Here is a 57,671-nt window from a genome sequence, read left to right as displayed (position 1 = left end):
CAGAGAAGGAATATTTCTTGCAGAGCAATATCGGGGTGTATTCTCATCGGCTTGCTGAAAATATTTTCAGGATTTTCTAGCGCTATTTCCCGCATTTTTTCCAGAAAAGAAGGTTCGGGGATATCGGACGTAAATTGGTCTAAGTAGGTCGTCTTTGATTCATCACCATCTGCCGATCGAGCATTGCTGATTTGTCTGTCGGCTGACACTAGGATATCAATGACTTTTTTTCCTTTTTCAGTTCTCTGATGAATACCTTGGTGACTACCAATGAAATCGATCTGTTTTTTGGACTGAGTAAACCTCGCGTAGTTTAATACGTTTCCTTTTTTCGGATCGAACTTCCCCTTTTGTATAAACTCGAAAAGTGCCAAGTCTGTTTCTTGCTTAATGTCTTCCGAAACTTGGTGGTTTTCGGCGAGAGATAACCTGGGTGAATGCTTTGGGAGTGAAAGGCGACTGGGTTTCCTGAGTTGTGAAACCAATCTAGTTAAGGCTAACTGGCGATCGGGACTTTCAAGGGGATGCCTTTGGGCTTCCAAGGCCAGATCGTTCAGATGGTTGTTCAGTTCGGCTTCGGTGAACTTTTCGTTTGCTTCTGGAGATGGCTGCTTTTCTTTGTCGTCCATAAATCAATACTCCTCTGAGAGTAGAAGTTTTTGAGAACCACCGAGAAGCTATCAAGCCCTTATATCCGCTTGTTGTTTATAGGTTAGCCACTACGGGTTTTGCCTGACAAGAGTCCGATCGGCCTTTTAGTCCCGCGTTCTGCATCACTCTACATACTGTAGTGGTGTGGTTTCTTATGTATCTAGAAATATCGCCAAATTTCTGCAAGTTACTCAAATTTTTTTCTGTTGTGGGAATCCCTGATAGCTGTATCTAGCTGCAAGCCTTACACCATAAAGCGTTTGAGAATCTGATAACATTCGGTCAGTACACCTCTAGTCACTAATTTAGCGCACTTGGAGATTTGAAGACGATCACCCCATCAAGACTTGCGCGCCTTGAGTGTCGATCGCGATCGCCCTGACATCAGCCTTCACCCCAACATCCATCCAAGCAGCCGCCATTTCCCTCACAACCGCATCAGCATTAGTAGCCTCCGTTAAAGCCAAAAGCGTCGGCCCGGCACCGCTAATTACCATTCCAAAAGCCCCTGCATTCAACGCAGCTTCTTGCACCGCTTCATATCCCAGAATCAGCGATCGCCGGTAAGGCTGGTGAATCTTGTCTTGGAGGGCGCAGCGCAGCCAATCTCGATCGCCCGTAGCCAAAGCCCGCACCAACAAACCCAGGTGTGCGGCATTGAAAATCGCGCGATCGAAATCTGCTTTGGCTGCTGGATAGTCTTTGAGTGACGGGCGCTTTCATCCCGTCCCTCAACGGATTACCGTGCTTGGCGCGGGGCTTTCGCTTAGAAGCTAAAAAGATCCCATTCCGAAGGCAGAAGGCAGAGATAAAGAAACATTTTGCTCAGCAGCTATTTGAATGCCCGGTTGGGTAACTGCGCCGACTCCAGTGAGATTTATTGCTGTGGGGTCGATCGCATAATTCTGCTCGGTATCGAACCCCATCAAGCCAGAAACTGTTCTGAAGTCTGTGATGAAAGCACTGTTTTCGATGCTGATGTTACTTGCTGACACCGCAGAGTCGATGATCGCACCACCATCAGTCACAATATCTAGTGACTGCGCCCGCCGGGGAGTTTCAGTCTCCAAAGCCAGCCCAAAAGCTAATATTTGAGTAAACTGAGTAGCGCTAAAATTATTGTCGCTCACTAACACTAAAGATTGCTGTCCGTTCGGCAACACCGGCCCCAAAGTCATGCCTTCAACATTATCCAAACCTGTCGGCAAATGCAGGCTGTCAAAATTGAGAACCAAGCGTTTTTCAACGGGTTTGACAGTATTAATGTTAATCGCATTCAGCGAATTAATGCTGCTGATATCGCTGGCTCCATTTAGGCGTACTTCATAGAGTTTGATGGTATTTCCCGTACCTGGTGCGCCTGTAGAAAAAGAACGTTCTAGTGCTAAGAAAGTGCCGCGATTGTCTAAGGCTAACAGTTCCACTAAACCGTTGGTACTAAAAGCTGTTTCTGGAACTGCTGGAAGGGCCACCGGGTCAGTTAGATACAGAAATTCTTGTTCCGGCTGTCCTGTGGTTAAATTGTATTTGAGAATGCGCGATCGCGAACCAGTGTTAATTGTCGCCAGCGGCCCGTCTTGCACCAAAGCATTCTCCGTTGCTGTAAACAAGAATTTGCCATCGGGAGTAATTGTCAGGTTTTCAAAAGCTAAATTGTTGCGAACTCCCGCTGTTGGTGTATCTGCTGCATCAACAACTTGATTGTTGTTAGTATCCTGAACCACAGGTACAAACTTTGACGGCACTGGTAGCTGTCGCAACTGTAGGCCACTTCCTAAAGCAAACTCGTTCACAAATGGACTCTGAACTCTGGCAGCACCCAAGTTAGGACTGACTTCGCCTTCTGACGAAATAAACACCGTGCGGTTGCTAGTTAAACCGATGCCTTCCGGGTCAAGAGTATTAGTAGCAAAAGGTTGAGCGTTTTGGTTAAGCAGAGTTGTCACCCCAGAGAAATTAATCCCGGAACTAGACAGCGAACCAGAACTTAAATCGATATTCAGGGTATAGAATCGAGCCGGATTTCTGTCCGATCGATCGTCGGAAATACTGTAATAGCGGTTGTTAACTTGGTCGTAATCAATACCGGAAAGTCCGCCGAGTTGAGTTCCTTGGACAGTGACGGAACCTGTTGGATAAGTAGCTTGTCCGAGGAAGTTGATATTTCTGACACTGGTGCGCGGAGATCGATCGCCCACAGCAATATCTGCCCAAACTAAACTATGATCGGAAGTAGGAGTAGTGTCCGCATTTTGGCGATCGCCCACCAATCTGTACAGCGGATCTGTCGTCACAGGCCAAAATACCGCAGCATCACTAACTGGCAAATCAGCAGACGGCAAAACATAATCAACTCGCAGATTTCCCGAACCCGTTCCTGTATCTCCAAAATCCGCCGTATCAAAAGCCGGACTGCCTTTTTGGTTGACATTATTCCCGCCGTCTGCTACTTGTTGAATCCCGCCTAAACTAGCAGGGATTGCGCTAGTGACTCCCACATTTACTCGCGAGTTATTGAGCAACTGTAAAATCGCATTGTCAAAACTATCTCCATCAACAGGATCGGCATTTTGGTCGCCCATAATTACGAAACTCGCATTCGGTGCAAGTCCGCCAAAGGTGCGGCGATCGTCGTAAATATAACTACCTTTTCCAGGAGTAATGTAATCTGCCCACAAGCGAATTTCATCATGATTTCGCTTGCCGTTTCTGTCTTCTGGGCCGTCAAACACAGGCGGTGTCGGATGACTGACTAAAGCGTGAACAATGTCGCCGTTGATATTAATTGGCACGTCCCAGTGACTCTTTGACGACAGGCGAAATACGTTTAATTCAGCAGGTGAGTAATAGTCATTTGTGGCGGAAGTAGCCGAGTCATCCGGCAAAAATGCCCCCGGCATATCTTTCCATAGAAAGTTTTGGAACGTGCGAATATTCGCCGTATCAATGGGATATTTTGAGTACAAAGCCATGCCGTATTGTCCCGGAAAATCCCCAAAGCCGAAAGCGTCGTTGCCGTAGCCGGTGGTGCCAACTTCTGTGACAGTGGAACCGTTATTATCTAAATCGAAACCGGAAGCAATGCCTGTGTTAGAAGGGGCAGTATAGCGAAAGGGATAATTAACAGGAGTTGCGCCATTCTGACTGACTGACAGATAGTTTTGCTGAAACAAATTTAGGGATGTGTTGCTGCTATCGTAGTCAAACTCGTTAATTAACAAAACATCGGGATTTACCCGCTGAATAGTTTCAGCGACATTCTTTGCTTGCTGGTTGCTAGGAGTCGAAAGGTCTGTAATTAACCGACCTGCACTACTGCGGTTCAAAGAAGCGTTGAAGCTAGAAAAGCGCACTGCCGGAACTGGACTTTCGGCAACAATGAAATCTCCAGAATCGAAATTTCGGATTCCTTCCAAAATCGCTAAAAATTGGTTGGTTGTTGAATCTTTGAGAACAATACTGTTGCTAAAATTGCCCGTACCTCTAGAAATTTCGATGTTAGCCGGAGAGATGCCGCTGACACTAATTAAGTCTTGACCTTTGACAAAATCGGTAATCACGTCAGCATTTTCTAGTTGGGAACTGCCGATCCGCCCGATCGCGAAAATATCTTTACCGCCACCACCGGTCAAAATGTCGCGATCGAGATCGCCGGAGAGAAAATCGTCTCCTTCGCCACCTTGAAGGGTATCTCGGTTTCGACCGCCGTAGAGTGCGTTATTTCCCGAACCGCCCAATAACAAGTCATTACCTGCATTGCCAAAAAGGCGATCGTTTCCTTCCTGACCGAAAATGGCGTCATCGCCACCCAACCCAGAAATTAAGTCGCCTGCGATCGTCCCGTTTAATGTGTCATTTCCCGATGTGCCGTTAATTGCTGCCACGTTAAGTCACTCCTCTTTACCGCTAAAGTCAAATATTTTCGGGTTGCGAGTATGGTCTCACGCTAGGATTAAAGACTGATTATTTAATGGTTAAACACTTGTGTACTTTCCACACTTGAGCCGATCGCCCAGACAGCTTGGTATAATATCGATCCGACTGCGGTATGTTTCCAGGGAAATATTCAGGTATTTAAGTCGAGACTTGTACTCCTTGAGTGTCGATCGCGATCGCCCTTACATCAGCCTTCACCCCAAATTTCCCCCAAGCAGCCGCCATTTCCCTCACAACCGCAACAGCATTAGTAACATCCGTTAAAGCCAAAAGCGTCGGCCCCGCACCGCTAATTACCATCCCACAAGCCCCTGCATTCAGTGCAGCTTTTTGCACAGCTTCATATCCCAGAATCAGCGATCGCCGATAAGGCTGGTGAATCTTGTCTTGGAGGGCGCAACGTAGCCAATTGCGATCGCCCGTAGCCAAAGCCCGCACCAACAAACCCAGGTGTGCGGCATTGAAAATCGCGTCAGCCCTGGTGTAATCTGCTGGCAAAACTTGGCGCGCCTCGGCGGTAGAAAGTTCAAAATCGGGAATCGCTACCACGGGCACAATATCAGGATGCCAGGGAATGTCGCAAATTTGCCAAGAACCCCCCCCCTGCCCCCCCTTGCTAAGGGGGGGTGTAAGAAGGGATGCTTCTGTCAGGTTCCCCTTGGTAAAGGGGGGTGTAAGAGGGGATTCTTCTCTTAGCCCCCCCTTACTAAGGGGGGGTTGGGGGGGTAATTCTGGTTCCACTTCACTAAGGGAGATTTCTTCTCTTCGCCCCCCCTCACTAAGGGGGAGTTCTTCTCTTAGCCCCCCCTTAGTAAGGGGGGGTTGCTCTCTTAGCCCCCCCTTACTAAGGGGGGGTTGGGGGGGTGCATTGCTAGCAGCGAGGCGACAACCTCCCAGTAAAGCGGGGACAACGTTGTCGGGATGTCCTTCAAGTTCGATCGCCAACTGCATCACTTCCACCTGACTCAAAGGCGAACCGGCTAATTCATTTGCACCGACTAGCCCGCCGACAATCGCTGTAGCGGAACTTCCCAAGCCTCTAGCCAGCGGCACTTGCATATCTATATTTATGGCGACGGGCGGTGGCGATTGGTTGAGGCGATCGTACAAGGTAACAAATGCTACATAGGCGAGATTGCTGTCATCTGTCTTGACTTTGGCTGCTTCTGCGCCCGTAACGGTAATTTTTAGTTTCTCGGTTGCCGAGGGTTCGAGTCGGGAGAATTGGAAGCGGTTGTAGAGGCTTAAAGCGGCGCCGATGCAGTCAAAACCGGGGCCTAAGTTGGCGGTTGTAGCGGGTACGGTGACAGTGATGGTGGAAATTACGGACATTGTTTGAATAGTGGATTGGGAATTTTCAACCGCAGATAAACGCGGACGAACGCAGATAGAAGAATACTATACTATGTTTTAGGAAGTAGTATTTGAAGATGTTTTAGGGCATCTTGGTAATCGTTGGTATTGCCGGATTTTTGATAGAGTTCGGCTGCTTTTTGATAGTCGGCGATCGCACCTGGTTTGTCTTCTAAGAATTCGCGGACTCTGGCGCGGTTGTAGTACGCATCACCGTAGTTGGGGTTGATGGCAATTGCGCGATCGAAATCTGCTTTGGCCGCTGGGTAGTCTTTGAGGTCGCGGCCGTGGATGATGCCACGTTTGTTGTAAGCTTGGGCGTAGTTGGGGTTGAGGCGGATGGCTTCGGTGTAATCGGCGATCGCGCCTTGAAAGTCTCCAGCCTCTGACTTGGCTAAACCGTTGTTAAATAACTCTTCAGCAGGATTTTGAACAATGGTTTTGTGAGCAATTAATATTGCTGAGGATTGAGCAAAAACAGCAGGAGATATATTACCAAATATAGTCAATATTCCTAGAGTAGCAATCAAATTGTAAAATGGTCTTTTCATAATCTACGCAAAAATTTGAGCTACAGAGCAACTAAAACCAGGTAATAACGGTGAAGTAAGTTGATCGTTGCTCAACAGCGTAGCAATGAGTCTTAAACTTGCTTGTTCCCTGCGATAAACTTCTATTTGTTGCAACTGCCAATTCACAACCCAGTATTCTTGAACTCCTCGTACCGAATAGAGTCTGAGTTTCAAATCTCGATCGCGTCTCTGATTCTCTGCACCGGGGGACAAGACTTCCACAATTAACTCGGGTGCGGCGGTTAAATGGCCGGCTTCGTCTAGCAAGATAGCCAAACGTTCGTTGCTAGCCCAGGCTACATCGGGGATGACGTTATCGGCATCCGTGAAAATAAGGCCTGGATTGATTGCGGCTCGTCCCAAACCAGTAGACATCGACCAAGTATCAAGACAAGAAAAAAATCTGCCACAAGTCTGTTGATGCCCCCAATGCGGTGCTCTAGTCATAAATAGCTCCCCATCAATAATTTCATAGCGATCGCCATTATCAGGCAATAGTTCTAAATCGGCGGTAGTAAAGCGTAGTTTATCAGATATTGTCTGGCTCATACAAACACTCTTGATAGGTGATACAAAAATTATAGACGATCGAGCATCTAAAGCATCCACAAATTTCAACCTGTGAGTGCAAAAGAAGGCAAAAACAAAACCCGCCCAGGCGGGTTTCTATATTCTTAGTCCGCGCACCATCCGGACTTTGTTTGTGTAGTCGCGATTTCCAATCGCCGGATTTCCTGAGAATTACAAACCATGAGATTACTTCAGAACAGTCTTAGAAGCAATCCGAGTTTTCTTGCGATCGCCCTCACTCAACTCCTCACCGGATTGCAAGCGAGTAGCAGAGGTTTGTAGGACAGTGGCGGCACTTTTATCGCCCATTTGCAGAGCCGTTTTAGCCGCGGTTTGGAGCATCGTGGCTGCGCCAGCCCGATCGCCCTGCTGCAATCTAGTTTCAGCAAGTTGAGTTTGGCGGTATTTAGCCAAAGCTAAAATGTGTTGCTGCACCATTGGATTGATTGCCGGCTGATAAACTGGCAGGACATTAGTCGAAATCACCACCGATTCAGAGAGCAAACCTGCACCGACTGTGGGATCGTCGTAGCGAATTTGTACTTGCCCGATCGCCTGTTTACCTTCTGGTAACTGTCCAATATAAATATTAGCCAAAACTACTCGTTCTACATCCTTCATTAAATCTCCCAAACGGACCATAAAGCGATCGCCATCTTGCTCCACCGGCAATTCAATAGTATCTGGGGCAACTTGGGCGATGGGTTTAAGTTCGGCTAACCGCACCTTTGGCATCAGCGAAAATAGCAAATAAGCATTAGTCAGCCCCACCGATTGCACGCGGGTAAACAGCTTGCCGAACTCTTCAACAGCATCTTCAGGACGCTGAATATGAGCCAAAGCACCGCCACCGGCATCCGCAATTTTTTCCAAAATATCCTGATTCCAGTTATCCCCAAATCCCAGAGAATTCAAGGTCATGTTATACTCAGCAGCCAGCTTGGCCAACTTCAAACAGCGGTTGTTGTCGCCGTGTTCATTTTCGCCATCAGTCAATAGAAAGGCCTGAGAGATAGTCTCTTTTTTGCCTTTGCCCAACTCTTCAATACCTAGCTTAATGCCCTCATCAATTGCCGTCCCACCAGCGGGACGCAATTTCTCAATTTGCCGTTTAATACTAGCGGGGTCTTCCACAATTTGGTTAGGGACAAGGACTTTAGCTTTGTGGTCAAAAGCAACCGCACAAAAGCGATCCCCAGGCTTCAATCTGTCGAGGAGGCGTCCGGCGGCCTGTTTGACGGTTTCCAAAGGACGTCCGTTCATGGAACCGCTGTGGTCGAGAATCAGGCAGAGATTTAAGGGTACGTTGGAGTCGAAGTTCGAGGTGGTCGCAGACACCGAAATGGCTAGCTGGCGCTGGCTTGAGGGCGCATCCGCGTCCAGGTTGGTGTCGTTTAAAGCAGGGAGCAAACTAACTTTCATGCGGGATACCTAAAGATTGCGTTACTATTTCTTTAAGAATAACTCCATCAGTTCAGGCGACATTTCGATGAAAACACCCTTTAAAGCAATGCAATCGCAATACTACGGCGATGCCTCCTACCGGACGCCCCCCCCTGATTTACAATCGCTGTTGCTGAAGGAGCGGATTATCTACCTGGGCTTACCCTTGGTATCGTCCGACGATTTCAAACGTCAAATGGGGGTAGATGTCACTAAACTGATTATTGCTCAGTTACTCTACTTACAATTCAATGATTCGGAAAAACCGATCTTTTTTTACATCAACTCGACAGGAACTTCCTGGTACACAGGGGATGCCATTGGGCAAGAAACGGAAGCTTTCGCTATCTGTGACACGATGAACTACGTGAAACCTCCTGTTCATACCATCTGCCTTGGTCAAGCGATGGGAACTGCGGCGATGATTTTGTCTGCGGGAGCTAAAGGCTCGCGGGCTAGTTTGCCCCATGCTACCATCGTCTTGAATCAACCGCGGACGGGGATGGGACGATCGCAGGCAACAGACATCCAGATTCGGGCCAAGGAAGTCCTGGCAAACAAAGCAACGGCAATGGGTATCCTGTCGAAGAATACGGGTCAGCCAGTGGAAAAAATTGCCAAAGATACCGATCGAATGTGCTACATGACCCCGGAACAAGCCAAAGAATACGGACTAATCGATCGCGTGCTAGAAAGCACCAAGGATTTGCCCGTAGCATTGCCGGCGCTAGTTTAACCCTTTCCTGCTAGGGGAAGGCTTTTTGAGTCTGATTATTTTTTTAGAAGCTTGGATGGTGGTAGCTATGCCTGTTGATGAAATCCTGCGCGTTCCTTACAACATTCCTGGCAGCTCCAACTGGCAGTGGATCAATATATACACTCGCTTGAGCCAGGAACGGATCATTTTTGTGAACCAGACGATAACTACAGGTCTGGCAAATACTGTGATTTCAGCAATGCTTTACCTGGACTCGATCGAGTCGAAGAAGCCCATATATCTATACATCAACTCCTACGGCGACCCAATCGCGGGGGGAACAGTAAATCAAATGGCTGGGATGATGTCGGTGGCGGCAGGTTTGGCGATTTACGATACCATGCAGCATATCAAGTCGGAAATCCAAACAATTTGTTTGGGTCAAGCCATCGGTCTGTCGGCCCTGTTACTGTCCTCCGGGAGCAAAGGGAAGCGAGCTAGTCTCCCCCATGCGATGATTGCCCTGGAGTATCCCCAAGGGGGGACCCAGGGTCAGGCAACTGATATCACAATCAATGCCACAGAAGTCCTGGCAAAAAAAGATTTAATTCTGGAAATTTTTGCGAAAAATACAGGACAATCTGTGGAAAAACTGGCGAAAGATATGAATCGCACGTTTTACCTGACTCCGCAAGCAGCTAAAGATTACGGGCTGATCGATCGGGTGTTGGAAAGCACCAAAGAAATATCTCAACCAACTGCCACAGTTTTTAGCTAAAGGAGTTGCCATTGAGGAGAAAATCGGTGGGATTAACTCCTGAATGGGAACTGCTAGCTGCTAACTGTTCATTACTGAAAATTTCACCTTTATTCTGTTAGGAGATATACGATGCCTATTGGCGTTCCCAGCGTTCCGTACCGGCTTCCCGGCAGTAGCTACGAACAGTGGATCAATATTTACGAAAGGCTGTTTCGGGAGCGGATTATTTTCCTGTCAGAAGAAGTAGATGATGGCATTGCTAATGCGATCGTGGCTTATCTGCTGTACCTGGATTCGGAGGATCAGAGCAAACCTATTTACCTGTACATTAACTCTCCCGGCGGCTCGGTGACGGCGGGCATGGCAATCTACGATACCATGCAGCACATTAAATCTGAGGTAGTGACGATTTGTGTGGGTCTAGCGGCCTCGATGGGTTCTTTTTTACTAGCAGCAGGTACCAAGGGGAAACGAGTCGCTTTGCCAAACTCGCGGATTATGATTCACCAGCCTTCTGGGGGCACGCGGGGACAAGCGACGGATATCGAGATTGAGGCCAAAGAGATCGTCCGCATTCGCCATCAGTTGAATCAGATTTATGCAGCTCGGACTGGTCAGACTTTAGCCAAAATCGAAAAAGACATGGATCGGGACTATTTTATGTCTGCTCAGGAAGCCAAGGAATATGGTTTGATCGATCATGTGATTGAAGAACGTCCTTAAGTAAAGTTTTCCCTTCAGTAGTGCAGGCAATGCTGAAGGGAAAACCTCGACCCGCAGTAAATTTTGGCAGAGTCTTTACTTTAAGGATTCTGCCATATTTAATGGTATTATTAGCGATGATTTATAGTAAATGGATATTGCAGATTATTACCGACAGTTAGGACTCAGATCTGGTGCGAGTGTGTCGCAAGTTAAGGCGGCTTATAGACAACTAGCCAGACAGTATCACCCCGATGTAAATCCGGGCAACGAACAGGCGAAGAATAGGTTTATTGCGATTACTGAGGCTTATAAGTTTCTGGTGAATATTGCTCCCCCCGATGGGGAGTCGAAAGTTGCGAATGATACTAAGCAGACGGGGACGACATCGGCATCCCAGATGCCAAAAACTCAACCACAGAAAGTGAAAGTGACTCGGAAAGCGTCGCCAATTGAAAATACCCAGGATTTGTCGGCAGCGGAAGAAAAGTTAAAGCAGGATGCTTATTTGCAGTTGCAGGAGTTGCTGAAGTATCAGAGGTTCCCACGGGCGATCGCCCTGGTGGAAGGTTTGGCACAGCGGATTCCCGATGATGTGGAAGTGCGTCAATGGCAGGCGATCGCCTATCAGCGTTGGGGAAGGCATTTAATTGGGGAAAAGCAGGTTGATAAGGCGAGAATTTATTTAAAAAAGGCTGTGAAAACTGACCCTCACAATCGGGCTTTGTGGGCAGAAGTTGAGCGAGATTTTCGCAAGTTAGAACAGATTTATTGAAGTTGGAAATTTAGTTGGGTTCTGTGCAGGTAATCAAAGGCTTATAGTTTTGAGTTTTTCGAGAATAACTTGAGTATTTTTAGGTCTTTTTTCCGGCAGGGGTTCCATTAATTGGTCTATAAAATATGCTAGTAAACCGTTTAGTTGCACCCCATGATTTCTCCAATTAATTTTACCAGTTGTCTCATCTGTCGGAAAGTCGATCGGCGGTGTACCTGTTAGTAAATGTACAAAAGTACGTCCCAGGGCAAAAAAGTCCGATCGCACTTCAGCTATACCGATAATTTGTTCCGGGGCGGAATATCCAGGGGAACCTATAGGCGTTGTATCAATCCCCGCTTCTCCCACAGCCCCAAAATCAATTAGTATCAATTTGCCATCGGGTTGCAACATCAGGTTTGATGGCTTAATATCTCGATGTATTATATTATATTGGTGAATTTTGTGTAAAATATGCGTCAGTTGGGTGAGCCAATCAATGGCTAGTTTGGGAGATATATGCTGGTTTTTATTTAAGAATTGTGCTAAAGTTTCTCCCTCAATTTTTTCCATCACTAAACAGGACAATTTTTGAGATTTTTGGGGAATTTGAATACTGAAATATCCGTCAGGTTCAACTTGCGGAATTCCGGTATTTCCCGCTAGCCAAATTAAGGTGCGTGCTTCCTGCTTGAATAATCGGATTAAAGGGGGATGATGAGTATATTTCAATACTTTTAAAACTTTGACAGTACCCCATTGGTTTTCCTCGGTTCCCCAATCTGCGACTGCAAAAATTTCTGTAGGGAGTGCTGGATTGGTCGATCGCACGGGGTGGATGATACGATAGCGATCGGCAATCAATAAAGCCGTCCCGCAACTGTGACAATTTTGAGCTCGATCGCAATTCTCACGGGTTTTGCACTGGGGATTGATGCAGTAACTCATTTGAAGAAGTTATTGGTGATTGGTGATTGGTGATTGGTTATTTGTAGCTATGAATATAAAACCCAGCAGTTATGACCTACTGCTGGGTTTCGATTTACCGCCCATTTGTGCACGCTGTTACCTTTAAGTCAAGTGTTTGAAATTAGTATTATCGTGCCTCTTCCAATTGGGCTACCCCCCTAGGTTTGGTAGAGGGAGCTGGAGTCGAACCAGCAACAACGATAGGGTTTGCCTTGACAGTCGTTTTAGCGATCGGCGATGAATGCTGAGTTTAGAGTAATAACTTGCTATTGAATGTGTACCTCATGCTGCCTCTACCAATTGGGCTACCTCTCTTTAATGAGTAGAGAGGACAGGAATCGAACCTGCACTGTCGCATTTGTACGGTTTAAGTTGAAGTTTTAGTTTGAACTTGTACTCTATTTATATCCTAAACTATAACTCTCAAAAAAGCAAGCTATTAACGGAAAATAAATTGCAAAATTCGCTCTCCCACTCTCTGTTCCTGAACCTCAAAATTGTTAGCTTCCTCGCGGGCGAACTTAACAGCTTGCTGCAAAGTTTCTATTCTTTGGAGCAACTCATTGACTCGGCGCGCTGGTAAGGCACCGGAAAATTTTACTGTTCGCCAATAGCCAATCGTAATATCTTCGTAATAAACCTCTACTTGAGCCGGATGGTGTTCGGTAGCTTCGGCTTTAACATGATTGCGCGGAGTCTTAAAAGTCTTGAGAGTTTGCACTGGTTCTGTGGCCCAGCAGTCGGCGGAAGGGTCGAAATTCCAAGTCTCGGAAGCGTCCAATACGGGCAGTTTTTTGATAAATGCTTGCAAGTCTGTCAACTGCTTTTCAACGAATAGTAAATAGCTGACGGGAACTTGGCTCAAAAGCACGTTTCCGTCTATGGTTATGTCAGCGCGAGCTTGGCAATTTGTCCAATCTTTGGTTGCTGTGATATCGAAGAGTTTGGTCAAAACTTCTGTTGTTTTGCGAATAATCTCTTCTGTTTTGACTTCAACTTTTTTGGACTCTGGGGGGAGTTGTTCGCCTTCTTCGTCCTTGGGGCGGTAAGTGCGGGATATTCCAGATAGCAAACCGGGCTTCTGGAGAGCTTTTTGGGCTTCTGCGAGCTCTTGGACGGAGCGGCTTTTGATGCTTTTTTCGATCGCGATAATTTGATTTAAGCGTGCCATTTTGTAATATTCTCACCCCTAACCTACATTTTGTAGTATATCATATTTCACAAAAACGACAAGTTTTTGATTTTTGGGTAGCACCCGTGCTGGCTTAACAATGTAGTCTTCTAGCCAAAGTGTAGTAAATTTAACTGTTTTTGACTGCTCGGACTATTCCTAAAGATAGATGGCAAAATACCTCTTGCGACCAATGGCAACATAACTAAACATTTCTTAACATATAGAAAACAAAGGGAATGGTAGGAGAGGTTAATCATCCTTCAGCCCTTGGGTGCTAGGTTTAACCGGATTTTTCTGGGTAAGACACTCTCCAGCCAACAGGTGAGTGTCTGAAAAGTTGAGATTGTCAAAAACAAGAGCTAAATCAATGAATCAGCAGCAAAACTCAGCAGTTTCAGAATTTTTGCCAATGCTTCAAAAAGGTATTTGGCTGTTTGGTATTATCTCTTGGATATTCGGGCTGACGGATAGAAGTATTGCACTATTAGCAGATGGATATCTATCGGCTATCGATATTGTCCAGCTATTTACAGCTTCATTCTTCTTTGTGAGTTGGTTGCTTTTAAGTCCATTTCTCAGTGTGAACGCACCCAGAGTATTGAAAGTAAAAAACAGCACACAGAATATAGAAATAGCTCAATAGTTTTTAAGTGGGAATGTCTGTTTTGCCATCGCTAGTTTGTTCCTGGGATGCAAAACGAGTGGGCCAAATGCGATCGCAAAAAAACAAAGTGCCGGCAGTGACGCATAGGGGAATAGCCAACAGGTTCAACAGCGGAATACTTACTAAACCAAAACAAACTAAACCAAAACTGCCACTAGCGGGCAAACTTCCGCGAAGGATATCTAATTTTTCTTTAAAAGGTCGTCTTCGCCTTTCTAGAGGTGCATCTAAAAAGTCTAAACAGACAAGAGTTGCTCCCAAAGCTACTCCTCCTAAACTGCCTAAAATAGAGCCGACACCAGGGATAAAATTCAGAACTAGGAGTGGTATGCCGAAGCTCAACAAAATTTGTAATTTTCTGAATTCAAAGGCGATCGCTCTTTTGATATCCTGAAAAATGCTAGTCAAACTCATGGGTGCTTCTGCGGGCAATTGACCGTTACGCAGGAGTTCCAGTTGTTGAGATAATTCGCCGTACCAAGGGGAACCCAAAATCACGCCAAATTGTACTAATAAAAATCCAATGATTAGCAAAAGTCCGGTTACTAGGAGTATGCGTAACAACCAGCCAAAAGCGATGGTTAAGACGGCGAGAAAACTGAGCCACTGGGGCAAGTTAGCAATTAATGTATGAAAGTGGAGGGACAAATTGGCAACTAAAAGGTCTATTCCTGACAAACTGGGAAATAGTAATCCCAAATAAAGACTGATGCCAATTAAAAAATTTAGCACTACTGGAATTAATACATAACCCCAGAGCTTGGGTGTTTGCCAAAGCAGTGTGAAAGCTCGCAGAGGATAGGTGAAACCAGCCAGAAGTCCGATGGGCGCGCTGATGGCGCTGTGGGCGGGATTAGAATTGAGCTGCTGAGACATATAGAAGAAGGAATAAGGAAGAAGGAAGTTGGCTTGATTTATCTAGGAGCGTCACTTTCTATTATTATTACGTATGAGGATTTATTGTAGGTAGCCCCAAAAGTGAAGCTTTTTATTTACCATACCCCGGAACTTACCCCAACGGACAAAATGCCAGCCTGTGCGATCGCCGTTGACGTGCTGCGGGCGACTACGACAATGGCAACTGCGCTCAACAATGGGGCGGAAGCTGTGCAAGTTTTCAGCGATTTAGAACAACTGATGGGGGAGAGCGAAAAATGGCCGGCAGACAAGCGCATTCGGGCAGGAGAGCGTGGCGGTGCGAAAGTTGACGGATTTGATATGGGGAATTCTCCCCTCGACTGCACCCCAGAAAATGTGACGGGGAAGCGAATTTTCATTAGTACAACTAATGGTACTCGCGCTCTCCAAAGGGTGCAAACTGCGCCGATAGTTTTAACAGCGGCTTTGATTAATCGGCAAGCTGTGGTGGAGTTTTTGTTAGATAAACAGCCGGAAACTATTGGGATAGTTGGTTCGGGTTGGGAAGGAAGTTATTCCTTGGAAGATAGTGTTTGTGCGGGGGCGATCGCCCACAGCCTCTTGACAAAAACTGGTATTCCTGCTACTGATTTTGCTGGTAACGATGAAGTATTTGCAGCAATGGCGTTGTATCTCCAGTGGGAAAATCAATTGCATCAATTGCTAAAATCTGCTAGTCATGGTCAAAGACTGCTTCGTTTAGGAGTGATTGAAGATTTGAAATATTGCTCCCAAATCGATATTTTAGATGTGCTGCCAATGCAGCGAGAACCGGGAGTTTTGGTGAAGTCGGATGGGAAGATTTCCTAAATAAATAAGACCGAAATCCAGACTAATTTCCTGACGGCAAATCATCAGAAAAGCGCTGAATTAGACATTGGGCAATCCGTCGCGCTGCACCGGGTTTTCCCATGCGGCGCTTGCCATTTTCATCAATTAGCTGTAATCGGTCAGGATGGTTGAACAAAAACTGGATGTTGCTGGCAACTTCACGGGGATGGTTAACTAAAATTAGGGAGAGTCCTAGGAGGCGACTTTGCGCTTCTGCAAAAGCTGGTGTAAATTGAGGACCGGTGCCGTCGATGGCGATCGCCGGTTTTCCTAAACCTACAAATTGTTCTGTAGCGGTGCCGGCCATCGCCACGGCTACATCGGCTTCATACAAATAATCGTTAAAATTGTGCTGACTCAAAATCATGGTTGCTTGTTTCTGCACAAAGGTCAAAGGGAATAGGAAATTGGGAGATTCCTGGTTGATTTCTTGGCTAGGAGATACAGCCGGTCGTAAAATACTTCCTTCTCGCTGTTGGGTTCTAGTTTCGCCGTCTAGATTCCAGCCGAATAATTCTACTATGGAGCGCAGGGCTTCTAAATTTAATTCTGGGGAAATGGCGCCTAAAAATAGCAGTTTGCGATCGCCAAAAGTAGATAAAATACCCGTTACAGCCTCTAAAATTAGCTGCCAATTAGCGTAAGCTTCCGGCGCTCTAGAACCGGGTAGTAAAGCGATGGCGAGCGATCGAGACCTTTGGCGAAACTCCGCGCCACCTGCGTAAAATCCGCGGGCTGAGTTTTCCGGTGTCAAGGCATCCATCATGGGATTTCCGAGATTGTAAGCGGGAATGCCTAATTTTTCCAAGGTCTCGGCCGTCAGGGCATCCCTAGGAAAAACGGCCCGACAGCGCCTTCTAGTCATCAGCCAGCGCTCCCAAGGCAAATAAACCGAGCCCGACCAAGCTTCCCAACTAAGACGTCGGGACGGGCCATTCACAGGCCCGTTTTCGTCTCGTAGATAATACTCAGACTTGGCGGTACCGACAAAGGCATAGGGGGCACCACTGAGCCAAGCAAACAGCAGTGGTACGATATCGCCGACTGCTAAAATAACGGCGTGCTGATTTCCCGACTGTTTGTGCGATCGCACCCAAGCACGGATGGCTTTAAATTGAGCGATGGTAAGTTGCAGCAAGCCGCCTTTGATGTCGCGCAAAAACTCCCTTCCGTCCATGTAGATAAAGCCGCCAGAAGGCATCCGCTGCACCGGGCCGATGACGCGGGCGTTGTCCAGTTTCGCGAAAGCTTGCCCTTCGCCTACCAGTGGAAATACGGATATTTCTGGCGGATGTGGCTGCTGTTGCAGTTCCTGTAAGATGCGAAGGGCGATCGCGTCTTCTCCGTGACCGTTACTAAGGCAAAGTAATTTCAATCCCAAAACTCTCAAAAATTATATTATACTAATAAATGTCAACTAATAACTGTTAACTAATAACTGTCTCTACACCCTCAATATATTGCTTTAAAAGACTCCGAATTTGTTTAAGTCCAAATTTCTTAGCCAGTTGGCGCACGCGATTAACCAGCGATATTAACTTCGGCTCTAAACTTTCGAGCTTAACCGCCTCATCAAAAATTCCTTCGATGTCACCCATAGCTGCTAATTTTAACATTCTCGCGACAGACTCAGCAACGGGAGGTAATAAAGTAGAGTAAGTTGGCAACTCAGATTTGGGTGATACACTTGCGGTTTTTCGCTGTTTGCTTTCCACAAAGTCCTCATAAATCCATTCTAGTCCCAAATGTAACCCCAACTGTTCTAAAAAGTGATGTGCTTCGATGGGCTTGGGCATAAAATAATCGCAGCCAGCTAGTAGACTTTCTTGTTGCGTCTTCTCAAAAGCACTAGCTGACAGGGCAATTAAGACTACATCTTTTAATTCAGGTAACTGACGCACTCGTCGCGCAGTTTCCAAGCCGTCCATGACAGGCATCAGCAAATCCATTAAAATGACATTTGGTTTAAATTCCACTGCTTTGCGGAGGCATTCTTGACCGTTTTCTGCTTCAGCAATTTCAAACCCCAAACGGGAAAGCAGCTTGGATAACATAGATCGATTTAATTGATTGTCATCCACGATTAGCACTTTCCGCTTGTCGCCCACAAAGCCCACCAGCCAACGTTGTTCCTGCAAACTCGCCACTTCTAAGTAGCGTTTTGGTGCGGTCAATTCTAAGTCTATCCAAAAAATGCTGCCTTGACCTAAAGTGCTTTTGACTTGAATTTCGCTACCCATTAGTTTGGCTAATTTTCTGCTAATTGAAAGTCCCAGACCTGTACCTTCAACAAATCTATCAGCACCTACTTGATGGAATGGCAAAAATATTTCTTCTAACTTACTTGAGTCTATTCCCGTGCCAGTATCTTCGATTTGAAAACGAATTTGGAGAGCGTGTTTATCGGCAATTATTTTTTTGCAGAAGCGCAGATAATTCTGTTTCAGTTCCGAACTCAAAGTCGAGAGTTCCGTATTTTCTGCTTGTCCTCGCCTCCAGGCTTCTGTGCCGACATACCCGACTTTGAAAGTGACTCTACCACTGTTAGTAAATTTCACGGCATTTCCCAGCAAGTTTATGAGAATTTGACGCAATCTTTTTTCATCAAAATAGACTGATTGAGGCAGGGGAGATACTTGTTCGTAACTAAAATCAATATCTTTTTGGGAGGCTCGCATTTGAAACAGGTCGGAAATGTTTTTAAGAAAGTTAGTAAGATTTAACTCTGTGGGGTAGAGTTCCATTTTCTTCGCTTCGATTTTGGAAAGGTCTAAAACATCTTCGATCAGCATTAGTAGATGTTTGCCACACTGCTGAATGTTGTTGAGGCTTTCTTGATGATCTCGGCTTAAAGTTTTATCTGTTTTGAGGATTTGAGCGTAACCTAAAACGCCGTTTAAGGGTGTGCGGAGTTCATGGCTCATGTTGGCGAGAAATTCGCTTTTGGCGCGATTGGCTGTTTCTGCGACTAATGCGGCTTTTTGGAGGGCGGCTTCTGCTTGTTTGCGATCGGCTATTTCGGTTTGTGCTTGTTGAAATAGTGTGGATTGCTGAATGGCGATGGCTAATTGCACGCACAATTGTCTGAGGGATTCTATGTCTGAGGATTCCCAAGAACGTGGTCCGTTGCAATCGTAGGCGATCAGCAGTCCCCAGAGTGGATTTTCGGTGGTAGTTGGAGGGTAGGAAATATTTTGTCCTGCTTTTAAAATGGGGACTATTAATTTAGCTGTGACTTGAAATTGATTTAGAAAATTGATGTAGGGTTCGCTCAAATTTTCTTGATGGATGTTTTCTATAGCTCGCACCCAACCTTGTTGGTAAAGCTCAACAAAATTTTCTGCAAAGCAGGGGTATGGAATGTTTAGATCCCTTAGTGGCGTGCGGTTTTGGGCAAGGGACTCGACCACTACCAGACCGCTCCAGTCTGGATTGAAGCGGTAAATAACTGTGCGGTCTGTTTGTAATAATTGTCGCACTTGTTCGACGGCTGTGGTGAGTATTTCTTCTAAATTTAGGGAGGAACGAATGCGATCGAGCATCGCGACTACCAGCCGTTCTCGTCTTAATTGTTGTACCAATGCCTTTTCGGCTTGTTTGCGTTCGGTGATGTCGGTAATTACTCCTACTAACCCGATTAAATTTCCTGTTTCATCTTTAATACTATCGGCTCGAAATAGAGTTGGTACCAGCTCGTTGTTGTTAGTTTTGATTTTGATTTCGCCTTTCCAAGGTTTGCCTTGGCGCAGGATTTTAAATATTTTTAATAATACTTGAGTTTTCGGGTAAATAACTATTGCTCCACCGGCTTTATTTAGTTCTGCTACTGTGTAACCGTACCGCTGAATAAAGGCTTGGTTGTGATAGATCGATCGCCCTTTGAGGTCAGCAATGACGATCGCATCGCTGGTACTTTCGACGGCTTGAGTAACGCGGAGTAGGTCTAATTCTGCTTGTTTGCGATCGCTAATATCAGTAATAGTACCCACATAGCCTTTAATTTCGCCACCATCTCCGATTTCCGCTACTGCTTGACCGATAACCCAACTGACAGCACCGTCTGGACGCAAAAAGCGATATTCTGATTTAAAAGGAACTCGATCGATTACAGCCTGATACCATTCAGTGTTCACTCGCTCCACGTCATCTGGATGTATGGCATTCAACCAGCCTGTGTCTGCTGCTAATTCCGCGTCCACACCCGTGATTTCACTCCATCGTTGATTCACATAAAGGAAATTTCCCAAAGTGTCCGTATGAAATATACAAACTGGCGATGCTTCTGCTAAAGTTTGGTAGCGGAGCTGGCTGGCTCGCAGGGCTGATTCGGCTTGTTTTCTGTTAGTAATATCGCGAACTATGGAAATTATCTCGCCACCTGCCAACATGGTCAGTGATACTTCTTGAGGGAAAGTAGTACCGTCTAGGCGCTGGCCAGTAGCTTCTATATGGCAATATCCTTTTTCTTGAATTGCGGGCATTATTTGGGTGTCAAACTGTTGATATTCCGAGGATGTATAGAGCATCTTCCAGTTTTTTCCCAACAAGTCAGATTGTCGAGAAAATCCATACATTTTCAGATAAGCGTGATTTGAATAAATATATTCTTCATGAGAATTGAGGATGGCGATACCGTCATAAGCAGCGGCTATTGCTACTGCTTGCCGCTGGAGTGTGGACTCTACTTGTTTGCGTGAGGTGATGTCGCGACCAACTGCATAAATTAAACCTTCTTGGCTAAATGGTGAGGCAGTCCAGAGCAACCATTTGTAAGAACCATCTTTGCAGAGATAGCGATTTTCAAAGTAAAAAGTGGGAATACCAGCCATTAATTTTTTGACTTCAGCGGCACTGGATTCTCGATCGTCTGGATGAACAAAATCCAGGACTGGCTGGGCGAGAAGTTCAGCAATACTGTAGCCTAGGGCTGTTGACCAGGCTGGGTTTAAGCGTTTGAAATAACCGTCAAAATCCAGAATACAAAGCAAGTCTAAGGAGATGGTAAAGAAGCGATCGCGCTCTGCTTGGGCCTGTTTCAATTCAGTAATATCAATCACTAAACCGTCCCAGATCATCTCTGATTTCCTCTCGGATTTTGAATGATTATTCAGTATTTCCGGTCTCGAACATCCTTGGAGCCACTTAACTTTCCCTGATGGCAAAATGTGCCGCCACTGTTGCTGCCATGGCTGCATAGTGGCAGCGGAAATGGCAATGGATTCTTCTACCTTTGAGATGTCTTCTGCATGAATTCTGGTGAAAATTAATTCGGCATTTTCCTGTATTACTTCTGGCTCTAGTTCATAGAGTTCGCGACAACCACAAGATACATAAGGAAAAGATTTTTTCCCCTGGGATGAGAGTTTAAATTGATAAATGGCTCCGGGTAGGTTGGCAACAAGTCTTTGAAATCTAGCTTCGCTTTTTTCTAGGGCTATTTGTTGAAGTCTGTGTTCAGTGATATCTCGAATTGTACCTACTAATATTTTACTGCCATCTGTTTTTTTGAAGACTGTTTTTTTTGTAGAAACAATGTGTTTCTTTCCAGTGACATCGGTAAAATTTTCTTCGGTTTCGTTAGGAATGTCAGTATGCAATACTTCTTCATCTTTTTTCCAAAAAAACTCAGCTTCAGCTTGGGGGAAAAAGTCATAATCGGATTTACCGATAAGTTCTTGTCGTGGTTTGCCAATCAACTCACAAAAAGCATCGTTTAAAATCATCCAGCGATGTTGCTCGTCTTTGACAAAAATTGGATCGGGAATGACATTGATAGTGTGGTTTAAAAATTGCTCGGATGCTTTTAGTTGGGATTCGTATCGGTAGCGATCGCTCACGTCCAAGACTACTTTAATCATCCGATCGATCGACCCATCCCGACGACGAATACAGCGGAGAGAAACTCGCGTGTAAACTATTTCCCCGTCTTTTCGTACCCACCTTTTATCGGAGATATACCCGTCTATCGTACCTGCTAAAACTTGAGATAATTGTTCAATGTTATTGCTATAGTCATCTGGATGAGTCAAGTCCAACCAGTTTTTTTCTATGAGTTCGTCACGCTCATAGCCTAGCAAATTGCACAAAGCATCGTTAGTTTCGATCCAGTTAAAGTTTTCAGAAATGGCTGGTTGAATAATTGGAGCAACGATGGCAATTCCAATCAGAGAATTTTCAACTACAGAACGATATTTTTCTTCGCTTTTTCGCAAAGCATCTTGACTGTTTTGGCGCTCGATGGCGTAGCGGAGCGATCGCATTAAAAGTTCGCCATCTATTTTTCTTTTTACTAAATAATCCTGTACGCCCACGGAGATTAACCGCAGTGCAAGTTCCTGGTCATTTTGACCTGTCAGCACCACAATTGGCACACTGACACCATGCTGTTGTATGCTAGTTACTGTCTCAATGCCCCGACTGTCTGGCAGTGAAAGGTCTAATAAAATTATGTCAAATTTTTCTTGATTCAAATGGAGTATTGCTTCACTGAGGCGCTCTACTTTTGTGAGCGATATCTGCTGTGCATCGCTATCGCTCATTCCTGACAGCAAATCTTCAATCAATTCTGCTTCATAAGCATTGTCTTCCACCAACAACACTTTAAAGCAGGTAGGAGGTAAAGATAAGTCAAAAACTGCTTTCATAATAGTTAGTTATTAATCTAAAGATTATTGGTAAACCTAACTTGGATTGCACCTTTGTTGAGGAAGGTATTTACTAAATTGTAGCTACACATACATTACTATTAGAATGGCAGTGCAATGTCAGGCTATAAAAAATCTTGAAGCCAGACAATTATATCATAAACTAACCGTGATGTCAACGCACTTTTTTTTCCTAACTTGTTACTTTAGTAACTGACCAAAAAGTTGTTTTTTTATTTAATCCAAATAATAAAAATCACAAATTAACACTATTTTCATTGAGAGTAAAGTAAAAAGTTGAACCTTGACCTGGTTCCGAATTTACCCAAATACGTCCCCCATGAAGTTCCACAATTTTTTGACAAATTGCCAAGCCAATACCTGTACCAGAATATTCTTTTTGAGTGTGCAATCGCTGGAAAATTTGAAATATGCGTTCTTGATGCTGCCGTGCAATCCCAATGCCATTATCTGCCACAGAAAATAGCCAATGATCGTGCTGTTTGCAAACACTGATGGAAATAGCAGGCGGTTCATTTTTGCGATATTTAATGGCATTGCCGACTAAATTTTGGAATAATTGCACGAGTTGGGAAATCTCGCCATTAACTACGGGTAATTCACCATAGGAAACTACAGCTTGGGTATCACGAATCACCCCTTGTAAATTAGCGAGAGCTTGCTCTAATACCTGATTGCAATTAGTAGGTTTAAAAGGCTTCTGACTGCGACCGACTCGCGAGTATTCCAGCAAATCATCAATTAAAGCTTGCATTCTCGTGCAGCCTTGAACAATATTCCCAATAAACTTATTAGCTTGACTATCTAGTTGTTCTTGGTAGCGTTTTTCTAAAAGCTGAGCGTAACTAGCTATAGTAGCCAAAGGCGCTTGCAAATCATGAGAGGCCACATAAGCAAATTGTTCTAGTTCGGCATTAGAACGAGCCAATTCTTGATTGGATTTCAAGAGAGCAGATTCGACGCGCTGGCGATTCCCTATCTCTTTTTGGAGCAACAAATTTTGTTCTTGCAGGGTTTTTTCAACAGCACAGCGAGTGCTGATTTCTTGTTGCAAAATTTGATTTTTTTCGTGGAGAACTTCTTCGACGGCTAAGCGGCTGCTGATTTCTTCTTGAAGAAGTACGTTTTGTTCTTTTAGCTGTTTTTGCAAATTCCGCAGGGTGAGATGACTTTCGATGCGTACCAACACTTCTTCAAACTGAAATGGCTTGCTGATGTAGTCTACGCCCCCTACGGCAAAGGCATTTACTTTGTCAAATACTTCATCTTTGGCGCTGATAAAAATTACCGGAATATCGCGAGTTATAGCATCATTTTTGAGATGTTGACATACTTCGTAGCCATTCATTTCCGGCATCATGATATCGAGCAAAATCAAATCCGGCGGATTAGAATTGCAGGCTCTCAGAGCCATTTGCCCGTTAATGACGCAGCGCGGCACATAACCCCGCTGACTTAACATTGTAGACAAAAGACGCAGATTTTCTGGCGTGTCATCTACTACTAAAATGTTGCCTAGTGAGGTTTTTTGTTCGTTATTATTCATGAGATTTTTTTGTTTCAGATTTAACTAAAGATAGTTGTGGATATTTAATTTTAAATTAACTGATGGGAAATTTTGTTAGCTTTTCATTATAATAGACTACCTTCCCCTATTTGACGCTTTTTTTCTAACATTGCTTCTAATTTTTGAAATATCTCTATATCTTTAGGTCTGATTTCTAAGGCGATGGAGTACAATACTGTGGCTGCGTCAAGCCGATGGCTCTCGGCAAAATTTTGCGCTACTTCACAGTAAAATTCCAGAGGATATAGTGGCTGCTTTCCATGATGATAGTAGCTAGTTACTATGTCTGAATTTACCGGAGTTCTTTTTGTTAAAGCTTCGCCTAACTTTGTGTAAAGATTAGGGAGATTTTGGTCTAGTTGCAGCGCACCCAGGTAGGCGAAAACAGCATCGTTCCAGTTGTGGATTTCCCTCAAAGCATCACCTAAATTGTAATGAGACCAAGAAATATTTGGATTGAGTTGAATGGCGCGCTGGTAAGCGGTAGCTGCTGCTTTCCACTGTTGGGTTTTTAACAGGAGTTCTCCTAAATTATGGTAAGTCCAAGAGAATTCTGGATTGAGGGCGATCGCCCGCTGATAGGCAACTATTGCGTCGGGAAAATTTTCCATTTTAACTAAAGTCAAAGCTAAGTTATATTGAGACCAGAATAATTCTGAATTAAGAGCGAGGGCTGCTGTGTATGCAGCCACGGCTTCCGACCATTTTTCTAGTTTAAAAAGAGCATCTCCCCATTTGTGAAATGCTATAAAAGAGTTGTGATATAATTCAGTAGCGCGCTGATAAGCGGTTGCGGATTCTGACCATTTTTCTAATTTGTCGCAGGCTTCACCGATGCTGTAGTAACCCGATGAACAATCGGGGTCAATTTCAACACTGGTGCGGTAGGCAATGACAGCTTCTTGCCATTTTTCTAATTTGAAAAGAACGTTGCCTAAGTTATAATAATACGAAAAAGAGTTGGGATTCAAATCAATACTTTCCCGGTAGGCTGTGACCGCTTCATGCAACAGTCCCTTTGCTTGCAAAGCATTTCCTAATTTATAATAAATCTCGGAAATTTCTGGTAATATTTTGATAGCTTGGCGGTAGTTAGCAATAGCTTCATCCCACTGTTGTAGCTGGGTAGCAGCGTCTGCTAATTTATAATAAGCTTCGCAACAACTGGGGTTTAAAATAAGAGTACGTTGGTAACAAATTATTGCTAATTCTGGCTTGTTTTGTGCGGATAAAGTATTGCCTAAATCGAGGTATTCTTCTGGTATTTCTACAGGTGTCAGCATGAGTGCTTGATACCAACAATGGGCGGCTTCCTCAGCTTTGCCAACTTGGGTAAATACGCGGCTTAAATTACGGTAAAATCCTGCAAAGTCTGGTTGTAGGGAGATGGCTGTTTGGTAACAGGCGATCGCCTCTTGCCATTGCTCCAAGGTAGCACAGAGAGTGCCGAGGTTGGCAAAAGCTTCGGCAAAATCGGGTTTGAGGGCGATCGCAACTTTGTACCAATACCTTGCGTCTTCTAGTTTACCCTGAGCTTGCAGCGCCTTCCCTAGGGTTTTGCAAGTCTCGGCGGAATTGGGATCGGATGCCAAAATTTGTTGACAAAGTGCGATCGCTTCGTCTAATTTCCCTAAAGCCAAATATATTTCTGCTTGTTGTTGAAAATCGAGGGCTACTATTTCTGAATTCACTTTTTGCATTCCTGTGGAGTAATAATTACCTGTCAAAGTATATGTTACAACTTACCTAAGTTAAAATTCAACCAAGTACATCTACTGACCGACAAAAGGCGATCGAAGTCTGCAACATTAATATAAACTAAATAATAATACATTAACAGGGAGATAAATAATGTCAAAGGCCAAGGGGACACCGGAAGTAAGCGTAATTATACCTGCATATAATGGCGATCGCTACATCGTGCAAGCTGTAGAAAGCGTCCTGAACCAAACCTATACAAACTGGGAAATTATCGTCATCGACGACGGTTCTCAAGATGAGACCCATCAAGTGTTACAGCCTTATTTTGACAGAATTCGCTACATTTATCAAGAAAACCAAGGAGTAGCGGCCGCCCGCAATAGAGGAATAAAAGAAGCCACAGGTAACTTAATTGCTTTTTTAGATCAAGATGACTTTTTTTTGCCAAATAAGTTAGCAGCACAGGTAGCACTATTTACCGCATCACCTTCCTTGGGGATTGTCCATAGCGGGTGGCACTTAGTTAACGAGCAAGGAGAGATAATTTCCGATATTAAACCTTGGCAATATTTCCCCAAATTAGACCTAGAAACATGGATAGTACAGATGCCCGTACTTCCCAGCGCCATGATGTTTTCACGCAAATGGTTAGAAATTGCAGGGGGATTTAATTCAGAGTTTGATTCCGTAGATGACGCCGATTTAGTCATCCGTTTAGCTGTCTTAGGCTGCGAAGCTGCTTGGCTACCCCAGGTGACAGTCGGTTATCGCCAGCATGACAAAAATGTGTCAATAAAAAAAGCTCTCCAACAAGCAAATCTGTTTATTAAATTAAAACATAATTTCTTCAATAAACCAGATTTGCCACAGCCCATCCGCGATTTAAAAAATCCTGCTTTCTACGAAGCATTGACATGGATGGCATGGCAATTGTACTATAGCGGCTATCCCGTGGCCGCAGTTGAGTATTACCAAAAATCTTTGGCCTATACTCCTTACTCTGCTACAAAAACCGTAATAGATTGGATAAATCGTCTAGCTTCTATTTCTAAAGCTTATGGATTTAGCCTCGATCTGCAATCTCTAAGAAACTTATCAGAATGGAAACAGTTAATGTCTAGCATACTACCAAAAAAAACAGTACGAGTCAGCGTCATTATCCCAGCATATAACTGCGATCGCTACATTGTCAGAGCCGTAGAAAGTGCCATAAACCAAACTTACCAAGACTGGGAAATCATTGTGGTGGATGATGGATCTACCGACAATATTCGCCAAGTGTTAGAGCCTTACTACGATTCAATTCAGTACATATATCAAGCAAATCAAGGAGCAGCAATAGCTCGAAATCGAGCCTGCGAACTAGCCAAAGGCGAATTTTTAGCATTTCTAGATGGAGACGACTTTTTTCTGCCAGAAAAGCTGGAGAAACAAATTGCTTGTTTTGAGGCAGACCCCTCTTTAGATATGGTACAAAATGGCTGGCTAATAGTCGATAAAAATGGCAAAGACCTCTATCCAGTTATGCCTTGGGAAGAATCGCCCAAATTAGATTTAGAAACCATAGTTTTGTACAAATTTGTCCGTCCCAGCGCCATAATGTTGCGGCGAGAATGGTGGGAACGCTTAGGGGGGTTTGACTCTCGCTTTCCGCCAACGGAAGATTTAGATTTTGTCTTACGTTTAGCGTTAAAAGGTTGCAAGTCAGTTTGGCTAAAAGAGATATTAACCTGCTATCGTCAGCACGAGACTAATCTCATGTCCGGTGGATTTAAAGTAATGAAAAATATGGAAATGGTGATGGAGCAATTTTTCGCTAGGCTAGACTTACCTCAGCACATTCGCGAATTGAAACGGGCGGAACGCTACAAGTGCTTAGTATGGATTGCGTGGCGAATGTATCGCGATGGATATTTAGCAGAGATGGTTGAGTGTTTGGAAAAATCTCTTCATTACACTCCTTATACTGGTAGTGAAACTGTTTTTAAATGGTTGGAAACTTTTAGGGTTTCTGCCCAAAGTAATGGCGATGCCTTTGATTCCTATGCCTTAACTAATTTAAAAGAATGGCAAGATATCGTAGTGCTGGCTGTTAATAATACTTATCAATTTTCCCCGGCATCTAATTCAATTTACGAACCGCAAAAAGCGCGGATACTAATGTATGCAGAAGACCACGGAGTCGGAGGTTTAGCTCAGTTTAATCACTCTCTCATGTGTAAATTGGCGGCGGAAGGCTACCAAGTTGTTAGCGTGCAAAGTAAAACTGACAACCCTTTAATTGCTGAACAAAAACAGCTAGGTATAGAACATATTTGGCTAGAGTTTGACACGATGAAAGAGTTTTTGCGGATTGCTTACAATTTAGGAGATGCTAAAAAGATCTATGCCCTAGCTAAACCAGATTTAATTATATTTAGTGACGGCTGGCCCATCGCCAATTTTGCAGCCAAGCAAGTTGCTATTCAACAAAACCTACCGTACATAGTTACTCTGGGTTATGTCGATGGTACTTATGAAACTTTCAATCGTGGCGATCGAATTCCCTATTTTGATGCAGTCTCCTATCAGTACGAATTAGCCAAGGCCGCAGTAGCAGTTTCACAGGAAAACTTAAACTTGTTCAAAAGCCTTTTTAAAACGCCTCTAGAACGAGGAAAAGTTATCTATTACGGCAGACCTAACATTTATTTTGAACCGCCAAATCTTTCAACTTGCCAACGCCTGCGTCAAGAACAAGGAATTCCTGAAGATGCGATCGTTTGTTTCACGGCGGCGAGATTGACTCCCATTAAAGGATTTCAGTATCAATTACAGGCGATCGCCCAACTCAAACAACTTCCAATTTGGCCACAAATTTACTTTGTTTGGGCCGGTCCTGGGTCTACTACTCACGACAACATGGAGCCTGAATTAAGAGCCACTGCGAGCAAATTGGGAGTAGAGCAACAGGTTAAATTTTTAGGACAGCGCTGGGATATTGCTGATTGGCTCGATGCCAGCGATATCTTTATATTATGTTCTGAAGCAGAGGGAATGCCGCTAGCAATTATGGAAGCAATGGCGAAAGGATTACCCGTAATTGCCACAGCAGTCAGTGGTATTCCCGAAGAATTGGGAGACACGGGAAAGTTGCTCCCAGATCCTAAAATAAATCCTGAAGGAACAGTCAAAGAGTTGGTAGAAACGGTGGAAATCTGGGCCGGAAATCCCGAATTGCGACGAGTTGCAGGACAAGGGTGCAAAGCGAGAGCTGAGCAACTATTTAAAGAAGAGCGGATGCTGGGGGAATATGTAGAAGTAATTGAACAGGCCCTGGCACCGGACGCTCAAAACAACAGTCTTTCTATGAGTCCGAAAGTTCAAAAGCAGATACAGGAAGTGGATAAGCTGCTAAAATATTATCATTTAGTTTGGAAAGCTTGGGATGCTTGCGATCGCGGAAATAGGTCGGAGATGGTTAAGCATTTGCAATCTTCTTGGGAGTGTACGCCATTTTTCACCACAGAAACTATCTTGTATTGGGTGAATGTTTTTGGGATTTTGTCTTCAGAGAAGGGTGCTAAACTTGATACTTGCGCTCTAATTAACTCAGGAGAGTGGCAACAATTGATGGAATCAATACAGGGTTTTGAAGTTGTGTCATCTGTTCTTTAAGGTCATCGGCGATTGAAATCGCTGCTACACCTACAAAGCTGAATCGGCGATTGAAATCGCTACTACACATACAAAGTCCGCCTCCGCGGACTAAAAAAAGAACATAAAAGATTATGCAATTTACATTCAAGTTCCCATCTCTTCATAAACTGCTGCCAATTTGTTTGGCTCTTGTCACTGTTTTGTTAATCGTCTACTTGGGACAGCAAAGAGCGATCGCCCAAATGCGATCGAACGTCACAGTAGATTTCGGACTCCCAGCAGCCACAACATCCATGAGTGGCATCCTCCACGGAATCGACACCACCAAGCCCCCAAATAACTCGATTAAACCATTGCAGCCCAAACTTTGGCGGGCTGGGAGACTGGATATTTACGATCGCGTAATCGCCAGCGGAGCCGAGTTTCAACTATTAGTCAGCGACTTGTGGGGCTACGGCAGCAATCCCAAAGGTTGGCCCCATCAAAACTACCCCGCATGGGAAGCATTCATACGGCAATTAGCTCAACAAAATAAAGGCAAAAAAATTATTTGGGATGTCTGGAATGAACCAGATTTAAGAAATCCGTTTTGGAATGGAAGCAGAGAACAATTTTTTGAAACCTACAAAAGAGCTTACAAGATTCTGCGACAAGAATTAGGGCCATCAGCAATGATTGGCGGACCCAGTATTACTAACTACAATAAAGAATATCTCACTGCTTTTTTGGATTATTGCAAAGCGAACAAACTGGAAGTAAATTTCCTAGCTTGGCACGAACTTAATGACACTATGATTTCATTTGTTGACGACCACGTAATTGATGCTAAGCGCAATTTTCAACAAAGTGCCTCTTACAAAGAACTGAAATTGCAAAAGATTTATGTCAACGAGATTATCGGAGACTTAGCTCAGTATCAACCGGGGGAAATTTTAGGTTATTTCTATAACTTGGAATATGCAAAAGCCGACGGTGCTTGCAGAGCTTGTTGGGATACTAAAGGACCAAATAAAGTTAGCAATTGCTTCAACAATACCTTGAGTGGAATGGTGACTCCCAATACTTTTGAGCCGAGAGCAGCTTGGTGGACTTACAAAGCTTATGCTGACGGAGTTAATTCGCGGGTGCTGAGCAAATCGGATAACGATCGCGTTGTCGCTTTAGCCAGCAAGTCAAATCCTGAAGGTAAAGCACAGGTACTTTTGGGTTATTTCGATCGCAATTATTCCTCAGCCACAACCGTCACCTTAAATCTCAAAAATTTACCACAGCTAGGTATTCAAAGCGGTCAAAAAATCCGTCTCAAATTAGAAAAAATTCCCAACAATCAAGAAGGCGCAGTGCAAAAACTGGTTAGTGTCAAAGAAGAAACTTTATCTGTTGTTAAAAATGATTTGACTTATGCAATTCCTAACTTCAATCTACATGAAGCTTATTTATTAACCGTTAGTAAATGATTGAGGGCGGGTACGATATCCCACCGGACAATAAAATTGATTGTTTGTGAATTGATATCAAATCCGGTAGCATCTGAATGATTCAGATCTCTATTCTCTCCCTCTGTGTCCTCTGTGTTCTCTGCGGTTAAATCATTCCTATGCAAAAGTCAACGATATGATTGTTTGTAGAACGGGCATCTTGCCCGTTATTTTATATAGGCAAGATGTCACTTTGAACATATTTATTGAGCGCGGATGTTAGAGTTTAACTGGCATTGCTCAAAGACTGTTGTACCGATTCCAACCATTCTGTGACTGTTTGATTTTCGCTGCTGGGATCGTAGTAACATCCTAATTCTTCCAGAATCAATGTTTCTAAATCTGGTTCTGCGAGCGACATTTTTAGCAGTTGGTTAAGTTCTGCTAATACAGCTTCAATAGTTTCTGGCGATTCGCTATGGAGGTAATTTTCCACTACTTCGCTAGCACTGCTGGCTTCTAGTGGCCAGTCTTGATGAAAGTAAGAACTGAAAAATTGGGTTAATTCAGGAAATCGATCGTTCATAGGGGATAAGCTGTGAGAATAAAGTATCCGGGAGATAATTTGGTGCTGCGCTGGAGGACAATTTTCAGTCTAGATGTGGAACTTGCTTTGGAAACGCGGCGGGTGAGTGTAATGCCAATTATTCTGTGGGTATCATATTCGATTGTATAACGATTGCTTCGTTTTTTTACCCAGGAGTCGATCGCACTTTTCTTTTCTTCCATTGCTTCCGCAATCGCCGATTCAGCCACGGAACGATAGGTAAAGGAAGACGCGGCAGAAATTCTCTTATCCTTGGCTAGTCGCTGTGCTAGTTCCGCTTCTGTTTTACCAACGTGTTTCTCTAAAGTGTGTCCTCCTGCTGCTTCGTGAAAATCTAATCCGCCCCCCGGTATGTTTGGTGCAAAGGCTACGATGGTTTGTCCAGGTATGCTGGAGATATGCTGTGCAGAAACAGGAGTTATCGCCGACTGAAATAGGACAATTATTGAGGCAATACTGCACAGGATACCTAAAAAGTTTTGCCCGCGAGCGAGTTGATTTTTCATTGTATTTCGTTTAATTTTTATTGTTAGTATAGCCTCCCGCAGTATTTCCGAGCAATAGACATCTTCACACAAGCTGGTCTTGAACAGGCAGGATGCCTGTTCTACAGTAATTATGGCCTAGGTCTATTAGTAATTTTTATTTAAATATATTTATTAAAATTAGGAAAATTTAAATTCTTTTTTTATCAATGAGTTTATAAAGATTAGATAAAGTTTAAAAAGTAATATTTATTTAAACTTATTCCGCGAAATAAATGATAAGTTAGTTGATTATCTTTAAAAAATTGAAAAAATGCAAGTAGTTATCCTAGCAGGTGGCCTTGGCACTCGTCTCAGAGAAGAAACAGAATTTCGCCCCAAACCCTTAGTTGATGTGGGCGGGTATCCGATTCTGTGGCACATCATGAAAATATATGCACACTACGGCTTCCATAACTTTCTGGTGTGCTTGGGCTATCGCGGCAACATGATTAAAGAGTATTTCCTCAATTATGAAGCCATGAACAATGACTTTACTATCTGCTTAGGTCGCAAAAATACCATCACGTATCATGAGGAACATCGAGAACAAGATTTTAATGTTACCTTGGCTGAAACTGGGGCGGAAAGTATGACTGGAGGGCGGGTAAAACGGATTGAAAAATATATCGATCGCGATAATTTCATGGTGACATATGGGGATGGAGTTGCTGATGTAAATATTGAAGAACTACTCGCTTTCCACAAAGCTCACGGTAAACTGGCAACTGTGACTACGTTTCGCCCTATTTCTCGTTTTGGAATTTTAGATGTAGATAGTCAAGGGCGCGTACTCCAATTTGCTGAAAAACCACAAATAGATGGCTGGATCAGCATTGGATATATGATATTTAATCGCCGGGTATTTGATTATTTGGGCGGAGATGATTGTATCTTAGAACAGGAGCCAATGCAGCGTTTGGCGGCCGAAGGAGAGTTGATGGCTTATCGCCATGAGGGCTTCTTTTTTGCGATGGATACTTATCGAGAATACAAGTACCTAAATGAACTTTGGGAATGTGGTGAAGCTCCTTGGAAAGTTTGGTAATAGGGAATGGGGAATGGGGAATGGGGAATAGGGCATATTGATAGCTGTATCTCCTCCTCTCCCGGTAACTGATTATTGCTAATTAAACCAGCTCCAAAAAATAGAATACCGAGATTCCCCACTTCTTAAATAAGTCGGAAATCTAACAGTCCGAGCATTTTATGTTAATTAGATGAGATGGATTTTACAGATATTTTAAACTGCACAGAAACCTACCTAAAAAACTGCGTTGCAGCCGATGCTGAAATTATCGACAGCGACTCGGAAGCGCTGAAAAAAGCGCTGGTAGGATTGGAAGATAGATCGCTTTTAGCTTTGCGAGTTCCCCAAAAATGGGGCGGCGCAGATATCGATGCACAAACTTTTTATGAATATCAGGAATTGACAGCGCGATATTCCGGCGCTTTAGGTTTTCTGCAAACTCAGCATCACAGTGCAACTGCCATGCTTGCTAACAGCGACAATGAACTGCTACAAAGTATATGTTTGCCTGCGATCGCCCTGGGAGAGTTGCGATTGGGTGTGGGATTTTCGCATTTAAGGCGATCGGGAAATCCCGCTGTCACTGCTACTGCTGCACAAAATGGCTATTTACTATCAGGTAAAGTTCCTTGGGTAACAGGTTTTGGATTATTTCAAAAATTTATTGTAGCTGCGTTACTTCCTGACGATCGCGCTGTATTCGGATTACTACCCTTTGAAAATATTGCATCAGCATCGAGCCAAATCTCCTGTAGCGAAATCATGCCCTTAATCGCCATGAGTTCCACTAATACTGTAACAGTAACTCTGACTAATTGGTGGTTGGATGAATCCCAAATAATTTCATTTCAACCAAAAGACTGGATTGTCACAAACGACACTAAAAATATCCTAAATTTTGTCCCCGCTACTTTTGGATGTATTCGAGCCGGATTGGATATAATTCAAGCAGCAGGCGAGACTAAAAAAGCATCTTTTATAGTTAGTGCTTATGAAAAATTAGCCCACAAGCTCGATCGACTAAAACAGAATTTCCCACAATCTCAACATAGCTCGAAAGCAGAACAATTAGCCCTGCGAGCCCAAGCAATTGACTTAGCGGTGCGTTGCGGGCACGCGGCGGTAGCAGTTTCCAGCGGTGCCGCTAATAGCCAAAAGCACCCAGCCGGGAGAGTTTATCGAGAAGCTTTGGTGTATACTGTTTCCGGGCAAACTAAGGATGTAATGGCTGCAACGCTCGATCGGATTGTAGGGTGTGTCAGCTAGCAGAATTTTTTCTACAATCATCTGTCAACTGACGCACCCTACACCCTAGGAATATGATTATTTCCGGGGCAGTGGTGAGAATTAGGGAACCACTTACACTTAATGATTCCACCGGATATCTTTTCTAATTTAGCAGGAGTGTGACCTGCACCGAATATATCAAGATTGAGATTGAGGGCTACTTTCGCGGCGTAAGCAATGTATAAAATACAAGGTAGTGATACAGAAAATATTACGATTTTAGCAATTAGATTATTATCCATGAGAGATATTTTGATGCAATTAGTTTCCAAGTGCAATTAGAGATACTCGATTATACACCCAATAGAGCGGAAGGTGTCTAGAGGCCACGAGGACTCACAAAAATGTCTGCATAAACACCCATTTTTTTACATGACAGAGAAATTAAACTCAAATAACCTCAAAACCATCACCTACAGAACAATAGTAGATTTAACTCATAAAATTCACCCAAATATTCCCCTTTGGCCAGGAGATCCACCCCCAGAATTTGAAACAGTGGCTCAAATAGAAACAGAGGGATATTTCCTGCGAAAATTCTCGATGGGCGAACACAGCGGGACTCACATGAATGCACCCAACAGCTTTGATTCAGGACGGGAAAGTATTGATAATTATCCGCCGCAGTCCCTAGTTGTGCCGGCAATTGCGATCGACATCCGCGACCAAAGTCTTGCCAATCCCGACTATACTTTAACAATCGAGGATGTATTAAATTGGGAACAGGAACATGGATTGATAAAACCAGGATGCCTGATTATATTAGATACCGGATGGCAGGAAAAATGGGATAATCAAGCAGCTTTCTTAAATCGAGATGGTGACGGGATTTGCCACTTTCCCGGATTTGGGAAAGCAGTAACTAAATTTTTGCTAACAGAAAGGTTAATAGCAGGAGTTGGTACCGATACTCACGGAGTAGATCCGGGACGAGATGAAAGTTTATCTGTCAATAAACAAGTTTTAGAGCATCAGGGAATCGTTCTGGAAAATTTGGCAAATCTCGACCAGTTACCAGCAGTAGACAGCACTTTAGTTATAGGAATATTGCGACTTGTCGGAGGTTCCGGTTCCCCAGTATCCGTGTTAGCTTTTGTGCCTTGATGGTGTAAAATTAGATTGATAGAATTCCTGTAAAAAAATCAGATTAATGATTGAACTACCAAAGGACCTCAACGAGGCGATCGCCCAATCCCGCACAGCCACTTCTGCCGCTCTCTCAGACGGCAAAACTCTACTGCAAGTCGAATTAGTATTCCCAGAAATCGCCCTCCAAGCACAGTCCATCGCCGCACAATTCGTCCCAGAATTTGAAGAAATGTACTCCGGTGTCAAAGTCTTATTTCCCGATACCGGTGCAGCCGCCCTCGCCCGTCGCGACTGGGGACAAACAGAATTTAAAGTCACAGACTTGGGCAGCAGCCGCACCCCGGTTGAAGATAAAATAGAACCGGAAGACCAACTATTTCTGCTGGTGAATCCCGCAGCGGTAGAAGTTCCTCAAGTCGAAAAATTGTACATAGCTGCGGGCGATCGCCCAGTAATTATACTCAACCCCCGGCTGGAAGACGTTGCCACCATAGGTATAGGCTATGCAGGACGCCAACTGCGCGATCGATTCTTGAACAAAATAGAATCCTGCTACTACATCAGATCTCTAGAAAGTGCAGTCCTATTCCGCTGTTACCCCCAATCCTGGCAAGTTTGGCTCTCAAAAAACGACGACTACGAACTAATTTCCGAAACCGCCCAAAAACCAGTCGGAGACGATTTAGATCGGATTTTAGCTAAAGCCTTGGGAATAGCAGATCCAGATAGCACCGCCCCCACCAAACCGTTAAAAAAGACAGGCTTCATGGCAGACTTACAGAGATTTCTCAAAGCTTTGACTCAGTAACAATGGGTAGTCATAAACAGGGCTTGGGAGAGAATAGTCAATGACAAATTTAGTTTTCTGAATTTGCAAAACCTAACAAGTTTAACAGTAATAACTATCAAATCCGGTAGCATCGTCCTGTATTAATCTCTCTCTTCTCTTCCTTCGCGTACTTTGCGCCTTCGCGGTTAAATCACCAGACGATACAACCGGAATTGATATTATTCAGAATTCTATTCTCGGACTCTGCTTCCTCTGTGTTCTAGGTCCGGTTAAATCACCTGACAATGCAACCGGAAACCCAATTTAAATTGGTCATAAATCAGAATCCTTTCGAGCCAAACCTTGAATACTAACTTGCAAAATCGACAAACCCAAAATCAGCAAAAACAACACCAGCCCGATCGTACAAGCATAACCGATTTCCAAATCTTTAAAAGCCCGTTCATAAAGATAATAAACAACAGTCTTAGAATTATTACGAGGCCCGCCTTGAGTCATAATATAAACTTCTTCAAAAACCTTAGTAGCAGAAATAGCCGAAATTACCGCCACCAAAACTAGATAAGGCTTCATCAACGGCACTGTAATATCCCAATGCTTCCTCCAACCATCAGAACCATCAATAGCAGCCGCCTCGTAAAGTTCCGCCGGAATAGCTTGCAACCCAGCCAAATAAATTACCATATAGTAACCCAAGCCTTTCCAGATAGTAACTGTCATGACACTAAAGATTGCCAACTTCGGATTAGCCAGCCAAGAAACAGCAGGCAAACCGACCATTTGCCCCAACTGATTCAGCAGTCCATTTTCAGCAAACAGCCACTTCCAAGCAATCCCAGCGACAACCATGGAAATCACCGCAGGCGTGTAATATGCTGCTCTAAACCAGTTCATCCCCCGGAGTTTCTGATTGCACAAAATCGCCATTCCCAGTGGTAAAACAACCAATATAGGCACAACCCAGGTGAGATATAGGAGGGTGTTGCCCATAGTTTGCCAAAAAATGCGATCGCCCGCCAACCTCTGAAAATTCTTCAACCCTACCCACTGTGGCGCTTGAGTTAAGTCATACTCATAACTGGTAAAACTCAAATAAAAAGCCTGCAACGCTGGCCACAAAACAGTCAAACTCAACACAAATAAAGCGGGAAACAAAAATAAATAAGGTATTAGGTTGCGTCGGAAAAAAGTCAAAAACATAATGGGAATGGGGCATCGGGAATGGGGCATCGGGAATGGGGCATCGGGAATGGGGCATCGGAAATACTCGTTCCCATTTAATTTCTTGTCCCCCCCTTGTTAAGGGGGGTTAGGGGGGATCTAGCCTTCAATACAAACAATGGTTATTTAACTCCAGAAAACAAACCTTTCCAATCACCAGGAGCATTGCCATTTTCCCCCTCTTTCACCTCAAAAGTAACATTACAAGCTTCTGGGAAATCCAAAGCTTCCACGCACAATTGGGCAATATCTTCCCGACTAACTTTACCCTTAATATTGTCACCCTGGTCAAAGATTAAAGCTTTACCCCCCGGCTCTTCCGTCAAAGCACAAGGTCTAATCACAGTATAAGGTATCCCGCTCGATCGCACAGAATCCTCCCCCTTCAACTTCCAAGTCAAAATTCCCCCCAACATATCATTCATTCTCACAGCAGGTGGCTCTTCCTCCAAATTAATTCCGGGGCGGCCTGGGCGCGTAACACCAGCAGAACTCACCATCACAAATCTGGGCAATTCTTGTTGAGAATAAGCTTTAACAGATTCTAATTGCAGTTGAAAACCACCCGGTGTAAATTTCGGGTTCAGCGCGCCATCATACTCAAACTTACTCAGCATTAACTGAAAAGAATAAATAGTCTGAGTATTTAACCTAGAGCCATCTTTCACAGTCTTAGCGCGGAAGACAGGAATCAGTTTTTCAAAGGGAATTGTCACAGTAATCCAGATATTGTAAACCGTATCAAAAGAATAGCAATAGCCAATGCCATCCCATTTCGCTTCGCTGCGAACAATCAGTTTATAGCGCTTACCATCACCTTTCACTCGCAATTGAATGCCACTAAATCCTGTTAAATCAAGAGCACTTTCAAAATTCCGAGTCCGCACCGAAGCAAACCCGCCAGAATTGGCAGTAGAAACATTGCCTGTGAATAAAGCTGTATTATCTATCAGTCGGATCGAACTTTCGCTGACTCCACCCATCACAATATCATCAAGTGCGCCCCAAGTTTCTTTCAAATCTTCAGTGGGTTTTGTGAAGTCAAAAATAGTTTTTTCTCCGGCTTTAATTAGCTGACTGCGAACAGCTTGCACTAAATTATTCACGCCTTTGTACTCGACTATTTCGGGAACATCTACCACTTCTGGCATATAAAATTTGATGCCTTGATAGTATTTTTCACGGTTTGGGGTGTCTCCTTCTACCGGTTGAACACGAGTGCCAGTACAGCAGATAACGGCTTCTACACCCTCAGTTACTAGCGGTGTTAAGGTTTCCGCTAGGGTGATATCTCCCTCGACTAATTCGACATTTTTACCCAGAATTTCTTGAGCTTTTTTGCTATCTCTCACCAGGGCGCGCACTCTGATTCCCTGCTGTTGCAGCCGCTTCACCACACGTTTACCAACACCACCAGTAGCACCGGCTACCAGTACCAGCTTGGGTTGGTCTTTTTTAGTGTTCCCACTGCTGCCAAATAGTTGTTGCAGCCAGCTAATGCTGCCGATGAAGGGAATGACACCGAAATAAGCCAAGGTTTTGACAAATCTGCCGGCATCCCATTGGGCGGTATTTTTTTCAGTCACAGTCGCTTCCTCAGAATTTGCTCAAATCTACTTAGCCATTTGTCTACTTTAATTTTAATCTAAACTGCACGCAGATATTGTCACTTCACCGCTGCATTTTATTCATAACTTGAGTCAAGGGAATCTCAACAATAAACTCCGTTCCATCTCCGGGGGCGGAAATGCAAGTCAGTTGGCCGCCGTGTTTTTCTACTACAATTTCCTTGCCTATAGCCAAACCAATTCCCGCCCCTTTACCGACAGGTTTAGTAGTAAAAAAAGGCTCAAAAATTTCTGGTTGCACTGCTTGTGCCATACCCGCACCATTGTCAGCAATCCGAATAATTCCCATCTGGCGTTCCGCATCAAATTCAGTTTTGAGCCTAATTATTCCTGATTTGACTCCCCCTGAATTCTGGTCAAATTTAGACGACAAATTATCCTTTGCAATTGCCTCTTCTATCGCATCAATGGCATTAGCCAATACATTCATAAATACTTGATTTATCTGCACAGGGTAACACTCAATTAATGGCAATGAACCGTACTCTTTAATCAGTTTAATTCCTGGTTTATCTGCCTTGGGTTTGAGTCGGTTGCTCAAAATCAGTAAAGCGCTGTCGAGTCCATCGTGAATATCCACTGATTTAATCTCAGATTCGTCAATTCTAGAAAAGTTTTGCAGAGACTGAACTATCTCGCGGATGCGATTAGCTCCTATTTTCATGGAACCGAGCAATTTTGGCAAGTCTTCAATGATAAACTCTAATTCAGCGGCTTCTATTTCTGCTTGAATTTCTGGTGAGGGTGATGGATATTGTTCCTCGTAAAGCTGAACTAAATTAATTAATTTTTGGCTATATTCCTTGGCATAGCCTATGTTGCCATAGATGAAATTAATTGGGTTACTGACTTCATAAGCTACCGCCGCCACCAACTGTCCTAAACTTGACATTCTTTCGCTTTGCACCAGTTGAGTTTGCGCCCGCTGAAGCTCGGACATCGCTGTTTTTAAATGAGCAGTTTTTTCCCGTTCTCTAGCGACTGATTCTGACAGCGCGGTATTTAACTTCGTGAGTTTTTCAGCTTGACGCAGCACTATATTAATCATCGCTTTTTTCAATTCCAATGCAGCCTCTATTTCGCACTCTTTCCAAGCTAATGATTTGCACTTCACCTTTTCTTTCCACAGCTCGAAGGATTTCCTAGGAGACAGTCTTTCGCTGCCATCGTCGTCAATTTGAACTATTTTATTCGGGTTTCCAGCCCAATTTACAGTTCTAATTACTTCGGGGCGAAACCACAATACATATATTTTTTGAATCGGAGATATTGCGATAGCTAAACACCCGCTGGCTGTGTCTTTAAAGCTCTCAGATTCTGGATAAAATTCTGCCAGGAAATCTGTATAAAATATTTCTTTGGTTAGCTGAGATTGCACCCAATTAATTAATTTTTGTAAATATGATTGGGGAGGTGTTTCCCCAATTTGATAGCAATTTTCTCCAAATACTATTGCAGATCCCGACGCATTGACTAATTCCAGTAGATTATGCTGGCACTTAATTAATACTTCTGACAAGTTTTCTGAGGTCGAGATGTCTTCAAACATTTTGGTTTGAATAGATTTTAAGTGTAGCCGATAGTCATAGTCTTCGTTACCTTCTTTTGATTGCAGTTCTAAAGACATTACTTGTCCAATAAATTCACAGGCTGCACGCACTTCAAAGTTAATATATTTAGGTGTGTAGTGGTGACAAGCAATCAAACCCCACAGCTTCTGATTTTTGATTAATGATATTGACATAGTAGCTGCAACGCCCATATTTTGCAGGTATTCTATGTGAATGGGAGAAACACTTCTCAAAACGCTGAAACTGAGGTCTAGGGGCTGGTTAGTAACAGGATTATTTGGTGAGACAATGGGGACTGGTTTGTAGTTAATATCTGGAATTAATCTCAGCCAATTTAACAAATAAAGTTTTCTGGCTTGTTTGGGTATATCTGAACTTGGGTAGTTTAATCCTAAAAAAGGACTCAGGGTTTCTGCTTTATGTTCGGCAATAATTGCGCCGTTATATTCACTATCAAATTTATATATCATTACTCTGTCAAATCCTGTAATCTTTCTAACTTCTGATACAGTAAGTTGACATAACTTATTTAAGTTCTTGGCGTTTTGAATCTGGCTTACAGTCGATCTAACTGAATGATAAAAGCTAAATACTGAGAGATTTTCTAGGGATTGGGCTAATTCTAGCTCAATGATTAATACTCCTTCCCACCTGTGGAGGATGCAGTCAAATTCTAAAATTGTTTCTGCTTTTTTTACTGATATTTTAATAGGATTGATGGTTTTTAAGTTTTCATTCAGCAAACAGGCTTTTAGCTGCTCTAGCTGAGCTTGTTCTAAGAATAAACTCAAATTTTGACCGATCGCACTTTTAGCAGCAATTCCCAGTAACTCTTGCGTATTTTCACTGATTTGCAGTATTTCTAGTTCTGGTTCGCTTACAGCCATCAGTACCCCGTGGGGCTGAATCTGTCCCGATATATGAATTGGTTCTCTGTCGCAGTTGGTCAAGTCAACTTCTTCGAGTGGTAAGATTGTGCTTTGTCTATTCATTTTCTGTGTTTTCCGTTGTACAATGTAAAGAGGGTTGTAGGGATTTCTGCTTTAATCTCAAATCCGATTCTGAGCGCGCTCCTCCCGATGGACTAACTAGGGACACTTGAGCTTGTCACTACCGCAGACTATCGCTCTACCGCTCATCCTTGACTCCCGCATCAATGGGTAGAATATTAGCTTAAAGTCCTGTTCCTTGAGCAGCGTCAGTCTTTGCGACATTTGAGATGGTCGATGTCTCCTACAATTATAAATATTCTGTTTTAATTATTACAGTAATTGTTTCCATTACTCAACGGATATTAATTTTTTTCAATAATTCATCTGTTGACAGTTTACCAGCAGTATGAACTGGAGAGAAATATGTCTGGGGAGTGACCTGCGCGCTCAAATATTAAGTTATGGTGAGGGTGCTAAGATAGGGAAGTAAAATCAAGTTAAGCTATTTCAGTATATTCAACAGGTTCCCTAATTAGATTAATGCTCGACTTTAATACAGTTACCGAATTTTCTCATACCTACTGCGTAGCTATCTGTGCATTTTTAGTCCCAGCCAACTTGCTGATGACTTTGCAGACACTGATTTGGACAGGACTAAAGCGACCTCGAATTCAAGTGGGAGCCTCTGTACTTGTTGCTAGTATCTTCGCTATGACAATGATATTTCATGTTTTTAGTTGGTTCGCCATTGGGGTAGTAATGCCTCCCACGTACATCTTACTATTAATGGCAATCACTTGTCTGACAATCAACATCTGGGCGATCGCTCATCCTGGAAGTATCATCAAATTAATGGGAGTTTTGGTCTCAGTTGTTAGGGAAAATTTCCTCAAAAATAAATCAATGGGCTTAAGATTTGATCGACGACAAAATTTACAGTAACTCACAACTGAAAACTCTATGGCTCCTACAGTTTTGATTACAGGCGCTTCTCAAGGAAGTGGCAAAGCAACTGCACTTTTATTTGCCAGTTCAGGCTACGATGTTGTGATGACAGCTCGTCAGCCGGAAAGATTAGCAGCCGCCGCGGCGATGGTGGAACGTCAAGGCAATTCGGTGTTAGCTATTCCCGCAGATGTGGGCGATGTTCAACAAGTGCGATCGCTCGTTGAAAAAGCCCTCTCTTTTTATGGTAACATCGATGTGTTAGTCAACAATGCAGGCATCTGTTTAACCGGACCGATGGAGCAAACTACCACCGAAGATTGGCAGAAATTAATGAATACTAATTTTTGGGGATGTGTTAACACAATCCAAGAACTTTTGCCACATTTCTTATCCCGAAAAACTGGTACAATCGTTAATGTCGGTTCTATTGGTGGCAAAATGCCTTTGCCTCTAATGACTGCCTATTGTGCCAGCAAATATGCGTTGACAGGTTTAACCGACACCTTGCGATTGGAATTAGCACCTCAAGGAATTCAAGTTTGTGCCGTACATCCGGGCTTAATTAACAGTGATTTTTTAGAAAGAGCTCAGTTTCGCGATCGCCACGAACCAGCAGCCGAACTGCGTCGTCAGGAAATGAGCGAAATGCTGAAATCTAACTGGGCAAATCAGCCGGAAGATATTGCCAAGGCGATTTGGGACGCGGTGAAAAATAAGCGTGCTGAAGTCACCGTCGGCCCTGCATTTATAGCCGCCGAAGCCTATCGCCTATTCCCCGGTTTAATGCAGTGGGCAATGGCAAAGGAGAAATGATAGTGGTAGAGAAATGCCACTTATTTTAACAATCTAGTTTCTCTGATTGATAAATCATTGACAACTGTTATATACTGACTAAAACACCAGGAAATATCACCATGAAAATTCAAGCATTAGCCGTCAAAAAATCTGGTGGAATACTTGAAGAATATAGCTTCGATGTCGCATCACCAAAAGAACAGGAATGCCTGATAAAAGTGTTAAATTGTGGCATTTGTCACTCCGATATACACATGATTGACAACGATTGGGGTCAATCAAAATATCCCCTAGTTCCCGGTCACGAAGTCATCGGAGAAGTGGCGGAAATAGGGGCGCAAGTGACTCATTTAAAAGTAGGCGATCGCGTTGGTGTCGGCTGGCAAAGATCCTCATGTTTGCAGTGTCAGGACTGCTTGCGAGGCAACGAAAACCTCTGCGATAATAACCAAGGATTAATTGTCACAGGTCCAGGGGGTTTTGCTGACCATTTAATGATAGATTCCCGGTTTGCTTTTCCAATTCCCAAAGGCATCGATTCCAAAGCAGCAGGGCCGCTGCTGTGTGGCGGAATTACTGTTTATGCAGGTTTGCGGAATGCGGGCATGAGTTCCGGTCAAGAAATCGGCATTCTCGGTATCGGTGGTTTGGGACACATGGCCGTCCAATTTGCGAAAAAATTAGGCAATCGCGTCACCGTTTTTACTACTTCTACAGACAAAGCAGAATTTGCCGAACAGATGGGGGCAGACGAAGCTATTGTAGTAGGAAAAGGCGAAATTCCTCCATCCCCCAGCAATAAATTAAATATCTTATTGAGCACAGTTCCTGTTGCTTTAGATTGGGTTCCTTACATCGATCTTCTCGATTCTGATGGTACGCTGGCTTTTGTGGGAGTTCCCGACGCACCGCTGACTATTCCGTTATTTCCACTGCTGATGAAGCGTCGCCGAATTGTGGCTTCCCCAACAGGCGGTCGCGCTATGATTAATGATATGCTGTCACTTTCAGAGAAATTTGGGATTGAGCCGATTGTTGAAGTTTTTGCCATGACCCAAGCCAATGAAGCTATGCAGAAAGTGCGCGAAAATAAAGTACGTTACCGAGCAGTTTTAACTGTTAGTTAAAACTCATATCTTGCACGATTTTAAGAAACCTGTAGGGCTGGGCAATGCCCAGCCCCTACCCCCAGGAAGATTGTTTAAGCTATAATTCAAAGCACAGAACTAGCATTAATAAAACGACCAGTTAAATCTGCTGGTGTTACATTCAACACAGTCCCTAACAAAGCATTGGTAAAACCGAACCTAATATTAGTAGCTTCCACACGGCCATTACCATCGGGATCGAGGTCTCGCTGGGAGATACCACCCTTGGCTAACAAGCTAGTGCCACCTGCTACAGTGGCGGGATCGATCAGCAACAGTCTGGGGTCATTTAGGCTATAATTTACCTGTTCAAAAGAGATATTACTGGTGGTAAATGCCGTGCTAATTCCCAGGGAATCATTAAATTTATCAAAATCCACAATTACGGCATCAGGAACTTCAAATCCAATGATTTTTTGTCCGGCTTGATCGACTCTCAACACAAAAACATCGCTGCCTGCACCACCTTTGTAAACATCAACATCTCTGTCACCAATTAAAGTATCATTGCCATCACCACCAACTAACAAATCAATACCTTGACCCCCACGCAACAAATCATTTCCCACGCCACCATCCAGGAAATCACTATTTCTGTCCCCGGTGAGGAAATCATTGCCAATTTCTCCTAAAATATCGTCATCACCCTTACCACCATAAATAGAATCATTACCCGCACCACCTAAGAGACTGTCTTTGTCATCGTTGCCAAAAATTCGTTCGGCATCCGATGAACCTGTAACAGTATCATTCCCGCCCAGCAGCCAAACTCCCCCAGGAAAATTAGCAACTTGTCCCGGTGTAAGTGTAATATTTTCGGGAGAATTGTCTCCTACCAAACGAGGAATGCCGGAATTATCTGGTTTAAGTGCCATAGTTGTAAACTGATTGAGATGTAATATTGAATATGTTGCAATATTCTGATTCTACAGTCCGTAAGGATTGATTCTGGAAGAATCTGACACAATTTTTAACTATTGCATCTTCGCACCTGCCAGCCGAGAATATACTAGATTGAAATAAAAGTTAAACCTTAAGCTAATGCCAATTATCTTAGTTGAAGACTTGAGCAAAATTTATCCCATCGCCATTAAAGAACCGGGACTAAAAGGAACTCTCCAACACTTTTTTAAGCGCACTTACCGCAATGTGAAAGCCGTTGAGGGAGTTTCTTTCAGTATTGAACCGGGGGAAGTTGTGGGCTTTCTGGGGGCTAATGGCGCTGGCAAAACTACGACGCTGAAAATGCTGACTGGTTTAATTTATCCGTCTACTGGTACTGTGAAAGTGTGCGATCGCATTCCATTTCGCCGCCAAGCCGATTTTTTGCAAAAAATCACCTTAGTCATGGGGCAAAAACAGCAGCTAATCTGGGATTTGCCAGTGCTAGACTCTCTGAGAATCAATGCCGCTGTCTACGGAATCCCTGAGAAAGATTATCGACTGCGAGTGGGGGAACTGACGGAGATGTTATCCCTAGAAGGCAAGTTAAATCAGGCAGTGCGAAAGCTTTCTTTGGGTGAACGAATGAAAGCGGAATTGATGGCAGCATTGTTGCACCAACCGGATGTATTATTTTTAGATGAACCGACATTAGGTTTAGATATAAACGCACAGTTTAGTGTGAGAAAATTCCTGGGAGAATATAACGAACGCTATCAAGCAACGGTGCTGTTGACGAGTCACTACATGGCAGACATTACTGCTTTGTGCAAGCGAGTTTTGTTAATCCATGAAGGGCAATTAATTTATGATGGTAATTTGGATGGATTGCTAGATAGATTTGCACCTTATCGACAAGTTCAGGTAGAATTAGCCAATCCGCTATCTCAAGATCGTGCTGCTGCTTACGGGGAGGTAGAATCTATGGAAGGACAATCGGTGCGATTTTTGGTAAAAAGGGAGGAATTGATGGTGGGGGTAGCAAAGATGTTGGCGGAGTTGGAAGTGGTGGATTTGACTGTTACCGATCCGCCCATTGAAGAGGTAATTGGCAGAGTTTTTCGCACGGGAAAAGTGTAATATTTTTGCATAAGATTATGCTCAATAACAGGCAAGATTTCTGTTCCACCATAGTTTTTGTGGAACGGGCTTCTAGCCCGTTGCTAAGATGGACAAATTAAATCTACAATTGACATGAAAAAATCTATCAGAATTGCTAAAACTTTGCTAAGTGCCTACTATGCTTATATGCTAGAATACCGAGCAGAATTGCTTTTGTGGGCGCTGTCGGGAGTTTTGCCGTTTATCTTGATGGGTGTGTGGATGCAGGCGGCACAAACTGGAGAATTTGGACTCAAGTCGATCGACTTTGCCCGTTACTTTTTAGCAGCTTTTATCGTCAGACAAACAAATGTTGTATGGGTAATTTGGGATTTTGAAAAACAAGTAGTACAAGGAACTTTATCTAATAAGTTGTTGCAGCCTCTCGATCCAGTATGGCATCACTTTGCCTCTCACGTTTCGGAAAGGTTTGCGAGGCTACCCTTTGTATTCGGATTAACCCTGATATTTTTTGCGCTTTACCCGCAGTCTTTTTGGTTGCCGAGTGCTGGCAGATTTTTGCTGTTTGTGCTAGTAATTGCATTGGCTTTTTGCCTGCGATTCCTGATTCAGTATACCTTTGCACTGTTTGCTTTTTGGTTAGAACGGGCCAGTGCGATCGAACAATTCTGGTTTTTAATTTATCTATTTCTCTCTGGACTGGTTGCGCCCCTAGAAGTGTTTCCCGCACCAGTACGCGAAGTAGTTTTGTGGACACCTTTTCCTTATTTAATTAATTTTCCTGCTGCAATTTTAATTGGATTACCTGTTGATATAGGGCGCGGTTTGTTGGTAATGTTTGCTTGGGGTGCAGTGTTTTTTGTATGGAATCGGTGGCTATGGCGACAGGGTTTGAAACAATATTCGGGAATGGGAGCTTAAATAATAATTAAAATTTGGCAAAAAGTAAGCTTAGTCACTGAAAAAAATATGCGTATTCATGTCGAAGATACTTCCAAGATATACAGAGCTGAGATTATGCAAAAAATCAATATAGGTTCTTCAATAATTGCATAAAGATTAATATCTTGTATCTCTAAATACAAATTTACGCTGAAATTTCTTATATCAATAAAACAACGACTGATATAAGGGATTAAATAGATTCTAATGACAGCCAAAAAAAACCTCGTTGTAATCGGCAATGGCATGGTAGGCCACAAATTCCTAGAGTTAATGGTCAACTCAGATGCTGGGAAATACTGGAATTTAATTACTTTCTGCGAAGAACCTCGCGTCGCCTACGATCGCGTCAATCTCAGCGGTTTTTTCTCTGGAAAAACAGCGGGAGATTTATCTCTAGTTGCACCAGGATTTTATCAAGAAAATGGCATTCAAATTCACATCGGCGACAAAGCAGTTGCGATTAATCGGGAACAAAAAACAGTCTCTTCAGCAAATGGTTTAGAAGTTCCCTACGAGAAAATTGTTCTCGCCACAGGTTCCTATCCATTTGTACCGCCTATTAAAGGCAAAGAGGCTCAGGGTACTTTTGTTTATCGGACAATTGATGACTTGGAGGCGATGTCAGATTACGCTAAAAATTGCCAGGTTGGCGTAGTAATCGGTGGCGGTTTATTGGGCTTAGAATGTGCCAATGCTCTGCAAAATATGGGTTTGAAAACTCATGTAGTTGAGTTTGCACCGCGACTGATGCCTGTACAGGTTGATGATGCTGGTGGTGCAATTCTTCGCAACAAAATAGAAGAGTTGGGAGTTTCGGTTCATGTCAGTAAGTCTACTACTGAAATTGTCAGTGAAGATGGCAAAGTTACCACAATGCTGTTTGCTGATGGTTCGGAATTGGCAACAGATATGATTGTGTTTTCTGCCGGGATTCGCCCCCGCGATGAAATTGCCAGAGGTTGTGGCATTGAAGTGGGTGAACGGGGTGGTATTGTGATTAATGATAAGTGCCAAACTTCGGATGCTGATATTTATGCGATCGGGGAATGCGCGCTTTATGACAATCGGATTTACGGCTTAGTTGCTCCCGGTTATACAATGGCTGGAGTAGCAGCGAATATTTTAAGCAGTTTAGTAGATGACGGCGCAGATGCCGGTGCCACAAGCACTTTTACTGGTGCGGATATGTCCACAAAACTCAAACTTTTGGGGGTGGATGTTGCTAGTTTTGGAGATGCTTTTGCTAAGTCTCCAGATGCTAAAGAAATTGTTGTGGCTGACACTTTCCAAGGTGTTTACAAAAAATTAGTTTTGAATCAAGATGGGAGCAGAATTTTAGGTGGAATTCTCGTGGGAGATGCTTCTGCTTACGGCACTTTGTTGCAATTTATGCAAAATGAAATTGCTCTGCCTCCCCATCCTGAAGATTTGTTGATGCCGCCACGAGCAGGCGGAGTCCCTGCTGGTTTGGGAGTGGATAGTTTGCCGGATTCTGCTCAAATTTGTTCTTGCAATAATGTCAGCAAAGGGCAGATTTGTGATGCTATTCGCGATCGCAATTTAACTGATGTTGCCAGCGTCAAGAAATGCACCCAAGCTGGTACGGGCTGCGGTGGTTGCGTGCCTCTGGTGACAGATATCTTCAAGTCTGAGATGAAGAAAGCTGGGGTTGCTGTCAAAAACAACCTCTGCGAGCATTTTGAATATTCTCGCCAAGAATTGTACCATTTAGTGCGCTCTCAGGGGATTAAAACTTTTGAAGAGGCGATCGCCAAACATGGCAAAGGCAAGGGCTGTGAAATTTGCAAACCTGCGGTTGCTTCCATGCTGGCTTCTACTTGGAATGAGCATATTTTAGAGAAGTCTCATGTTGGTTTGCAAGATACAAATGATTACTTTTTGGCAAATATTCAACGCGATGGTACTTATTCCGTGGTGCCACGGGTTCCGGGTGGAGAAATTACTCCCGATAAGTTGATTGTTTTGGGGGAAGTTGCCAAGGAATTTGGACTTTATACTAAGATTACTGGGGCGCAACGGATCGATTTGTTTGGGGCTCGTGTGGATCAGTTGCCACATATTTGGCGCAGGTTGATTGATGCGGGATTTGAATCGGGACACGCTTATGGCAAGGCTTTGCGTACTGTAAAATCTTGTGTTGGCAGTACCTGGTGTCGCTTTGGGGTGCAGGATTCGACGAGTTTGGCGATCGAGGTTGAATTGCGATATCGTGGTTTACGTGCTCCTCACAAATTCAAGTCTGCTGTCTCTGGTTGCACTCGCGAATGTGCGGAAGCTCAAAGTAAGGATTTTGGGATAATTGCGACTGAGAATGGTTGGAATTTGTACGTGTGCGGCAATGGTGGTATGAAGCCACAGCACGCGGTTTTGTTGGCGGCGGATATTGATAAGGAAACTTTGATTAAGTATGTCGATCGCTTTTTGATTCTCTATATCCGCACTGCCGATCGCCTGGAACGCACCGCTACATGGTTTAATAAACTTGAGGGCGGGATTGAATACTTGAAACAGGTAATTATTCAGGATTCTCTGGGTATTTGTGCTGAGTTAGAAGCGCAGATGGAGCATTTGGTGAATACTTATCAATGTGAGTGGAAAACTACCATAGAAGACCCTCACAAGGTGCAACGATTCCAACATTTTGTAAATTCTGATTTGCCAGATCCGAGTATTGTTCGTGTTGCGGAAAGGGGACAAACACGGCCACCTTATGAACATGAAAAGGCTTTGGTTGGAGTTTCGGAATAAACCCTCCCCAGCCACTCTTGGCAACGACGGGGGGGATTGCCCCTACAGGTGTTTCAGGAATTTGGGCAGTCACGGGGGGCTTCTCCTAGAAGAGATTGAAACACCCTTGCTATAACCCCACTTAATCAGGCAGGGCTGTTTCATTCTCAGGAAAATCAGGCTGTTGTAGGGGTAGTTCCCCCGTGGCTACCCTCCCACTAGATATAGCAATCCTAAATCATTTGTGAATTTCTTACTCCCTCCCCTTAATAAGGGGAGGGTTGGGGTGGGGTAAAAAACTTTACGACTCATTTAGGACTGCTATATAGCAATCCTAAATCATTTGTGAATTTCTTACTCCCTCCCCTTAATAAGGGGAGGGTTGGGGTGGGGTAAAAAACTTGCGACTCATTTAGGACTGCTATAGAAGTAAATTAACAGGAAAAAAACATGATTCAATCATTATCAGTTTCCGATACAGTCACAACTTGGGTAGATGTCTGTTCCCTGGAGGCGATCGCCCCGAATACAGGAGTTTGTGCTTTAGTAGCCGACAAACAAGTGGCGATTTTTCGAGTAGGAAATGGCAATGAACTTTATGCCCTCAGCAATTACGATCCGTTTAGCAAGGCTTTTGTGTTGTCGCGGGGACTTGTGGGCGATCGCCACGGCATTCTGAAAGTGGCTTCTCCCATTTACAAGCACAACTTTAGCCTGACTACTGGACAATGTTTGGACGATGAAACGGTAAAAATTCCCACTTTTGTGGTTAAAGTTGTAGGCGATCGCGTACAAGTAGCTATTGCCTAGATTTTCCCCTGTGATTATTTGAGCCAAATCCGCCACCAGCTCAGACTTTTCTGAATGGTGGCGGATTTTGCATTAAAACGATGCCGAACCAGAGGTTTTACTATAAAATACAGGTAATTTGCTCAGTAAAACCCCTTAACTAATACCATTTCCAAAAACAATGCAACAGAAGCGACAGGATGTTGACTTGAGGCCACAAAGCCGACATAATTAACTGTAGCAATAGTTTATAGAATTGGGATAGCTTGGAAATACTGGTTAATTTTCTCTATGGGAATGCCGAAGCTAGAAAGTATAAATTTTACTTTAACTTCTTAAAACCTCAAAAAAACTAGAGATTTTAATCAGGTAACGGGGAGTAGATTTCTGATTTTAAAGACAAACAAGTTTCAGGGGGGAAAGCATCGGTATGTTACAAACCAAGATGGCAGATCAAAAATTCCAGACATCGACTGAGTTAATTAATCTACAATTAAACACAGCTAAACTGAGTTTATCGGAACTAAAATCCCAAGTTTTCGATCGTCACTGGCGACAGGAATCTTGGCATGAGATTTTGGTGAAAATAGCAGCCAGCCTCGACCCAGAAACCGCCAGCGAAATCCTAGAATATTTAACAGATAAAAACGGTCAGGAGCAAAAGTTTGTCAATTTATTTTTGGCAGCAAAATGTCTTTCAAGAATTCCGGGAAAAGTAAATAAAAAAACAGAAATTAAACTGTTAAAGGCTTTAAAAAAATTATCGCAATATGGCATGGGTTTCCTGATTCTTTATCAAACAGGCCAAGAATTGCAAGAAACATATCAAATTCGTTCCCAAGCGATCGCAGCGATCGCCACAACTTGGAAAAATGACCCCCAAACTTTGCCCTGGCTCAAAATACTCGCTCACTCCAACGACAGTGGCGAAATCCGAGCTACCGCCGTAAAAGCCCTAGCCCGCGGTTGGTCAGACAATCCAGAAATTTACCTGATGCTCAAAAAGTTAGCCACATCCGATCGCAGTTGGGCCGTGCGATCGACCGCAGTCACAGAAATCGCCCTTGCTTGGCCAGACTCCAACGATATCAGACCGCTGCTGACTACGCTGGTTCTGTCCGATCGCAGCCCCGCTGTCCGCACCTGTGCACTGTATATTTTGGCCGAGAAATGGCACGATCGAACCGACACCTTACTATTACTCAGAAGCATCGCTGACACCGACGAAAATTTGGGAGTCCAAGTCGCAGCTTGGCGAGCCATAGCCTCTGCTTGGCGATCGGTTTTAGGCACTTTTTCCCTACTCAAAAACCTCGCCCACACAGGAAGTTCTACTCTACGAACAGTAGCAGTGCAGGAGTTGGCATCCGGTTGGCCCACAGCGCCCGATGTTTGTCTGCTGCTAAAAACCCTAGCTTGTGAGGATAGCAGCAAAGAAGTGCGGATAGCGGCGATCGCAGAATTGGCGGCGCGCTGGCGGGATGAACCAGAGATTTATCCGCTGCTGAGAACTCTGGCGGAGTCCGACGAAAGTTCGGCAGTCCGACTCGCGGCAGTGCAAGCAGTGGCCTCTGGCTGGCGCGACAACCCCGCAACTCTACCTTTTTTGCAAAATCTAGCTAGGGGCGATCGTGATTCCGAACTGCGAGAAATAGCCCTACAACAGATAGCCGCAGGTTGGCCAGATAGCCCCGAAACCCTGCCCCTGCTGCAACAAATAGCTGATTCCGAAGATTACTGGACTGTGCGGGAGGTAGTGGTGGAAGCCGTGGCTGCACTACCCTCTGCGAGTCTGGAAGTGTTTGTCTGGTTGCAAAATCTCGCCCAGTCGGACAGACATCTCAACGTCCGAGAAACTGCTGTGAAACAAATAGCTTCTCGCTGGTCTTATTTAGGCGACACCCTACCTTTTTTGAAAAGCCTAGTGGACTCGGAGCAAGATTCTCACCTGCTGAGTGTGCTGGTGTGTGCGATCGTGGGCGGATGGCCAGAGGACTCGGAAACCTTACCTTGGCTGAAACTTCAGCTTGATTCTGGGGATGCGGTGGTTCGCCAAGCTGCGGTGCAAGAGTTGGCTCGCCACTGGCCGGACAATCCTGAAACTTGGATGCTGTTGGAGGCTAAAGCAGAGGGCGATGAGAGTCCGGCTGTCAGACAAATGGCTTTGCAAAAGTTAGCGCGCGGTGGGACAGATGAATCGCAGATTTTTCAGTGGCTCCAGATGAGAGCTCAACATGATGAAGATTCTCAGGTGCGGGCGATCGCCCTGGTAGAGTTGATGCGGGGATGGAAAGACTCGCCGGGAATGTTTGAGTTTTTGCGCGATCGGGCCCTGAGCGATCCCTACGGTCAAAAAGGTTCTTTTCCATACAATCCCAGGTTTACAGCTTTGGAAGCCATTCTCGAACATTATCCCGAAAATTCCGGTGTTTTGCCTTTGTTGCGATCGCTTGCAATTTCCGACACCGACGAGCAAGTCCGGGCCTTGGCCAGTCTCCGGCTCAAAAGTGAAGAATGGTAGACGGAAACAATCTTTTATCTCAAATCCGGGGCGTGAGTAACCCGGATTTAGCATGAGTAGTCCCCAACTTAAAAAGCTCAAAAAGCTCAAGTTGTTGGCTTGCTTTATGAGATTTGTAATAAATAAATTCCTTGCTAGTTTTACCTGCAACACCCTTGAGATCTAGTAAAGGCTTGAATGGCAAATAATCTCCGCAATCCCCTTCGCAAAATATAACTTCTCCCTTCCTATTCTTTGCCCACACTGCCAATTTATTGTAATCAATAAGTTTGCTACCATATCTATAACCTTTACCAGCATTTTCTTTATAGGGCGGGTCAATAAACCAAGTTGCTTCTACGTCAGGAGCTAGTGTATAATCCCCGCTAATAATTTTCCAATGCTTAACTTTGAAGAGATTTTCCGCCATATATCGTTTACTGATTTCCCAATTTCTAGCTAAAACAGGAGTTACTTTAATAGTCTTGTAATGAAAAGCCATTTTCGTAGCAGCATGAATAATGTGAAGTAACTCGGAACTCTTTTCACCAACTGCTAAATCAGGTAAGTTACTAATTTTTGATGGTGTCGCCTCATCGATCAACCACTGCCAAATTTTAGAAACTTCCTCATCTCTCTCAATCAGGATAACTTCCTTCTGCCAATAATTTCCATAGAGTGAATAAGCTGCTGAACCTGCAAACGGTTCTATAATTGCATCAAAGTTAGGACCAGGGTAATGTTTGGCTATTTGCTTTTTTCTGCCGTAATAGTAGAACATTTACTATTTATTTAAGATTTAATATATTTGAAAATTATAGTAAAAAAATAAACGATTTTTCAAGATGTTTATTCATTCCCATAACAGTGCGATCGCCAACCGTACCGCTTCCCCCATCATCGAACAACGAACTCGATCCGATGCAGTTTTTTCCCAGTGCAGCAACTGTCCCCGAAAACCAGCATCTTGCTTCGCACGCTGAACTATCGCCTGACAAATCACTTTTTTCTGAATCTGTTCAGTCGGGATACCTTGCTGCTTCAAATAATCCAACAGTCGCTGTACGCTATCTGTGAATTTATCCGGTGTCTGAGACATCAAAATAAAAGAAATTTGGCGCACCATTTTTTGATAGATTTCTTGTCTTCTCTGCAACACATCCTGTGGCGGTGGTGGCGGTGGTGGCGGTGGCGGTGGTGGCGGTGGCGGTGATGACGTAGACTGCTCATCCCCATTGGTTTGGGCAACGGCCAAGTCTAGCAAACCCAAAATTGCAGTACCCTGAGCTAAAACCTTTTTCAACATATCTGGATAAAGCTCCAAAATGCGATCGCTCAAAATCTTGCCATTCACCAAACGATTCGCACTCAACCGCAATAAATGCTGCTCCTGTGCCGACTCAAAAAAATGAACATTCAACTTCAGTTCGTAACTCTCCAACTCCAGCCGTATCAACGTAAAAATCAAAGCATTCCAATTAGGAGATTCAGCAAAATAAACCTCAAAAATTGAACTTTCATCTTGATGGTGCTTCCCAAATTCTCCCAACTCAAAATCCCGATCCACCGGAAAACGATTACCCGGAACTTTCGCAGCATAATCAAACTGATTAAAAACATATCGGCAGTCAACCTTAGACAAATCAACATCTTGAACTTGCCAATTTTGAATACAACAACCAGTAAGCTGCGCCCCCTCCAGATTCGTCCGAATCAAACGGCACTCGATCAAAAAAGCATCTCTTAAATCCGCCTCCGCCAACATCGCATCCATCAAATAAGCACCACTCAAATCAGCCTTCCGCAAATCAGCATTACGCAAATTAGCTTCACTCAAATCAGCCCGCAGCAAATACACTTGTTGCAAGTTAGTTCGCAGCAAATGTGCCTTTTTAAAACTAGCCTTCAACAGATAAGCACCGGAAAAATTAGCTCTACTCAAATCAGCATTATCCAGCACCGCTTCCGTTAAATCAGCCCCAGCCAGGATAGCCCGGTGCAAGTCAGCTTCACTTAGATTAGCCGATCGCAGTTGAGCACCATTGAGATCGGCTTCAATCAAATTTACACCCCTTAAGATTGCCGCTCGCAAATTCGCTTCAACCAAGTGAGCTTCCCGCAAATTAGCACCAGTTAAATTAGCACCAACAAGACTAGCGCGGTTGAGATTTGCCTCCATCAATTCCGCCCCAATTAACTTAGCCCCGTCGAGTTTAGCCCTTTCCAAATTAATTTGGTCTGATTTCACATAGCTCAAATCCGCCCCGCCCAAATCCGCCTCTTGTAGCACCACCCAATTCATGTCTGCACCTTCGAGACAACACAAACGCAAATCCGCTTTCGCAAAATTTGCGCCGCTCAAATTAGACTTACTCAGATTCGCCCCTGTGATTACCGCACTGCGGAGATCCGCGCGCCGTAAACAAGCCCCAATTAACTTAGCATTACTCAAATTTGACCAGCTTAAATTAGCACCAGTCAAATTAGCACCAGTCAGGTCTATTTCTTTCAGGTTGACACCGCTTAAACTAGCACCACTGAGGTCAATGTGAGCAAAGTTCCGCTCTCCCTGTTGATAGCGCTGTAAAAATTCATGTATTTGCATTCGGCAGATTTGTGGGCTAGCAATGAAGGCGTTGTATTACCAGCTTTACCAAAAAGCTGGGTTTAAAGCCCCGTCCTTAGAGGACGGCTTTAATTTAAGTGTAAAGATTTCTTGCAATCCGTAAGTTTATAGCCACAATTGCTCGTAAGCATGATAAAATCCTCCCATGATTGTACTAGAGTTCAAATTAAAAGGCAAGCCACAGCAATACCGGGTCATTGACGAAATGATTCGCACAGCTCAGTTTGTCCGAAACAAGGCTCTCAGATACTGGATCGACAATCAGGGAGTTAAATTATCAGACCTGTACAAACAATGCGCCATCATGGCGAAAGAGTTTGAATGGGCGGGCAAACTTAACTCAATGGCGCGTCAGGCTTCTGCCGAACGTGCCATTTTTGCTATTCAACGTTTCTTCGCTAATTGTAAAGCTAAAAAGCCAGGGAAAAAGGGATATCCGCAATTCAAAACGCATACCCGTTCCGTAGAATACAAGACATCAGGCTGGGCGCTTTCCACCGACAAAAGATCTCTGACTTTCACGGATGGTTTTGCTGCTGGGAAGTTTAAGTTAATTGGCTCTCGTGATTTGCATTTCTATGCGCCCAACGAAATCAAGCGAGTCAGAGTAATTCATCGTGCCGACGGTTACTATGCTCAGTTCTGTATCAACGTAGAACGAACAGAGGAATTAGTTCCTACGGGTAAAGCCATTGGCATAGATGTAGGGTTAAACCATTTCTTGACCGATAGCGATGGGGAAAAAGTCCCAAATCCCCGGCATCTTCGTCAAAGTGAAAGAGCTTTAAAACGGTTGCAGAAACGAGTTTCTCGGAAAAAGAAAGGTTCTGGCAATCGCAAGAAAGCCATCAATAAGTTAGGTAGAAAACACTTGAAGGTCAGCAGGCAGCGTAAAGACTTCGCCATCAAAACGGCGTTGTGCGTAGTGAAATCTAGCGATTTCGTAGCCCATGAAGACCTTCAAGTAAGAAACATGGTGAAGAACCACAAGCTTGCTAAATCAATTAGCTCAGCAGCATGGTCACAGTTTGCTCAATGGTTGCAATATTTTGGCAAAGTGTACGGTAAAACAGTGGTTGCTGTAGCGCCTCAATACACTTCCCAAGATTGTTCAAATTGTGGGAATCGCGTTCTCAAATCCCTGTCCGTTAGAACTCATGTTTGCAGTTGCGGTGCGGTATTAGACCGCGACCACAATGCAGCTTTGAATGTTTTGGCTAAAGGATTGAAACAGGCAGGAATTAATTTAAATACGGCGGGGCACGCCGGAATTAACGCTTGGGGACAGATCGACCTCTACTCGTTGGTGGTGACATCAACGGGCAAGTTGACTGGTTGAGCCAAGAATCCCCGCGCGTTCACGCGCCCGGAGTGTCAAAGAGCTAGTACCTAGCTAGCTATTAAATAGACAAGGTGGTACACTTATAGACAAATCTACGATGTACCATTTTGTTCAAACCCTGCGCGATTCCCAAAAAAGCTTGGATTATCAGTAAAGACACTCG

The 57,671-nt window shown here is 43.9% G+C and carries 42 protein-coding genes and 1 pseudogene (1 of these 43 running past the window's edge); 21 read left to right on the top strand and 22 right to left on the bottom strand.

The window, feature by feature from the left end:
* The 7 genes and pseudogenes from ACBR23_RS06565 to ACBR23_RS06535 all read right to left on the bottom strand — a co-directional run.
* Positions 1 to 629: the 5' portion of a hypothetical protein gene (locus tag ACBR23_RS06565; RefSeq protein WP_371119188.1), read on the bottom strand. Its footprint begins 196 nt before the window's first position; the window shows 629 of its 825 coding nt (coding positions 1-629); it begins with the start codon at positions 627 to 629; its stop codon lies off the left edge, out of view.
* A gap of 354 nt (positions 630 to 983) precedes the next feature.
* Positions 984 to 1,319, bottom strand: a pseudogene (locus tag ACBR23_RS06560) (homoserine kinase); the annotation flags it as partial.
* Between the two features lie 105 nt (positions 1,320 to 1,424).
* Complete coding sequence (locus ACBR23_RS06555) at positions 1,425 to 4,535, bottom strand: esterase-like activity of phytase family protein (RefSeq protein ID WP_371119187.1); 3,111 nt, start codon at positions 4,533 to 4,535, stop codon at positions 1,425 to 1,427.
* 190 nt (positions 4,536 to 4,725) lie between these two features.
* Complete coding sequence (locus ACBR23_RS06550; protein WP_371119186.1) at positions 4,726 to 5,919, bottom strand: homoserine kinase; 1,194 nt, start codon at positions 5,917 to 5,919, stop codon at positions 4,726 to 4,728.
* A gap of 71 nt (positions 5,920 to 5,990) precedes the next feature.
* A complete protein-coding gene (locus ACBR23_RS06545; RefSeq protein ID WP_371119185.1) occupies positions 5,991 to 6,491 on the bottom strand; it encodes a tetratricopeptide repeat protein in 501 nt (166 codons plus the stop codon).
* A 3-nt stretch (positions 6,492 to 6,494) separates the two neighbouring features.
* Positions 6,495 to 7,061: a Uma2 family endonuclease gene (locus tag ACBR23_RS06540; protein WP_371115025.1), complete on the bottom strand. Its 567-nt coding sequence runs from the start codon at positions 7,059 to 7,061 to the stop codon at positions 6,495 to 6,497.
* Between the two features lie 207 nt (positions 7,062 to 7,268).
* Positions 7,269 to 8,504 (bottom strand): VWA domain-containing protein, encoded by a 1,236-nt coding sequence (locus ACBR23_RS06535; RefSeq protein WP_371119184.1) that lies wholly within the window; start codon positions 8,502 to 8,504, stop codon positions 7,269 to 7,271.
* A 67-nt stretch (positions 8,505 to 8,571) separates the two neighbouring features.
* On the opposite strand from ACBR23_RS06535, the gene ACBR23_RS06530 reads away from it, so the two are divergent.
* The 4 genes from ACBR23_RS06530 (at position 8,572) to ACBR23_RS06515 (ending at position 11,459) form a co-directional block, all read left to right on the top strand.
* Complete coding sequence (locus tag ACBR23_RS06530) at positions 8,572 to 9,261, top strand: ATP-dependent Clp protease proteolytic subunit (protein WP_341731609.1); 690 nt, start codon at positions 8,572 to 8,574, stop codon at positions 9,259 to 9,261.
* 67 nt (positions 9,262 to 9,328) lie between these two features.
* Positions 9,329 to 10,000: an ATP-dependent Clp protease proteolytic subunit gene (locus ACBR23_RS06525; RefSeq protein ID WP_340549860.1), complete on the top strand. Its 672-nt coding sequence runs from the start codon at positions 9,329 to 9,331 to the stop codon at positions 9,998 to 10,000.
* A gap of 111 nt (positions 10,001 to 10,111) precedes the next feature.
* Complete coding sequence (locus ACBR23_RS06520) at positions 10,112 to 10,705, top strand: ATP-dependent Clp protease proteolytic subunit (protein ID WP_340520888.1); 594 nt, start codon at positions 10,112 to 10,114, stop codon at positions 10,703 to 10,705.
* Positions 10,706 to 10,835: 130 nt separating this feature from the next.
* Positions 10,836 to 11,459: a DnaJ domain-containing protein gene (locus ACBR23_RS06515; RefSeq protein WP_341739923.1), complete on the top strand. Its 624-nt coding sequence runs from the start codon at positions 10,836 to 10,838 to the stop codon at positions 11,457 to 11,459.
* A 33-nt stretch (positions 11,460 to 11,492) separates the two neighbouring features.
* On the opposite strand, the gene ACBR23_RS06510 is transcribed toward ACBR23_RS06515, so the two are convergent.
* Entirely contained in the window at positions 11,493 to 12,386 is an 894-nt protein-coding gene (locus ACBR23_RS06510; RefSeq protein WP_371115023.1) for a protein kinase, read from the bottom strand.
* Positions 12,387 to 12,846: 460 nt separating this feature from the next.
* Complete coding sequence (locus ACBR23_RS06505; RefSeq protein WP_371115022.1) at positions 12,847 to 13,578, bottom strand: hypothetical protein; 732 nt, start codon at positions 13,576 to 13,578, stop codon at positions 12,847 to 12,849.
* Between the two features lie 370 nt (positions 13,579 to 13,948).
* On the opposite strand from ACBR23_RS06505, the gene ACBR23_RS06500 reads away from it, so the two are divergent.
* A complete protein-coding gene (locus tag ACBR23_RS06500) occupies positions 13,949 to 14,224 on the top strand; it encodes a hypothetical protein (RefSeq protein ID WP_371115021.1) in 276 nt (91 codons plus the stop codon).
* Positions 14,225 to 14,227: 3 nt separating this feature from the next.
* Here the strand turns inward: ACBR23_RS06500 and ACBR23_RS06495 are convergent, their stop codons facing one another.
* Positions 14,228 to 15,121, bottom strand: a complete 894-nt coding sequence (locus tag ACBR23_RS06495) for an EI24 domain-containing protein (RefSeq protein ID WP_371115020.1) — start codon at positions 15,119 to 15,121, stop codon at positions 14,228 to 14,230.
* 102 nt (positions 15,122 to 15,223) lie between these two features.
* Between ACBR23_RS06495 and ACBR23_RS06490 the strand changes: the two genes are divergently transcribed.
* Positions 15,224 to 15,973, top strand: a complete 750-nt coding sequence (locus tag ACBR23_RS06490) for a 2-phosphosulfolactate phosphatase family protein (RefSeq protein WP_371115019.1) — start codon at positions 15,224 to 15,226, stop codon at positions 15,971 to 15,973.
* Positions 15,974 to 15,995: 22 nt separating this feature from the next.
* Here ACBR23_RS06490 and ACBR23_RS06485 read toward each other — a convergent pair whose 3' ends face one another.
* The 4 genes from ACBR23_RS06485 to ACBR23_RS06470 all read right to left on the bottom strand — a co-directional run bounded on the left by ACBR23_RS06485 (position 15,996) and on the right by ACBR23_RS06470 (position 25,917).
* Positions 15,996 to 17,369 carry a lipid-A-disaccharide synthase-related protein gene (locus ACBR23_RS06485; protein WP_371119183.1) on the bottom strand — a complete coding sequence of 458 codons (1,374 nt, stop codon included), beginning with the start codon at positions 17,367 to 17,369 and terminating at the stop codon, positions 15,996 to 15,998.
* 52 nt (positions 17,370 to 17,421) lie between these two features.
* Positions 17,422 to 22,638, bottom strand: a complete 5,217-nt coding sequence (locus ACBR23_RS06480) for a PAS domain S-box protein (protein ID WP_371119182.1) — start codon at positions 22,636 to 22,638, stop codon at positions 17,422 to 17,424.
* 256 nt (positions 22,639 to 22,894) lie between these two features.
* Positions 22,895 to 24,205 carry an ATP-binding protein gene (locus ACBR23_RS06475; protein ID WP_371119181.1) on the bottom strand — a complete coding sequence of 437 codons (1,311 nt, stop codon included), beginning with the start codon at positions 24,203 to 24,205 and terminating at the stop codon, positions 22,895 to 22,897.
* A gap of 86 nt (positions 24,206 to 24,291) precedes the next feature.
* Positions 24,292 to 25,917 (bottom strand): tetratricopeptide repeat protein, encoded by a 1,626-nt coding sequence (locus ACBR23_RS06470; protein WP_371119180.1) that lies wholly within the window; start codon positions 25,915 to 25,917, stop codon positions 24,292 to 24,294.
* 160 nt (positions 25,918 to 26,077) lie between these two features.
* Here ACBR23_RS06470 and ACBR23_RS06465 point away from each other — a divergent pair, with 160 nt between their 5' ends.
* Together ACBR23_RS06465 and ACBR23_RS06460 are read left to right on the top strand one after the other, a co-directional pair.
* On the top strand, positions 26,078 to 29,584 hold the full coding sequence (locus ACBR23_RS06465) for a glycosyltransferase (protein ID WP_371119179.1): 3,507 nt from the start codon (positions 26,078 to 26,080) through the stop codon (positions 29,582 to 29,584).
* A gap of 113 nt (positions 29,585 to 29,697) precedes the next feature.
* Entirely contained in the window at positions 29,698 to 31,023 is a 1,326-nt protein-coding gene (locus ACBR23_RS06460) for a beta-xylosidase (RefSeq protein WP_371119178.1), read from the top strand.
* A gap of 247 nt (positions 31,024 to 31,270) precedes the next feature.
* Here the strand turns inward: ACBR23_RS06460 and ACBR23_RS06455 are convergent, their stop codons facing one another.
* On the bottom strand, positions 31,271 to 31,570 hold the full coding sequence (locus ACBR23_RS06455; protein WP_371119177.1) for a contact-dependent growth inhibition system immunity protein: 300 nt from the start codon (positions 31,568 to 31,570) through the stop codon (positions 31,271 to 31,273).
* Entirely contained in the window at positions 31,567 to 32,097 is a 531-nt protein-coding gene (locus ACBR23_RS06450; protein WP_371119176.1) for an RNase A-like domain-containing protein, read from the bottom strand. Before ACBR23_RS06450 ends, ACBR23_RS06455 begins: the two co-directional genes overlap by 4 nt.
* Before the next feature lie 292 nt (positions 32,098 to 32,389).
* On the opposite strand from ACBR23_RS06450, the gene rfbF reads away from it, so the two are divergent.
* From rfbF to ACBR23_RS06430, 4 genes are all read left to right on the top strand, one after another.
* Complete coding sequence (gene rfbF / locus ACBR23_RS06445; protein ID WP_371119175.1) at positions 32,390 to 33,163, top strand: glucose-1-phosphate cytidylyltransferase; 774 nt, start codon at positions 32,390 to 32,392, stop codon at positions 33,161 to 33,163.
* Positions 33,164 to 33,340: 177 nt separating this feature from the next.
* On the top strand, positions 33,341 to 34,411 hold the full coding sequence (locus ACBR23_RS06440; protein ID WP_371119174.1) for an acyl-CoA dehydrogenase: 1,071 nt from the start codon (positions 33,341 to 33,343) through the stop codon (positions 34,409 to 34,411).
* Positions 34,412 to 34,804: 393 nt separating this feature from the next.
* A complete protein-coding gene (locus ACBR23_RS06435) occupies positions 34,805 to 35,536 on the top strand; it encodes a cyclase family protein (protein ID WP_371115004.1) in 732 nt (243 codons plus the stop codon).
* A gap of 46 nt (positions 35,537 to 35,582) precedes the next feature.
* Complete coding sequence (locus ACBR23_RS06430) at positions 35,583 to 36,329, top strand: DUF1995 family protein (protein ID WP_371119173.1); 747 nt, start codon at positions 35,583 to 35,585, stop codon at positions 36,327 to 36,329.
* Positions 36,330 to 36,623: 294 nt separating this feature from the next.
* On the opposite strand, the gene ACBR23_RS06425 is transcribed toward ACBR23_RS06430, so the two are convergent.
* The 3 genes from ACBR23_RS06425 to ACBR23_RS06415 form a co-directional block, all read right to left on the bottom strand.
* On the bottom strand, positions 36,624 to 37,511 hold the full coding sequence (locus ACBR23_RS06425) for a carbohydrate ABC transporter permease (protein ID WP_371115002.1): 888 nt from the start codon (positions 37,509 to 37,511) through the stop codon (positions 36,624 to 36,626).
* A gap of 143 nt (positions 37,512 to 37,654) precedes the next feature.
* Entirely contained in the window at positions 37,655 to 39,118 is a 1,464-nt protein-coding gene (locus tag ACBR23_RS06420; protein ID WP_371115001.1) for a CIA30 family protein, read from the bottom strand.
* 85 nt (positions 39,119 to 39,203) lie between these two features.
* Positions 39,204 to 41,723, bottom strand: a complete 2,520-nt coding sequence (locus ACBR23_RS06415) for an ATP-binding protein (protein WP_371119172.1) — start codon at positions 41,721 to 41,723, stop codon at positions 39,204 to 39,206.
* Between the two features lie 480 nt (positions 41,724 to 42,203).
* Between ACBR23_RS06415 and ACBR23_RS06410 the strand changes: the two genes are divergently transcribed.
* The 3 genes from ACBR23_RS06410 (at position 42,204) to ACBR23_RS06400 (ending at position 44,533) form a co-directional block, all read left to right on the top strand.
* Positions 42,204 to 42,605, top strand: coding sequence for a hypothetical protein (locus tag ACBR23_RS06410; protein ID WP_341736851.1), 402 nt, complete (start codon positions 42,204 to 42,206; stop codon positions 42,603 to 42,605).
* 18 nt (positions 42,606 to 42,623) lie between these two features.
* Positions 42,624 to 43,424: an SDR family NAD(P)-dependent oxidoreductase gene (locus ACBR23_RS06405; protein WP_371114999.1), complete on the top strand. Its 801-nt coding sequence runs from the start codon at positions 42,624 to 42,626 to the stop codon at positions 43,422 to 43,424.
* A gap of 101 nt (positions 43,425 to 43,525) precedes the next feature.
* Positions 43,526 to 44,533: an NAD(P)-dependent alcohol dehydrogenase gene (locus ACBR23_RS06400; protein ID WP_341736849.1), complete on the top strand. Its 1,008-nt coding sequence runs from the start codon at positions 43,526 to 43,528 to the stop codon at positions 44,531 to 44,533.
* Positions 44,534 to 44,619: 86 nt separating this feature from the next.
* Here ACBR23_RS06400 and ACBR23_RS06395 read toward each other — a convergent pair whose 3' ends face one another.
* Entirely contained in the window at positions 44,620 to 45,429 is an 810-nt protein-coding gene (locus ACBR23_RS06395; protein WP_371119171.1) for a calcium-binding protein, read from the bottom strand.
* 166 nt (positions 45,430 to 45,595) lie between these two features.
* On the opposite strand from ACBR23_RS06395, the gene ACBR23_RS06390 reads away from it, so the two are divergent.
* The 5 genes from ACBR23_RS06390 (at position 45,596) to ACBR23_RS06370 (ending at position 53,561) form a co-directional block, all read left to right on the top strand.
* Positions 45,596 to 46,576, top strand: coding sequence for an ATP-binding cassette domain-containing protein (locus ACBR23_RS06390; protein ID WP_371119170.1), 981 nt, complete (start codon positions 45,596 to 45,598; stop codon positions 46,574 to 46,576).
* 114 nt (positions 46,577 to 46,690) lie between these two features.
* The gene (locus ACBR23_RS06385) at positions 46,691 to 47,479 is read left to right on the top strand and encodes an ABC transporter permease (RefSeq protein WP_371119169.1); all 789 of its coding nucleotides are present in this window, start codon (positions 46,691 to 46,693) and stop codon (positions 47,477 to 47,479) included.
* Positions 47,480 to 47,707: 228 nt separating this feature from the next.
* Positions 47,708 to 50,272 carry a nitrite reductase large subunit NirB gene (gene nirB, locus ACBR23_RS06380; RefSeq protein WP_371119168.1) on the top strand — a complete coding sequence of 855 codons (2,565 nt, stop codon included), beginning with the start codon at positions 47,708 to 47,710 and terminating at the stop codon, positions 50,270 to 50,272.
* A gap of 429 nt (positions 50,273 to 50,701) precedes the next feature.
* On the top strand, positions 50,702 to 51,061 hold the full coding sequence (nirD, locus tag ACBR23_RS06375; RefSeq protein WP_371119167.1) for a nitrite reductase small subunit NirD: 360 nt from the start codon (positions 50,702 to 50,704) through the stop codon (positions 51,059 to 51,061).
* A 409-nt stretch (positions 51,062 to 51,470) separates the two neighbouring features.
* A complete protein-coding gene (locus tag ACBR23_RS06370; RefSeq protein ID WP_371119166.1) occupies positions 51,471 to 53,561 on the top strand; it encodes a HEAT repeat domain-containing protein in 2,091 nt (696 codons plus the stop codon).
* 19 nt (positions 53,562 to 53,580) lie between these two features.
* Here ACBR23_RS06370 and ACBR23_RS06365 read toward each other — a convergent pair whose 3' ends face one another.
* Together ACBR23_RS06365 and ACBR23_RS06360 are read right to left on the bottom strand one after the other, a co-directional pair.
* Positions 53,581 to 54,321: a hypothetical protein gene (locus ACBR23_RS06365; protein WP_371114993.1), complete on the bottom strand. Its 741-nt coding sequence runs from the start codon at positions 54,319 to 54,321 to the stop codon at positions 53,581 to 53,583.
* 72 nt (positions 54,322 to 54,393) lie between these two features.
* Entirely contained in the window at positions 54,394 to 56,145 is a 1,752-nt protein-coding gene (locus ACBR23_RS06360) for a pentapeptide repeat-containing protein (RefSeq protein ID WP_371119165.1), read from the bottom strand.
* 166 nt (positions 56,146 to 56,311) lie between these two features.
* Between ACBR23_RS06360 and ACBR23_RS06355 the strand changes: the two genes are divergently transcribed.
* A complete protein-coding gene (locus ACBR23_RS06355; protein WP_341736840.1) occupies positions 56,312 to 57,505 on the top strand; it encodes a transposase in 1,194 nt (397 codons plus the stop codon).
* Positions 57,506 to 57,671: the final 166 nt, after the last annotated feature.

Source organism: Microcoleus sp. (assembly GCF_041354475.1).
In the GTDB taxonomy this organism is placed as follows: Bacteria; Cyanobacteriota; Cyanobacteriia; order Cyanobacteriales; family Microcoleaceae; genus Microcoleus.
Note: the sequence above shows the minus strand (reverse complement) of the source record. Positions and strands in the feature narration are given on the sequence as shown.

Bases quoted from the DNA above. Each gene is read 5' to 3' on its own strand.
- rfbF (WP_371119175.1), top strand. From the start codon at position 32,390: ATGCAAGTAGTTATCCTAGCAGGTGGCCTTGGCACTCGTCTCAGAGAA.
- ACBR23_RS06435 (WP_371115004.1), top strand. From the start codon at position 34,805: ATGACAGAGAAATTAAACTCAAATAACCTCAAAACCATCACCTACAGA.
- ACBR23_RS06515 (WP_341739923.1), top strand. From the start codon at position 10,836: ATGGATATTGCAGATTATTACCGACAGTTAGGACTCAGATCTGGTGCG.
- ACBR23_RS06530 (WP_341731609.1), top strand. From the start codon at position 8,572: ATGAAAACACCCTTTAAAGCAATGCAATCGCAATACTACGGCGATGCC.
- ACBR23_RS06370 (WP_371119166.1), top strand. From the start codon at position 51,471: ATGTTACAAACCAAGATGGCAGATCAAAAATTCCAGACATCGACTGAG.
- nirB (WP_371119168.1), top strand. From the start codon at position 47,708: ATGACAGCCAAAAAAAACCTCGTTGTAATCGGCAATGGCATGGTAGGC.
- ACBR23_RS06390 (WP_371119170.1), top strand. From the start codon at position 45,596: ATGCCAATTATCTTAGTTGAAGACTTGAGCAAAATTTATCCCATCGCC.
- ACBR23_RS06385 (WP_371119169.1), top strand. From the start codon at position 46,691: ATGAAAAAATCTATCAGAATTGCTAAAACTTTGCTAAGTGCCTACTAT.
- ACBR23_RS06395 (WP_371119171.1), bottom strand. From the start codon at position 45,429: ATGGCACTTAAACCAGATAATTCCGGCATTCCTCGTTTGGTAGGAGAC.
- ACBR23_RS06450 (WP_371119176.1), bottom strand. From the start codon at position 32,097: ATGAAAAATCAACTCGCTCGCGGGCAAAACTTTTTAGGTATCCTGTGC.
- ACBR23_RS06415 (WP_371119172.1), bottom strand. From the start codon at position 41,723: ATGAATAGACAAAGCACAATCTTACCACTCGAAGAAGTTGACTTGACC.
- nirD (WP_371119167.1), top strand. From the start codon at position 50,702: ATGATTCAATCATTATCAGTTTCCGATACAGTCACAACTTGGGTAGAT.
- ACBR23_RS06465 (WP_371119179.1), top strand. From the start codon at position 26,078: ATGTCAAAGGCCAAGGGGACACCGGAAGTAAGCGTAATTATACCTGCA.
- ACBR23_RS06505 (WP_371115022.1), bottom strand. From the start codon at position 13,578: ATGGCACGCTTAAATCAAATTATCGCGATCGAAAAAAGCATCAAAAGC.
- ACBR23_RS06525 (WP_340549860.1), top strand. From the start codon at position 9,329: ATGCCTGTTGATGAAATCCTGCGCGTTCCTTACAACATTCCTGGCAGC.
- ACBR23_RS06510 (WP_371115023.1), bottom strand. From the start codon at position 12,386: ATGAGTTACTGCATCAATCCCCAGTGCAAAACCCGTGAGAATTGCGAT.
- ACBR23_RS06430 (WP_371119173.1), top strand. From the start codon at position 35,583: ATGATTGAACTACCAAAGGACCTCAACGAGGCGATCGCCCAATCCCGC.
- ACBR23_RS06480 (WP_371119182.1), bottom strand. From the start codon at position 22,638: ATGAAAGCAGTTTTTGACTTATCTTTACCTCCTACCTGCTTTAAAGTG.
- ACBR23_RS06550 (WP_371119186.1), bottom strand. From the start codon at position 5,919: ATGTCCGTAATTTCCACCATCACTGTCACCGTACCCGCTACAACCGCC.
- ACBR23_RS06410 (WP_341736851.1), top strand. From the start codon at position 42,204: ATGCTCGACTTTAATACAGTTACCGAATTTTCTCATACCTACTGCGTA.
- ACBR23_RS06495 (WP_371115020.1), bottom strand. From the start codon at position 15,121: ATGTCTCAGCAGCTCAATTCTAATCCCGCCCACAGCGCCATCAGCGCG.
- ACBR23_RS06405 (WP_371114999.1), top strand. From the start codon at position 42,624: ATGGCTCCTACAGTTTTGATTACAGGCGCTTCTCAAGGAAGTGGCAAA.
- ACBR23_RS06540 (WP_371115025.1), bottom strand. From the start codon at position 7,061: ATGAGCCAGACAATATCTGATAAACTACGCTTTACTACCGCCGATTTA.
- ACBR23_RS06535 (WP_371119184.1), bottom strand. From the start codon at position 8,504: ATGAAAGTTAGTTTGCTCCCTGCTTTAAACGACACCAACCTGGACGCG.
- ACBR23_RS06400 (WP_341736849.1), top strand. From the start codon at position 43,526: ATGAAAATTCAAGCATTAGCCGTCAAAAAATCTGGTGGAATACTTGAA.
- ACBR23_RS06355 (WP_341736840.1), top strand. From the start codon at position 56,312: ATGATTGTACTAGAGTTCAAATTAAAAGGCAAGCCACAGCAATACCGG.
- ACBR23_RS06545 (WP_371119185.1), bottom strand. From the start codon at position 6,491: ATGAAAAGACCATTTTACAATTTGATTGCTACTCTAGGAATATTGACT.
- ACBR23_RS06460 (WP_371119178.1), top strand. From the start codon at position 29,698: ATGCAATTTACATTCAAGTTCCCATCTCTTCATAAACTGCTGCCAATT.
- ACBR23_RS06455 (WP_371119177.1), bottom strand. From the start codon at position 31,570: ATGAACGATCGATTTCCTGAATTAACCCAATTTTTCAGTTCTTACTTT.
- ACBR23_RS06520 (WP_340520888.1), top strand. From the start codon at position 10,112: ATGCCTATTGGCGTTCCCAGCGTTCCGTACCGGCTTCCCGGCAGTAGC.
- ACBR23_RS06475 (WP_371119181.1), bottom strand. From the start codon at position 24,205: ATGAATAATAACGAACAAAAAACCTCACTAGGCAACATTTTAGTAGTA.
- ACBR23_RS06425 (WP_371115002.1), bottom strand. From the start codon at position 37,511: ATGTTTTTGACTTTTTTCCGACGCAACCTAATACCTTATTTATTTTTG.
- ACBR23_RS06360 (WP_371119165.1), bottom strand. From the start codon at position 56,145: ATGCAAATACATGAATTTTTACAGCGCTATCAACAGGGAGAGCGGAAC.
- ACBR23_RS06440 (WP_371119174.1), top strand. From the start codon at position 33,341: ATGGATTTTACAGATATTTTAAACTGCACAGAAACCTACCTAAAAAAC.
- ACBR23_RS06500 (WP_371115021.1), top strand. From the start codon at position 13,949: ATGAATCAGCAGCAAAACTCAGCAGTTTCAGAATTTTTGCCAATGCTT.
- ACBR23_RS06365 (WP_371114993.1), bottom strand. From the start codon at position 54,321: ATGTTCTACTATTACGGCAGAAAAAAGCAAATAGCCAAACATTACCCT.